Genomic DNA, 42,128 nt, shown 5'->3' on the forward strand with positions numbered 1-42,128 from the left:
GCGACGGTTCCCTTGCGCGAGTGCTCCTGAACGTCTACTCAGCCAAAGGAAGAGATACGCCCCAGGCCGGTGAACCTTTGCGGTCACAGCACTAGATGCCTGGCGCGAACGCGATCTGCCTGATGCCGCACGAGAGGGATACATGATCGGCATCAACTGGAGCGGACCACGTCTCGTCGGCTGGAGCTTCACCCCGGTGGAAGTTCTCACCCGACTCGCAGCGAGTGATTAGCCCACAGCGCCGTTCAACGCAGATCGCAGTCGCCGCCAACAGATCAGAGCGCGTCCAAGGGTGAGGAACGCCTCGTGGATGTCGACACGTATCTCCCAGCGGATCCGCCGGCGGCGGAACTAGTGCAGATGGGCGAACGCGCGCTCCACGACCCAGCGTTGGGCGCCCAGCCCGGAGCCGTGCTCGATAGTCTTCCCCGCCGACGCGGGGGTGTTCCGGCGTGTTCCCACAGGTCAGAATGCTTCCCCAGGTCTTCCCTGCCGACGCGGGGGTGTTCCGGCGCCGCTCGCGTGCTCACCGCCGGATGCAGTCTTCCCCGCCGACGCGGGGGTGTTCCGTGGACGCGCCAGGCGGCGATCTGTTCGGGCTGGTCTTCCCCGCCGACGCGAGGGTGTTCCGACCCCGCAAGGTCGATCCGGAGGGACGCGGAGTGTCTTCCCCGCCGACGCGGGGTGTTCCGTACAGCGCAGCGTTCAGCGGGTCTTCGAGGACGTCTTCGCCGCCGACGCGGGGGTGTTCCCATCGACATCAACCCGCTGTACTTCACGATCACGTCTTCCCCGCGGACGCGGGGGTGTTCCGGCGCGTACGGGGGGTGTTGGGGCAGTTGACCAAGTGGGACTACGTTCTCGGGCCGGCCATGGTCACGGCGGTAGAGGCGGTGACGACGATGCTCGTCGACACCGCGGTCGCCGACGGCGGCACCCGTATCAGCGTCCACCTGTCCGACCAGGACGGGCAGGCGTGTGTCGTCGCTCTGTCCCACCAGGTAGCACTGACAGCCGGTCACGACACGGAAGACTCCACACCGGCACGGCGAACAACGCCAAACTGGAGTGCCCACCGCACAAGTAGCCCGTAATCGCTCGCGGCAGCCAAGAATCGCTCGATGCCCAGAAGATTCCCGTTCATCGAGAGCACGGCCGCAACGTGAAAGTCTCGGTGCGTATCCACCCCGAGAACAACCTCATCTGCAGAATGTTCAGGGGCAGATCCCGGTGAAATAATCTCTCATCCCCCTCCGTGAGACGCAGCGCCAGCAGTCAACGCCGACTCGACCAAGCGGTCACAAGTGAGAAATTGCAGGTATGCCACGCAAGCCAGTGCTCTAGACACGCTTGTTCGAGTCGACGGTTGAACCCACTGCCACACCCCGAAAACGACACAGGATGGTCAAGACACTTCGGTCCAATATCTCAAGAGCCAGCCCTCGACGCCGCGGCAGTGTTCACCAACATCCTTCCCAGCGACAAGCCTCACAGCCCCTATGAGCGGGGTCCTGGTTGCAGCCGTCCGACCAGGCGGAAGAGCTCCCGGGCCGCGTAGCGTTTGAGGCAAGGGACGATTTCGCGCCGGGCCATGCCCCCCGTGATCCGGGCGCCTGAGCTCCGCAGACGGGTGACCACAATGCGGTGGAGCGCGGCGTTGGCCTGACGGCCGCCGCCCCGGCTGAGATGACGGTACTGCCGGCGTCCCGAGCAGCGCTCGACCGGGCTCACCCCGCACAGAGCGACGAAGGACGCCTCGCTGTCCGGCCGCGCATCCCCGATGCGTGTCTATTCCCTGACCGCCTCCCCCGCAGGCCGACGGCGGAGTGGCTTCGAAGCAGGCGACGCACTGGACACAGTCGAACTGAACATGCCCGTTCTCCTTCCGCTCCGATGACGTGTCGCGTTGCCGGCACCGGGCCCCGTCGGGCGGTCAGAAACGTGAGGACGCCATAACAATCGGCAGGCCCCTATCGGGACACACCACGCCGGCCCGGCACCAACAACGCACCATCCCCGGCCAACGGCCGACACTGTGAAACCAGGACACCTCGGTCAGAAACCCCATGAGTCAGACCCCGGACCCGGGACAGCACCCGCCTATACTCCCGACCCTCTCAACGCATCGACCCCCAATATTCAAACCTGACCGTCAATCGAGAACATTCGACAGCTGACGCCCAGTACCGACAGTGCATGCGCGAACAAGACCACCGTCTACGCACATTGCGACAGGTCTTCTCGGCCACGGAGCCACCTCCACAGCCTGTTCGACACGGGTGCCTGGTCCGCCCGCGCGGTCATCTCGGCGACCGGGAACCTGATGGCGGCGGCCCTTTGTCCCTGCCGTCCCCGGCAGCGAGACCTTCGCCGGCCGTCAGCTGCACACCGTGCAGTTTCCCTGATGGGCGTCAGGCCAGGCTTGGCATGAACCCGCCCGTGGGCGGTGCCGAAGCCCAGCAAGTGGGCCCAATTAATCACCTCGGTCAGTTCGTCAACGGACAGGACAGCTGCGCCACCGGCTCGTTCGGCGTCTGCGCACCAGTCAGCCATGGGCCAGGATCGGTGACCCCGTCGGCTATGTCGATCACCCGGGCCGAGAGGGACGGGGGCGCTGAGCCCGGCTTCACCGGGCCCGTCCACGACACACATGGTGAGCCTGGGCGGTACCCATGCCTCGCCCCTGGCCACCTCTCCGAAGGCAATCACCACAAGATCATCAATATCAGCGGTGAGCATTCACGCAAGAAGCACATGACCTTGTCCAACTGTGATGATCATCATTCGGAATCTTCCCTTCCGTTCACAGCTGTTCCACAGTTCGGCCGTAGTGTCTCTCGATGATCTTGCCTACCGGCAAGATCGGAAAGGACCACAAAGCCGTGTCCAGATACACAACCGGGCGCTCCCGCCTGAGACGCCACAGGGGCCGAATAGCCCTGGCGTCCGCCCTCGTGCTGGCGGCAGAAGCCGTCTTGCTGTCCGGTCAGGCGGCCGTCGCCGCGCCGGATGATTCGACTACCAGTGCCTCTACTGCCAAGTCCCCGTCCAAGGCGGAGATGTGGAAGTCCGACCTGGCTTGGGCGGCCAGTCACGCCAAGGGCTCGAAGGCTTGGGCGATCACTCAGGCGAAGAAGACCGGGAAGAAGGTCGTCGCCACCGACGAGACGACCCCCACCGAGTACACCGTCGCCAACCCGGACGGCACCCTGATCACCGAGTTGACTGCCGGCCCCGAGCGGGTCTGGAAGAACGGCACTTGGCAGAAGGTCGACGTCACCCTCGCCAAGGGCGCCGACGGGGGCATCGCTCCGAAGTCGCACCCCAACGGTCTTCGCCTGGGTGGCAAGGCCGGCGCGCTGCCGAAGTCGCTGCGTGCCGCGCAGGACGATCCTGCCCGTGACCTGGTCACCCTCGGAAGCGGCGATGACAAGGTCACGTTGCAGTGGAAGGGCGGCCTCCCGGCCCCCGAACTGGACGGCACTCGCGCCCGCTACAGGAACGCCGTGCCCGGTGCCGACGTCATCGTCGAGGCCACCCGCACCGGCTTCGAGCAGTTCGTCGAGATCGACGAGCGGCCCGCCGGCGCCTACTCCTACACCCTGCCGGTGCAGGCCAAGGGTCTGAAGGCGAAGGCGAACAAGGACGGTTCGGTCACCTTCACCGACTCCGAGACCGGTGCAGAGCGGGCCACAATGCCTGCCCCGGTCATGTGGGACGCGGCCGTCGACAAGACCTCCGGCGAGCACACGAACCGGGTCCGCGTCGACATGGAGGTCGTCGACAAGGGTGCCGGCAAGATCGACCTGGTCGTCACCCCGGACGCGGAATTCCTCGCCGACCCGAAGACTCAGTACCCGGTCACCGTCGATCCCTCGACCTCGGCGCTGTCGAACACCTTCGACACCTACGTGCAGCAGGGCGAAACCGTCGACTGGTCCACCGACACCGAACTCGACCTCGGCAACCCCGGTACCAAGAACCCCGACGGCACCCCGCGCACCGCACGCTCCTTCATCACGTGGAACACCACACCGATCCAGGACGCGCTGATCGTCGACACCAACCTGGCGTTGTGGAACTTCCACTCCGGCAACACCGACTGCACCGCGCAGAAGTGGACCGTCTGGGACACCAGCGCCCCGTCCACGTCCTCGCGCTGGACCGCGCAGCCCACCTGGAAGCAGGAGTACCACTCCTCGACGCAGACCAAGGGAAACCCGGACTGCGCCGCCACCCAGCCCGACGGTGTGATCAACGCGGACGTCGACACGCTCGTCCAGTCCTGGGCCTCCGCCAAGGTCACCCGCGGCCATATGGGCCTGCGCGCGGCCACTGACGACGTCAAGGCATGGAAGCGGGTCAACTCCGCGAACAACGCGGCCAACCAGCCCAAGTTGTCCGTCACCTACAACTACCGCCCCTCGGACGGCACGAACCGACAGGCAGGCGCACCCTTCAAGTCGTACGCGGGCGTGTGGGCGGTGAACACCACCACCCCGACACTGCGGGACACCTTCACCGACCCGGACGGCGACAAGGTCAACGGCACCTTCCAGGTCTACGACGCCGCCACCAACACCCCGATCACGACGCCCTCGGGCGAGGGCTTGATCGTGTCGGACTTCGTCGACTCCGGGAAGCCGGCCTCCGTCACCGTCCCGGCCGGACAGCTCCAGGACGGTAAGACGTACAAGTTCCGCACCAACGCCTACGACGGCACGCACTACAACCTCAGCTGGTCCCCCTGGACCCAGTTCGTCGTCGACACCACCGCACCCGGTGAGCCGCAGTCCATCACCTCGGCCACCTACCCGGAGAACTGGGGCGGCGGCGCCGCCGGTGTCCCGGGCACCTTCGACGTCATCACCGGCGCCTCGGACGCCTACCAGGTGCAGCACCGCCTGGACCCCTACGATGACGACGCCGCCGACTACGGCTGGTCCACTGTGCAGACCTCCACCGGCACGGCGAGGGCCGTGGCCCCTGATGCTTCCTACACGGTTGCGCCCGCGGCGGACGGCAACCACGTGACGCAGACCCGCACGATCGACAGGGCCGGGAACGTCGGCCCGATCAAGGACTACGGGTTCACGGCCGGGACCCGGGACTACAACCGCGCACAGAAGATCGACATCACGCTCCCAGCCAACGAACCCAGTTCGCAGCAGCCGGAGCCGTCCGATCCTCCGCAGCCCGCTTGGGCAGACTGGAAGCAGGGCAGCCAGGCCCGCACCTTCAAGACTGGCGACGGCACCCAGGTCACCGTCACCCCGAAGGACCAGGCATCTGAGGAGTTCACCAGGAAGGCCGCGCAACAGCGCAATGCCCGCGCCGGCTCGTACCCGGACCCGGTCGTCACGGATGCCTGGTGCCAGCCCAGCCTTGCCGGTGCCGCACAGAAGTCGCTGATGACCCGCACCGAAGCCTGCGTCTTCTACGACATCGGCTTCATCGCGGAGACCAAGTTCGAAGACGGTGTCGTACCGGTGAAGTACCAGGCGAACTTTGAGGTGCACTTCCAGGTCAAGACCGACGCCCACGGCGACGCCATCAAGACGTGGGTGCAGATCAATCCGGTCTACAACGACTTCCCTGGCAATGAGCGTGCAATCGTTATGGGTTCCGGCGACCCGGACGCCTGGTTCGACTCGATGTGCCTGAGCGACGGTTGCAACACCGGCGGCGACAGCCAGCGGCAGAACTTCGATTTCTTCGGCGACCTCACCTGGAATGGAGGCATGAACGGCAACGAGCCGGTCGACACCCATATGGCCACTGGCACGGCCGACCACAAGTGGAACGGTCAGGTCGCAGGCATCGGCTCCAAGGACGCAGATGTGTCCAAGGAGCTCCCGGTGACCTTCCAGGGAAGGCCCGATACCGATGTGCCAGCGCCTCCGGGGCTGAATGGACGCCCGGGCGAATGGCGGGATGACTATGGTGTCTGGCAGCCGCAGGCGCTGATCGTGACCTGTGACAAGGTCGCCTCCTACGGCGCCCCGGGTTGTGTCCTGGCCCAGTACGCCCCAACGTACAAGTTCAACACCGCCGCCTACCCGGAGGCAGCCGCGCACGCCTGGTTGATCCAGAACAAGTCGAAGGTCAAGGGCCTCGGGCAGAGCTTGGCCGATCCGCTTCAGTACCTGCCGCCGGCGGCCCGGAACAAGCAGAGTTACGACCCGCAGAAGAGTCGCGATGCGATGTGCACCCGCTACGGGGGGCCGAGGGCTGCGAGCACCGGGTGGGTTCCGCGCAAGACGTTCCTGCCGCATCCGAAGACGGCCTTGCATCACGTCGGTGTGCACTTTGACGAGGTCAACTGCGACGAGTTCCCCTTCGCCTCGACGTATCAGTCCGCTGGTATGAAGGCGATCAACGGTGGTAAGAACGAGGCCCCGAACGGTGGCGCGGACTGCATGCAGACCGTGTCCGCCACCACGGACGACGGAAGCATCCACTTCCTCGACGACACCCGTTACGACGCGCCGTCGTTCACCGAGAACTGCGGCCGGTCCTCGATGTCCGGTGACGTCAACCAGGGATCAATGCAGCCGTTCGGTACGTTCGCTAGGCAGATGCGGCTCTTGGACGAACAGGCGTATTTCCTGGATCCGGGCAACGCATGGTTCAAGGGGTGTGACACTTCGAAGGCAGAGCTGGTCTGCAGCATGACGAAGCCGTAATCCGGCCGCGGCGCAGCTCATGGGGCCCACCCCGGCGGGGGTGGGCCCTACCCAACGTTCAGTGCACAGGCCGCCAGTCGGCGAAGGTCTCGTCCAGCCCCGGCGGTCCCTGCGGGTCTTGCCAGATGAGGCAGCCGTAGACGATGCCAGGCACCTTGTAGCCCATTAGGTCAGCCGGGCCTTCAACTAGGGTGCGGTTTACGGCTTCCAGGTAGGCGGCGATTGACGGATACAGCGGCTTCTCCATGAGCATGCCCTCGTAGCTGCTCCACTCACCCAGGCCATCAGCTGACAGGTACAAGCCGGTGTCGGTTGCTTCGGCGTAGTTACCGAAGGGAGCAACCCACTGAGCGCCTTCCCAGAAGTCCTTGCCGTGGGGGTCGAAGCCGGCCAGCCGCGGCCGGATGGACCGATCGGGAGTGAGCAGCAACCCGTGGGGCAGGAACCGCCCGGTGTGCACCTCGCCCTCTTCGTCGTACTCTTCAAGGTCGAGTTGGCGCACCCCACCGGCCATCGCCCACAGGGCGACCAGTTCGGGCGGGAAGCCGTACCCGCAGTGCCGCATGAGATGACCTTCCGCTTCCTCGATCTCGGCCCCGGAGATCGGAGGCAAGATCGAAGCGTGCGAGGTAGGGGCGTTCACGCGCAGCCACTCGGTCAACTGCTGCCAGGCGGAGGCCGTCCGCCCTGTATGTACGGTGTCCATACTCCGGATCCTACGCAAAGTGCACTTCCGCCCTGTGGCAGCAAACCGGCTTCAGTGAAGCGGCACGGCCCCACCCGAGCCACTGAGTTCACGGAGGCGAGGGGCCTGGTGCCCGTGGATCGGCGTCCAGTGCTCGAAGGCGTCACCCAGGCCAGGATTCTCGGGGTTGTCCCAGAGCAGGCAGCCCCACACGATGCCAGGCACGTCGGCGCCCATCAGGTCTGCCGGACCTTCGGTCACCGTTCGGTGGACGGCTTCGAGGTAGGCAGCCATCGACGGATATTCAGGTCTCTCCACCGGCTCATCCATGAGCGACCATTTTCCGACGCCGTCGGTGCCAACATAGTGGCCTTGCAAGGGCCCCGCTTCGTCTCTCGTGAGCCACGGAAGCACCTGGGCGCCACCCCACCCGTCGCGCTCACCGTACGCGTGGACCCTCGGCCCCAGCGCCTGGACCGGGGAGAAGATCACTCCGCCGGGCAGGCAAGCCCCGGAACCGACCTCACCCTGCTCGTCGGCCTCGATGTGCTGGTGCTCCACGCCACCGCACAGTCGCCATAGAGCGTCCAGCTCCGCAGGCAGCCCGAACCCGAGGTACTGCTTCAGCCGGGAGTCGGCGGTGGCGATCTCTTCGTCCGTCGCGGGCGGCAGGAAGGATGCGTACGAGGTGGGAGCGTGCTCGGCGAGCCAGGCGGTCAGGACTTGCCAAGCCGCTGCGACCCGTTCACCTTCATCATTTGATTGAACAGACATTCGGCCACGCTACAAGAAGCCAAACCCGTACTCCGAAAACTCTATCCGGGCGAGGACTTCGTCCGGAAGGCCGCGCAACGGCACAGGCAGGACGTGGGTTTGTCATCGCCGGCCCCGCTTCTGCGTTGTCTGGGGGCAGCAGGCCGGACCTGCTGCCAATGCCCGAACAAGCGGAGCTACAACCCGCAGAAGAGCCACGACGCGATGTGCACCCGCTACCAGGGGCCGAAGTCGGGAAGCATCGGATGGATTCCTCGCAAGAGGTTCCTGCCCCGTCCTCTGTCGGGTGCCGTTCGACCGCCGAAGGCTAGGGGCATGCCTGGATAGACTTGATGTTGGCGCGGCCTGCTGCCCCACCCCTACGCCGTGCTCGGCTACCGCAAGGACGGCTGGCCCATCCGCCCCATCCTCGGTGCGTCCGAGGGCGACCCCGCGCAGCCCCCGGTCCAGCCGGTGCGGACGTTCTCGCAGGACGAGGTGTCGCAGCTCCTGGCGCGTGATAAGCAGCAGGGCGGCCGATCTGCGGTCAACGAGTCCCCGACCCAGCTCGGCTTTGCGAAGCCCGAGGACCTGGCGAGCTTCGTTCAGGCTCAGAAGGCCGCCGAGACTGCGCAGCTCACCGAGGTCGAGCGCCGGGAAAAGGCCGCTGCCGAGCGGGCGACGGAGGCTGAGCAGCGCATCGCGACGGCAGCCGCACGGGAGCGGACAGCGGAGCGCCGGGCTGCGCTCGTTGGTCTCGGTGCGCTCGGGGGCGACTTGGTAGACGCGGAGGCGCTGCTGCGTGTCGCGGTCCCTGAAGACGCGGACGAGAAGGCCGTGGGCGAGGCTGCTGAGGCGCTGAAGAAGAGGCGTCCGACGCTGTTCGGAGGCCAGGCGGAGGAGACGACGCCCGCGCCGGGTGGGTCTCCCGCAGGTGGACCGCCGCCGCGCCGCTCAACCGCACCGAAACCTGGTGCCAACGGAATTGACATGGCGAAGCGGCGCGGGTGTATCTCGGAGTGATCACCTTGAGGTGACCACAGCTTCAACCCACCGGCGGGCAAAGCCGGATCGGGGACCACGCCCCTACCTCTTCCGTGGACGGCACCATCATTGGGTGAGTGCGCGGCAAGCATCCGCGACCGTCCACAGGAGGCAGGGGCTTTGTCTATCCAGCCCATCTCTCGGTCGGCGACGTACACCGCGAACCGTGACTGGCTCGCGTCGCTGCACGGCACCGACCAGACCGAAACGATCACTCTCGACCTGTCGAAGTTCACTGCGGGAACACATACCTTCGCGTCGACCGACATCAGCCAGCCGTACTCTCCTGTCACCTTCGGCATTGCAGTCGGGCGGATTACGGCCTCCGGCCTGTATGGGCCGTTCGACAAGGCCGCCGTCGACGGGCGGCAGGTCCTGGCAGGCCACGTCTTTGCCGAGGCGTATTTCGCTCCCGGTGCCACGAAGTGCCCGGCAGCGATGCTGTGGCACGGCGTCGTGAAAGCCGCCAAGGTGCCTGGCGGCATCGTCCCTGCCGACGTGACGCTCTCGTCCACGTCCGCTCAGATCCGGTACGTGTGAGGAGACCACGATGACCATTCAGGACCTCCTCAAGGACGTGTCGGTCAAGGACTTGACCAGGTTCGCTCGTGCCATCCCGACCCCGGACGACTTCCTGCTCACCAACCTGGTGTTCCCGGCGCTGAAGGTGAACGAGGTGAAGTGGCGGATCAGGGACAACGGCCGGTACGTCAACGTCGCCAAGTACCGGGCCTACGACGCCAGCGTGCCGTTCGCATCCCGCGAGGCGTGGTCGACCGTCCGCGAAGGCGCTCTCGCCGAGATGGGTCAGAAGCTCGTCGTCGGCGAGCAGGAGCAGCTGCTCCTCGACGCTGAGCGCGGCGCCAACCAGGACAGGCTGATCGAGCTGCTTTACGACGACGTGGAGCGGCACGTCGAGGCAACGCACGGTCGCCTTGAACTGGCGGCGGCCGACGTTCTGCTGGACGGCAAGCTGTCGATCGCGGAGAACAACTACATCAACGAGGCCGACTACGGGATGCCCGCGGCGAACATCGTCACCGCACCGGTCCTGTGGTCCGATCCGACGTCGGACCCCCTCCGGGACGAGCTTGGGTGGCTTCAGCACCTGGAGGACCTGGGTGTGCCGGAGCCGGAGTTCGTTCTGACGTCGAAGAAGTGCTAGAGCCACGTCGCAAACAACGCCGCATACCGGGCTGCGTTCTGGTCCAGCGTGTCCCCGTCGACGACGCCGACCACGACCCTCACCCCGGCGCAGGGCCAGTCGGTGCGCGACACCTTCGGACTGCCAAAGGTCGTGTTCTACAAGGCGCAGGTCCGCGTCGACGGTGTGTCGACGAAGGTTCTGCCTGACAACAAGTGGATCTACATCCCGCCGCAGCGCGACAAGTGGGCCCAGATCCAGTGGGGCCGCACCTGGGACTCCCTGAACCTCACCAGGGGCACGAATCCGGAGATCCTGCGGGAGGACGCACCGGGTCTGATCGTGACCCGTGGTATCCAGACCGACCCCGGCCAGATCTGGACGAAGGTCGCTGCCGCGGCGATGCCGGTCATGCACACCCCGGATGCGCACCTTGTGGCAACGGTGATCTGAGGTGTCTCGACGACTGTGCACAGCGGTGCATCTGGTGGACCCCGTGACGCGCGAGCACGTGGTTCTCCTGCCTGGTGAGGAGCCTCGCGAGGCGCTGGCCGAGCTGATCACGAGTCCGGGACCTTGGCAGGACGACGGCTACCCGGAGGTGATTGAGGTACCGACGATGAGTGAACCGGACGCGGTCATCGTCTCCTCGGAGCCGGAGCCGGAGGAAGCGGAGGCGGTGAAGACCGTACGCCGCCGGAAGCCCGTGAAGACCGAGGCAGACCTCGCGTAACGCTGCCCGCCCGGGCCCGACACCCCCCGTGGTGTCGGGTCGGTCCAATCCCACAGGGAGACCGCGTGCCGCCCGAAGTCCTGGCATGGCTGCTTGCCCAGCTCGGCCCCAACACCGACACCACCGACCTTGCCGCACGCTACGCACGCCTCGGGGCGGCGAAGGCTGTGGCCGGCGAGGTACTGGCCGAGCGCCGGGCCCGCCTCCTCGCCGATCCTCTGCGCATCACCGTGCCCGGCGCCGTCACCCTCGACCAGAGCGCCAACCTTGCTGGCCTTGAACGCCAACTGGCCGCGCTCCCCTCCATGCTCACGCCAGACGAGGCGGTGACGGCGGGCTCCACCGAAGACATCACCGTGGCGCAGTTGGTGCGCCGCTTCGGGCGGTCCTGACCATGCCGTACGAGTGGCCGCCGCTCACCCCCGGCGATCCTGACCAGTTGGCGCGGCGGGTCGCCGCCGTCCTCGAAGACGCCTGGCAGCGGCTTGCGGACAAGCAGACGGCGGTGACAGTCGCGATCACGGCGCGATGGAGGCTCCCATACGTTCTCGCAACGCTGGAGGAGTTCAAGGATGCGATCTGCGATTTCCACAGGCGTATGGATAACGAGGCACGGGCGTTCGTCGGGCGTCAGCTCCCGCACCTTTACCAAGAGGGCGCGGTACGGGCCGCCGATCAGATCGGGGAACGCTTCGCCTGGACGCTGGCACACTCCGACGCTCTCCAGTCGCTGGCCTCCGACAGCTACGGCGACTTCCTGCGCCGGTCGCAGGAGGCCAGACGGATGGCAGAGCAGTGGTACCGACAAGTGAGGGCCATCGCCCGTACGGAAGTCCCGCTCCTTGCCGCTGGGAACACCACGGCGGTGCAGGCAGCGAAGGAGCTCGCCGACAAGGTGGCCGCGCAGGGCCTCAGCCACGTCGTGTACCGCAACGGGGCCCGCATCCCGGTCAGGGCCTGGGCGGACTCAGCGACCCTGGCTAAAAGTGCCGTCGCCTACAACGCGGGCACCCTCAACAAGAGCCGCGAGGCAGGAGTTAGGTACGTAGAGGTGTTCGACGGCTTCGACTGCGGCTGGGTATCCCACCGTGACCCCGACAAGGCCACAGGGACACTGCGTCAGCTGGAGGCGGCGGAGTGGCCGATCTCCCATCCGCGATGTCGACGAGCCTTTGGGCCGCGCCCGAATATGGCGCGCGAAGCCGTCGGCGTTGGCGAGCCAGGAGCGTCGCTCTGATGGCTGGGCGGTTGAGGCCCGGAAGAGGCGGAACGCCCCTATCCCCGGCGTTCCCGGTCCAGGACACGACAACGGAGGCAGGCGGGTTGAGGACGCGACCTGTCTGGCAGAGCTCGGCATCGGGACACGGAGGTAGACATTGAGCTGATGCGCTTCTGGGCTACCAACCAGGTCACTGCTCGTGATCGCTGAACTGTGGTCGTCGCCGCCAGTGTCTACAGAACGGTGCTCCGAGGTGCCAGCGAATGTATTGCTAGTGATGCCGCCGCCCGCCACGACTGAGCCGGAGGCGCGATTATGAATGGTCACTGCCTGTCGGACAGAGGGCCCGCCGTCTCCCTTTCGAGATCGGCTGACCCTTGTGGATGCCGATCCCGTAGCAACTTTCCTGTGCTTGCGTCGCTCCCTCAAGCGCGCAAGTACGAAGGTCAATAGGGCACTTGAAGAGACCAACGCACGCGGATGCCAGGGCACCCACCCAGCCAACGATCAACTCAGTTGTCATCGCGTCTTCCCTCGCTCGCACAGGTACGTACTACTCCCGGCTGTGAGTAGCGTTGCTAAGGGCTGTCCCGTTAACAGAGTCCCGGGCGAGGCAGCTGGTGCGACTTGCTACGGTTGTCCGTCTTTGGATGGCCTGGACGTGCAGTGGGCCTCGGATCGAATGGAGGCTGGGCGATGCGGTTTGCCTGCCGGAACTTTGGACTGTCGGATCTGCCACGGCGTGGTCTCGCCCCACACGAGGCTCCCCTGGAGGTTCTCCTTCTCGACATCGAGGCCGAGCTGTCCATCTGGGAAGGCGGCCGGGCGGTGTGGTCCGAGAAAGCGTTCCCTGTGGCTGAACTGGCGTACCACTTGGCGCTCTGGCTCCAGAGCCCGGCCGCCGGCCAGGAGGACTTCGGGCTTGACTCGATGCAGGCGGAGCCGGGCCTGATCCGCATCGTGGGCTCCGGTGAGGGCTGGCGGACTGGCTCTGTTTTCACGCCGGAGTTCTGGACGGCACCCGTCTCCTGGGATGTTCTCGTGGCGGAGATCTGGCAGTTCGTCGCTTCCGTGCGCGAGGGGGTCGCCGCCATGGGTATCGAGCCCGACTTCATTCCGGAGCTCTGACGGATGCTCCGGCCCGGTCTGGCCGGAGTGGGACGATCTTGGTGTGGCTGGTGTGATCACGGCGTCGGAGCGGTCCTGGAAGACCCGTTCGTTGGGCTGAGCCCGTGCCGCTTCGGCAAGTTGGTGACGGCGCTGCGGCGTGAGGGCGCCGACGAGGTGCGACGGCGACGGCCGTGGGGGGCTGCCGCTGGAGGACCGGGTGCTGCTGGTCGCGGCGTACTGGCGCACGAACTTGACAGTGCGCCAGCTCGCGCCGTTGTTCGGCATCTCGAAGTCCGCGGCAGGCCGGGTAATTGATCAACTCGGGCCGATGTTCGCGCTCCACCCGCGCCAGCGTTTCCGCAAGGACACCGTGCTCATCGTGGACGGCACCCTGGTGCCCACCCGCGACCACACGGTGGCCGAGCAGTCCAAGAACTACCGCTACTCCACCAACCACCAGGTCGTCATCGACGCCGACACCCGCCTGGTCGTCGTGGTCGGACGCCCCCTGCCCGGCACCCGCAACGGCTGCAAGGCATGGGAGGAATCAGGCGCCAAAGCCGCCGTCGGCAACACGATGACGATCGCCGACGGCGGCTACCCGGGCACCGGCCTCGTGATGCCCCACCGGCGCCGCAAAGGCGAGGAGTTGCCCGACTGAAAGCAGGCGCACAACAAGTCCCACAAGCAGGTCCGCGCCCGCGTCGAGCACACCTTCGCGCGCATGAAGAGCTGGAGAATCCTGCGCGACCGCCGATTGAAAGGCGACGGCGTACACCACGCCATGCTCGGCATCGCGCAACCGCACAACCTCGCCCTCTCAGGATAGGCGACCGGGCCGAACAGCCGCTGACCTCGCCCTTGCCGACTCGAAGATCACTTGCGGGACAAGCCTTAGGACAGTTCAACAAACCACACTCAAAGGCCGCCCACCCCGCAAACCAGGCAACTGCCCGCACCGGGATGATCTTCAGCTACGAAAATCTTGCCGGAGCCACGTTCACTTGCACGCCGACACGAGGTCACCCAACCGCAGGTGGCGGGAATCCGCCTCCGAGTGTCCACGTCTCGTTCACTTCCCACCCCAAATGGCTTCCGATTAGTTGCTGTTGGGCCGAGTCATGGCAGGTGGGCCACGAAAGCGGAGTCTTCATCTTCGATTCCACTGAGCATGGCAACTGGCCTCGCGGAGCAACTTGCTAAGCGTAACGCTTGTTACAGGCAGGCGGGTTGCCGCCAATGTGTTGACTTCTTAACTCCGCTCGAAAGAATCAACCTGCTTGATCAAGAGCCTGCTGCGCCACTATCTCAAACGTGGCACCCAGGGGTCCGATTTGTCAGGCACATGCCAGCACGTGAATCTACTGGAAGGCATCACTCCATGAGCACGCTGAAGTCGAGGATCGCCAAGACGCTGCTGGTCGCTGCTACTGCTGCAGCCCTGTCGGCAACCATGAGCACCTCTGCACTCGCTTCCAACCAGGGCAACGCGTACGGCGACAACGGCTTGGGCTACGGATACTTCGAGAGCACCGGCGACTGGTTCTACATCAACGACACCAAGGCTGACGGCCACTCTGCCGTGCTCGTCTGGGAAGCCAGCGGCGGCCGATCGAACGACGAGTGGGACACCGACGGCTCCAACAACGGCTGGACTGCTGTCAACCGCGACCTGCCCGAAGAGGACACTGTCCAGTACCGCGTGTGCTGGGGAGAGTGGTCTACCCAGTACATCAACTACGACAGCTGCGGCGCATGGGAGACTGGCAGAGTCAGCGGCTGATACCGGCGGTGCCGGTCGCAAGCCGTGGCCGGCACCATCGCCTCCCTGTCTTGAGTTCGCTGAGAATCAACGTATCGCTTCCCGCGATCTGGCCCTTTCGCCGCTGGCGCGAGCACGGGCTGCTCGACGAGTTCCACGATCCGGCTGCGCGGGCGGGTCCGGGAGCACGAGGGCCGCCAGGTAGAACCTGTCTCGGTCACCACCGCGAACACCGGCGAAGCGGACGCCGCCTTGGTCCCGCTGTTCCGACTGCGCCGCCTGCACAGCGACGTCACCCTCGTCAGGCCAACGAACCGGAAAGCACAACCGAAGCGGTCAGCGCACTGCGCCGACAACCGGTTTCGGGAGCCGCGAAATACCTCACCCTGATCATCAAGATCGACCGGCGAGGCACTCGCTACGTGCTCGCAGTCGTCCCCTGCGACCGGCGTGTGGACCTCAACGCCATCCGCACGCTTTAGCAGCCCGCTACGTCGGATTCAGCGACGCAGCCACGGCCGAGCGACTCGCCCATGCCGTCCCCGGCGCCGTCCTGCCGTTCAGCTTCGACCCCGAACTTGAACTCGTCGCAGACCCGAACGTTGTTGCCCAGCCCTGCCTCTACTTCAACGCCGCCCGCCTTGAACGCTCGCTGGCCGTCACCGGCGCGGACGACACCAGACTCGCCGGGCAGCGCATCGAACGCATTACCAGTCCGATCTCGAACTGACACACCTCACAGCTGGCCTATCCGGCCCCATCCCGACGTTGCCGCCACTCTCATAAACGGTCGTTTCTGAGAGAAACCGGGATTGGATGCCTCGCGCCGCCGAGTACACCCGGCGTCTTGGCGTACTCGGCGGCGCGAGGAGTGGTTCCTGGCTCGTGGGCGGTGGGGGTCAGCCGGGTGTGAGCTGGCGGTCGATGACGGTCATCCTCTCTTCGAGGGTGGCGGGAACTTCGTGGATGTCGGCGGTGATGCTGGCATTGGTGAGGGTGGTGCGGACGGTGTCGGGTGGTGTGTCGGCGAGGCGGACGCGGGTGCCGTTGAGGGTGACGGGGAGCCCGGCGCTGTCGAGGGCGGCGAAGGCTCCGGCCCAGTGGTGGGTGTCGACTTCGCAGGTGGTGGTGCCGATGATCTCGGCTTCGGTTCCGCTGGCGACGGCGTGTCCGTGCGACATGAGGATGAGCCGGTCGCACTGCTGGGCTTCTTGCATGTAGTGGGTGGTGACCAGGACACCGGTGCCGTTCTCGGCCTGCTCGTGGACCGCGTCCCACAGACGGGCCCGGGAAAGCGGGTCGACGCCGGAGGTGGGTTCGTCCAGCACGAGGAGTTCGGGGTGGTGGCCCAGACCGATGGTGAATGCCAGCCGGCATTGCAGGCCCAGGCCGATCTCGCCGACCAGGCGGTGCTCGACCGCCGTCAGGGCCGGTTCCAAGGCGGGAGGATCGGCTTGGAAGGCGGCGGGGGCGAAGGAGATGTTCTCGGCGACGGTTAGGGTCTGCCACAGCCCCAGCCCCTGGGGGACGTAGCCGAGGCGGCCGCGGGTGGTGCGGTCAGGGGTACGCCCGAGGCCGTGACGTTGCCTTCGGTGGGGATGATCAGTCCCAGCAGGAGGCGGATGAGGGTGGTCTTGCCCGCGCCGTTGGCGCCGAGCAGGCCGACGATCTCGCCGGGACGCACGTCCATGGTGACGGTGTCGACTGCGGAGAAACTGCCGTACCGCTTGGTGACGGTCTCGGAGCTGATGAGGATCTCGGCCATGTCAGGACTCCTGCTGGGTGGCGAGGGTGAGGGAGATGACGGTGTCCTCCATGTCCGCGTGGATCGGCTCCTCGCCGGTGCGCGCGGGGCCGGAGTGCCAGGAGCGGGTGGCCCTCCCGCGCCTCCAGGACAGCTCGGCCGGCCCGGCGGGAGCGTCGCCGGAGGTGAGGGTGCCGGGGGCGTGGGCCAGGACGTCGGCGGGAGTGCCGGAGGTGAGGGCGCGTCCCTGCTCGATCGAGGACCAGGCAGGTGGAGGCGCGTTCGGCTTCGTCGAGGTAGGCGGCTCGGTGGTGGCCACCGAGCAGCCGGAGACTGCGAGGCCGCCCGACAGGTACTGATCGAGATGTCCAAAGGCGTGGGTTCGAGCTTTCCGGAGGTGGCTCGAAGTCGAACCGACGGGTGGTGCAGCCGTCACCGTACCCGGGTGTGCCCGGGTTTGCCCGAGCCCGCCGAACCGGCGTTACCCGAACAGTGAGTTGGGCAGAATGCCAAGCATGGATCAAGCCTTAGCGGCTCTGCTCGGCGCCGTTGTGGGATCTGCCGGAACCGCCGCCGCAGCGACCTTCACTGGGCTCTCTGCTCGGTGGCAGGTGCGCACGCAGGGCGCCCTGCAGCACAGGCAAGTGCAACGACAAGCCCGCCGGGAGGCATACAGCGCTCTTCTGGCCGACGCATCGCGTGCTCGGGACGATCTGTCCTCCGTGTGGCACCGGCTGCGTGGCGAACGCGCCGACATCAACGAGATTAGGCAGCTGCTCGACCAGAGCAAGAGCTCCGTGCATGCCGCGCAGCGGGCCGGGGCGACAGTGGCGGTCGAAGGGCCGCCTGCCGTTATCGATGTCGCACGCACGCTGCTGGACGACCTTGCTGTGCTCTACGCCGTTCTGGCGGCCTACAGCGCCTGCCGCGCTGCACATGAGGACCCCACCGAACACATAGCGACCTGTGCCCGACAGCGCCACCAGGTACGCATGGACATAGATGCCTTCGCAACCGCTGCACAAGCCGCGCTCAGCGACCGAGGGCTGGAAGGACGAAGGCTGTGACTCAGGATTCCAGCAGGGAGCACCTTGACTGGCTCCAGCATGTCTTTGCGGAGCGCACCCACATAGAAGTTGGGCCGAGCGACAGCCCCTGGGAACACGGCATGGCCTCCATCCACGCTGCACTCGTAGCCAGCGAAATACACCGGCGTTACGACGTCCCGCTGCGCATTTCCTGGGAATGGCTCCTAACCCTTACTCCAGAAGAGATCGCCATCCAGCTCGCCTCCGCATCCAACGAACGTGGGCACGGGGCGCACGACGTGACGGGCTGAGAAGCACCGGCAGCGGCTTGGAACAGTTGTGGAACGCGCAGCGTCGCACCCGCCCGGCCATGCCTCCACCGTACGCGCGCAGAACGGGAGGCGGGCGACTCGTTCTCCGACCAGGGACACGGACACAAACGTCTGCGCGCGCGAAGTGGGTGGCTATGACGGGCTGCGGCGCGCGTCAGGAGCGGGTTCGCGACGCTGGCCGGGCGCCGAGCGCAGTGACGGCCCACCCAGTTCGGTCCCAGGCAGCGCGGTCGAGGGTGCAGCGGGCGTCGATCACGGCCGGGGTGGCCATGTGGTTGACGAGCGTGGCCGGGTCCGCGTGCCGGCATTGCTCCCAACCGGGCAGGTGCAGAAGCACGTGTGCACCGTCGAGGGCAGTTCGACGAACGCACCCGCAGGGCATCTGGCTGCACCAGACTCATCGCTCCGGCCTTCGTACTGTCAAGGCCCTATGTGACGGAACGCAGGATCGGGCGAAGGGCGCCCTCACGTCAGGAACTCAGCCGACACCGTCTCCAAGTTCGACCGCGGACGAGAACACCAAGTCCAGTTCAACGCAGCCGATTTCGACTGGATACGTTCCTCGTCCTCGCTGTTCAAGTGCGCGCTGAAGACCGGATGCACGCTGACGCTGGTGCGTTGAGTCTCTCCCTGTCGGAGTCAACTTGCCCTGTGCAATCATCACTTGATTCGGTTCGGGGCGGTAGAGGGGTGGCACCGTGCAAGCGAGGCTGCAGGGCCGGCGGCAGTGGGTTCTCCCGGTGTCCCTTGCTGTCGCATCGTCTCTCGGGATGCTCGGGGACCTTCTCTTCGGGGTGGGGCTCCCGCCGCTGCTCGCCAGTGGGGTCCTGATCGTCGCCATGGGCCTGGTCGCGGGCCTGACATTCGCCGGTGAGCGCCGGGCGGTTGCCCTGGTGGGCGACGCGGCGGCGGACCGCCGTCACGTGGACCAACTGAAACCCGCTCCCGTGCTTGTGGGCCGCGTCGAACTCGTCCAGGCACTCTGCAGCACCCTGCGGGACGTCGGGCCAGCGCAGGGTGCGATCAACACCGCAGACCCGACGCAGGGTCGCGCCAACGTCGTCGTACTGCACGGTGCTGGGGGGACTGGGAAGACGACCCTGGCCACGTACGCCGCCCACCAGGTCAAAGCCTCGTATCCCGACGCGCGTCTCTACATCGACCTGCGGGGCGATGACAACGGTGTCCGCAGCACCGACGCGCTGGAGCACTTTCTGCGCAGCCTGGGGGTAACGCCCACTGAGATCCCCGGCCCCGTCGGTGACCGGGCCGCCATGTTCCGGTCGCTGGTGGGTCCGTTGCGCGCCCTCGTCTTCCTGGACAACGCGAAGTCGACGGAACAGATCCGCCCGCTGATCCCCGCCGGACCGGGCTGCGCAGTACTGATCACCAGCCGCCGCCGACTCACCATCGGAAACATCAGCCACCGTGGGATGGTGCGTGTCTCCCTGCCAGAGGAGGACGAGGCGCTCGCCGTGCTATCCCACTACGCCGGCCGCGAGCGGGTGTTGGAAGACCCGGCGGCCGCTCTCAAGATCGTCCAGTTCTGCGGACGGCTGCCGCTCGCACTGGAGATCACCGGAGCACGGCTGAGCTCCCGGCCGGATCTCACACTCAACCGGATGTGCGCTCGGCTCGACGACGAGAGATCACGTATCGGCGAGCTCAGATACGACGACGCCAGCCTCCAGGCATGCCTCCTGATCAGCTACCGGGACCTGTCCAAGGAGGCACGACAGATCCTGAGCGGGATCAGTGCGCTCCCCCGAGGCCGGCTGACCAACTGGCACGTCGCGGCCATGGGCGGAAGCGCGCTGTCCTCCAACCGTGTCGTCGACGAGTTGATGGAGACCTGCATGATGGATGCAAGTGGGACGAGCGTTGCCGGGAACCGCTACAGACCTGCCGACCAGGCAATACCCCGCATCAGGGCCTAGCTGGCAACCTACCCAGGAGGAACCTTGAGAATGCTCATCAATGTCCCCGAGACCGTCGTCGCCGACGCGTTGCGAGGCATGGCCGCCGCCCACCCCGAGCTGAACGTGGACGTCGAGGGCCGGCTGGTGGTGCGGCGTGACGCTCCCCTGGCCGGGCAGGTGGGGCTCGTTTCCGGGGGCGGGTCGGGGCACGAGCCCTTGCATGCCGGGTTCGTCGGGCCGGGCATGCTGACCGCTGCGTGTGCCGGGGAGGTGTTCACTTCGCCCGTGCCGGATCAGATGGTGCGGGCCGCTGTCGCGGTGGACAGCGGGGCCGGGGTGCTGTTCGTCGTCAAGAACTACACCGGTGACGTGCTGAACTTCGCGATGGCTGCCGAGCTCGCCGAGGACGAGGGCGTGCAGGTGGTCCAGGTATTGGTCGACGACGACGTGGCGGTGCTCGACAGCGCGTTCACGGCGGGACGGCGGGGTACGGGGGCGACCCTGTTCGTCGAGAAGATCGCCGGGGCGGCGGCCGAGGAGGGTGCGCCTCTGGAGCGGGTGGCGGCGCTCGCCCGGCAGGTGAACGAGTCGTCCAGGAGTTTCGGGGTGGCGCTCAGTGCGGTGACCACACCGGCCAAGGGCAGTCCCACCTTCGATCTGCCTTCGGGAGAGCTGGAGTTGGGGATCGGGATTCACGGCGAGCCGGGGCGGGAGCGGCGTCCGATGATGACCTCGGGGGAGATCGCGGACTTCGCCGTGGACGCCGTACTGGACGACCTTCGGCCCAACGGGCCGGTGATCGCCCTGGTCAACGGGATGGGCGCGACGCCCCTGCTGGAGCTGTACGGGTTCAATGCGGAGGTGCAGCGGGTGCTCACCGAGCGGCGTGTGGCCGTGGTTCGTATGCTCGTGGGGAACTACGTGACCTCGCTCGACATGGCCGGCTGCTCGGTGACGCTCTGTCAGGTGGATGAGGAGCTGCTGCGGCTGTGGGACGCGCCGGTGCAGACGCCCGCACTGCGATGGGGCCGTTGAACACAGCGCTCCCGCCCGTGAATCACGCTTGCCGGAAAAGGAGATGACGTGCTCGACTCCGACTTCTTCCGCCGCTGGATGGCTGCCACGGCGGCTGCCGTCGACCGTGAGGCCAGCCGGCTGACCGAGCTCGACTCGGCGATCGGGGACGCCGACCACGGCAGCAATCTGCAGCGCGGATTCGCTGCCGTGACGGCCGTACTGGAGAAAGAGGCCCCGCAGACCCCGGGAGCCGTACTGACGCTTGCCGGAAAGCAGCTGATCTCGACGGTCGGGGGCGCGTCCGGGCCGCTGTACGGGACGCTCCTGCGGCGTACGGGAAAGTCCCTGGGCGACGCGGCCGAGGTGACGCCGGAGCAGCTGGCCGAGGCGTTCGGGGCCGGTGTCGCGGCGGTGGGGCAGCTGGGCGGCGCGCAGGCAGGTGACAAGACGATGCTCGACGCGCTGCTGCCTGCGGTCGATGCGCTGGGAGTGTCGTTCGCTGCGGCCCGGGAAGCAGCGGAGGCCGGGGCGCTCGCCACCGTACCGCTGCGGGCCCGCAAGGGGCGGGCGAGCTATCTGGGTGAGCGGAGCATCGGGCATCAGGACCCGGGGGCGACCTCGTCGGCGCTGCTTGTCGCGGCGCTCGCCGAGGCGGACGCCCCGCGCGCGGACGGCGGGGATGGCGCATGAGCGCCTCGAAGCCCGTCGGGATCGTTCTGGTCTCGCACAGCGGGCCGGTGGCCGAGTCCGTGGCGGAGCTGGCGCGGGGGCTCGCGGCGGGCGGGGCGACCGCGCCCGTGGCCGCCGCCGGCGGCACGAGCAGCGGTGGTCTCGGGACGAGCGCGGAGCTGATCGCCCAGGCCGCGCGGTCGGTCGACGGCGGCGCCGGAATCGCGGTGCTGGTCGACCTGGGAAGCGCGGTCCTCACCGTGAAGGCCATGCTCGCCGAGGGGGACGAACTGCCGGAGGGTGCACGCCTGGTCGACGCACCGTTCGTCGAGGGAGCTGTCGCCGCCGTGGTCACCGCGTCCGCGGGCGGTGACCTGGCAGCGGTGGAGGCGGCGGCAAGGGAGGCGTACGACTACCGCAAGGAGTAGTAGGGGGTGGGGGGTCTGTCGTACGAGCGCGATTGCGGAGTGTGCGTTGCGTCGTGCGCTCCGTTCGCGGGGGTGATCCCGCGGGAGCCCGTCCGTACGGTTGCGGGCGCCCTGGCCTTCGGGGCGTGAAGCGCCGGGTGGGGGTGTTCTGCCCCCACCCGGCGCTTCGGACCGGCGTGTCGTCAGGCCGCCGAGGCGGCCTCCGTGGCGGTGATGCCGATGTCCGCCCGGCTGGTCGTGCCGTTGACCGTCACCGCGAGCGTCACCGTTCCCGGGCGCAGGGCCGTGAGCGTGCCCGTGGCGGGGTCGAATACCGCCGTGTGGCGGTGGCCGGCCCCGGACTCGCGGCCGATGTGGACGTTCGGCGAGGCCGTCCAGTCCGCACTGAGCGGGAAGGCCACCGGGACTCGGCGCGCACCCTGGGTGACCGTCGCGTCGACCTCGGCGCGCTCGCCCGTGGCGAGGGCCGCCGGGGCGTCGAGTGCGAGCGCGTCGACATGAGCGCGGGTCTGCGCCGAGACCCAGTCGGGGGCGCCCTGCCACGGGCGGTGGCGGGCCGTGGCCTGTTCCTCCGGGGTGACGTGGTCCGCCCCGATGAGGGACCAGCCGGTGAAGCCGCCCTCGTCCGCAGGGCCTGCGGGTGTCTTGCCCGAGTTGCCGTTGATCAGGTACGGCACTCCGTCGACGTGCGAGGCGTGGAACACCCCGACGTGGCTGCCGATGAGGGCTGCCCCCTTGCCGGTCGTACGACGGAAGTCGGCGAGCCACCGTTCGATGAGAGTCGCCTCCTTGCGGTCCCCGAGCTGACTGCCCTTCTGTGCGGTGGGGTCGCGCGGCGGCACGTGCTCGATCAGCATGACGGAGCCGATGCCGGTGTCCCGCGCGGCTGCGTCGAGCTGTTCGCGCAGGTGCTTGATCTGGGCGAAGCCGCCGCCGCGCAGGCTCAGACTTGAGGTGTCCAGTGTGATGACCCGGGTGCCCTTGTGGTCGAAGGTGCGTTGGGCGGCGCCGAATTCGCCGACGAAGTTGTCGATCTTCCCGCCCATCACCTCGTGGTTCCCCGGGACGTAGTACCAGGGCAGCGAGTCCCCGAGTTCCTCGGTGAGGATTCTGCGGGCGAAGGCGAGGTCGGCGGGTGAGCCCTCGTCGACGAGGTCTCCGTTGATGACGAGGAAGTCGGGTGCCGCCGCCTTGATCTCACGCAGTGTGCGGCGGGCCTGGGCGACGATCGCGCTGTTCGGATCGCGGGCCACGAACTGGGCGTCCGACATCACCGCGAACTGCCAGTCCCTGTGCTCGGTCACCGCCGCCGGGTCGATCAACGGGTCCTCGACGGGGAGCTGTTCGGGGAGAGTGACCGTGGGCGGCACCTGGGCGGCCAGGTCGTCGATGACGATCTCGCCGGTGTATTGCCGTGCCGCCGCCGTCTCGGCGAGATAGAAGCGGAACACGGTCAGTGGCATCGCGACGCCCGCCGGTACGGCGAAGGTGACCTGCCGCCAGCCGGTCCAGGTGATGAACGGGCCGCGCAGCAACTGGTCCGAGCCCGCCGCGTCCTTGAGGTGCAGGGTCGGCCAGGCGCCCTTGCCGTCGCCCTTGATCCACAGCGTGTACGACTGCGGCTGACCGGGCACCGCGACCGGCTGGGGCGGGGCCGCGTAGGCGGCGCGCGTGGCCGTGGACTGGGTGAAGTCGTAGATCAGCTTCAGCCCGGTGCCGGTGTGGCCGTCGGGTGTCGCCGACAGGGATCCGCTCGCGCGGGCCTGGCTGAACTTCCATGACGCGGCGTCGTCGAAGGAGGAGACTGCCTGTTCGGTGAGGCCGACGCTGACGGCGAGGGCCGTGGTGGTGCCCGCGACGGTCGCACGGATCTGGCCCGCGCCGCTGCCGGTGCGGGAGGTGACGGTGAAGGCGCCCTTCCCGTTGTCCCGGACGTCGAACAGCGCGTGGTCGTAGTCGAGTTCGACGTCGCGCGGCTCGACGGGGGCGCTGGTGCCGTGGGCGTCGAGGCCGACGATGCCGAAGGTGCCGGTGGCGTCCGCGTCGGCGAGGCCGACGCGGCGGGTGGTGGGCTGGATACGGTCCAGCCGGTCGAGCACGGTGAGTCGTGTGCTGCCGCGGGCGGCACCCCGCTGGGCGATGACCTCGGTGGTTCCGCTGCGGCGGGCGGTGAAGAGGCCGGTGCTGTCGGCCTTGCCGACTGCGGAGCTCAGGGCGTTCCAGTGCGGGGTGCCTGCGGCGGGGCCGTAGGTCTCGTCGTAACCGTCGGCGGTGAGCTGGCGGGTCAGGCCGGGGAAGACCCGCTCGGGGTGGCCGCCCCGGACGGGGTCGTCGCCGGGCGCGGCACCGGCCGGGGTTCGGGTCTCCACCCAGAAGCCTTCGAGCCGGCCGCTGCCGTCGGGTGCGGTGAGGGCGAGGCCGTTGGGGACGGTGCGTTCGCTGCCGTCGGACGGGCTGTTCTCCACCTGGAGCGCGTCGCTGCCGGGCTCGCGTGCCACGAGCGTCGAGGAGCCGCCGCCGTCGAGGTTGAGCGCGCTGTACGAGCCGGCGTTCCGCATCATCGTGCCGAGTTCGGTGAGGGTGACGCCTCCGCTGTCGGCCTGCCGGCCGTCGACGGTGATCACCTGCATCGTGCGGCCGTCCTTGGAGAAGCCGACGGCGGTGCGGGGTGCGGGGGTGTTGTTGCCCTCGCCGTCGCGGTTCTGGGCGACACCGTCCACGACCAGGAGTTCGCGGCCCCCGACAGCGGTCCGCGGTACGTCTCCGCTGCCGGCGCGGGCCCTGTACTCCAGGACCACCGGATCGCCGGGCCGCAGAGCGGCCAGGAGGGCGGCGCCCGCCTCGCGGCCGACGAGGATCGTCGTGTCGTCGGGGACGGGGCCCGATCCCGGAGCGGACGAGACGGAAACGACCTTGCCGTCACGTACGGCGGCTTCCGCCACGGGTGTCGCGGCGTCGACGGTCAGCGCGCGGTCGGCGCTTCCCCACGCCGAGGTGTACGCGCCCACTCCCCCGGGCGGCACATTGGCCGCGTTGTACGCGGCGAGCGGGTGCCCGCCGGACGGGAGGGTGAGGGTGCCCTCGAAGTACAGCTCCAGGACGCGGCCCGCGCTCTCCGGGCCGATGCCGACCGCGCGGTGGATGCCGGGGGCCGGGGAGTGGACGGGCGCGCCGTCCTTGATTCCGGGTCCCTGCGGCGCGCCGGTCTGGTTGATGTCGAAGAAGTCGGCGTTGATCGCGGCGACGGTCCGGCGTCCGCTGCCGGGGTCGTGCGCGGCGGCGAGTTCGGAGACCGTACGGCGCTCCGCGACCTTGCCCGTGGAGAGGTAGTCGGCGCGCACGCCGTTGCCGTCGAGGTCGACGGAGAGGCTGTCGACCCGCAGCCACTTGTCGGATTCCAGGCGGTCGTACGAGGTGAGATGTACGCCGGGGGCGACCGGGCGGGAGGTGCGCGCGGTCTCGATGCCGTCGCCGTCCACGACGGATTGGGTCGCTGCGCCGTCCGCGTTGCTCGGAGCGGGCGGCGCGACGGGCCGCAGGACTTCGGCGGTGTTCACGGGGCGGGGGTCGGGGTTCGGATCGGCGGCTGCGGGGGTGATCGCCCCGGCCACGGTCGCGGAAACCGTCACGAGCAGCACGAGTGACCGCACAGCGGTGCCGGATCTGCAGAGTCCCACAAGTCCTCCTGGAGTGGCGCGGGTTGCCTGAACGGTAAGCGCTGTCGGCCGACAGCATGGCCGGACGCGGAGCGACGCACCAGAGGGCAACGGGAACATCAGAGGAAACAGCTCGGGGCGGCCCGATGACCTTCGTGATCACCCGAAGGTGGTCCGTATCGGGGCGTTTTGCGTTGCCTTGCCCGGTTCGTGTCTGCAGACTTGACGACATGTCGACGGGTAAGCGCAGTGCGGGACTTCTTCTCTTCCGGGTCGTGGACGCCGAGGACGGCCGCGATGCGGAGGTCCTGCTCGGCCACATGGGTGGCCCCTTCTGGGCGGGCCGGGAGGCAGCGGCCTGGTCGGTGCCCAAGGGGGAGTACACGGCCGAGGAGGAACCGGAGGCCGCCGCCCGCCGCGAGTTCGTGGAGGAGCTGGGGCTACCCGTTCCTGACGGTGTGTGGACGGCACTCGGTGAGGTGCGTCAGGCGGGCGGGAAGACGGTGACCGTGTGGGCGGTGGAGGGCGAGGTGGATCCTGCCCTGGCCGTGCCGGGGACCTTCACCATGGAGTGGCCGCGCGGCTCCGGCGTACAGCGGGAGTTCCCGGAGATGGACCGGTTCGCCTGGTGCACTCCGGCGGAGGCCGAGGAGCGCCTGGTGGTGGCCCAGCGCGTCTTCCTCGACCGGCTGCGGCGTCATGTGCGGGGCGAGGAGGCCCCTTCGGCGTAGTGGGACGGGTGTGATGTGACCGGCCGGCCCGCGCGCAGTTCCAGTCGGTCGCCGGTGAACCGGCCGCGGAAACTACGGTCGTGCGAGACCACGACGACGGCTCCGCGGTACGCGGCGAGCGCCGCCTCCAGTTCCTCGACGAGCGTGAGCGCGATGTGGTTCGTCGGCTCGTCCAGGACCAGCAGGTCGGCGGGCCTCGTCACGAGGCGGGCGAGGGCGAGCCTGCGCTGCTGCCCGACGGAGAGGTCCGCGACGGGGACGAACAGGTCCTCCGCGCGGAACAGGCCGAGGGCGAGCAGGTCCTCCTCGTACTCCTCGGGCAGTCCCGGCCGCCCTGCGGCGAACGTCGAGAGGAGGGAGCGGCGGGTCAGCCTGGCGGGGAGTTCCTGCGGGAGATAGCCGATCCTTGCCCTGCGCCTGACCGTGCCCGTGTCGGGCGCCAGGTCCCCGGCGAGCACCCGGAGGAGCGTGGTCTTGCCGGCGCCGTTGGGGCCGGTGATCAGGAGGCGCTGCCCTGGCGTGATGTGGAGAAGGGGCAGGTGGAGACGGTCGCCGACGGTGACGGATTCGAGCTCGGCGAGCGGTTCCTGGGTGCGCTGGGGGCCTGGGGGCCGGTGCGTGTCCGCCTCCGTCCCCATCTGCGTCTGCGTGGCGAGGGCCGGTTCGCCCGTGAAGACCAGCGGCTTCGGCGGGGCGGGCACGGGGGCGGCCAGCAGCCCGTCGAGCCTGGTCCTGGCGGCCCTGACCTGCCCGGACAGTTTGCTCTCGTGGGACCTGCGGTGCTTGCCGAAGCCCTCCCCCGGGTCGCGGCCGGATCCGTTGAGACGCCGCCCGGCCGAGCCGACGAGCTCTTCCGTACGGGCGACCTCGGCCAGCCACTCCTGGTGCTCCTGGACTCTGCGGCGGCGGTCGGCGGCCTTCGCGGTGCGGTACGCGGCCCAGCCGTCCCCGTACCGGGAGACGCTGCGCAGGTCCCTGTCGACCTCCAGGATCACGGTGGTGATCCGCTCCAGGAACGCCCGGTCGTGGGTGATGACGACGAGGGTGCCGCGGTGGGCCGCGAGATGGTCCTCCAGCCAGCCGACAGCCCTGCTGTCGAGGTGGTTGGTGGGTTCGTCGAGCAGCAGCAGTTCGGGGGCTGCGGCCAGTACGCAGGCGAGCGCCAGCCTGGACTGTTCACCGCCGGACAGCGTGCCGAGCGCACGGTCGCGGCCGAGGTCGCCGAGGCCGAGGCCGTGCAGGGCGGCGTCGACCCTGGCATCCGCCCGGTATCCGTCGCGCTGCTCGTACGCCGCCAGCAGGTCCCCGTACGCTTCGAGTTCCGCCTCCGTGGGCTCCTGCGCGGACAGTGCGGCCTCCGCCTCACCGATCAGCCGCTCAAGCTCGCGCAGTTCCGCGAGGGCCGCGTCGACGGCGTCGCGCACCGTGTCGCGGGGGCCGAGGCCGAGGGTCTGGGGCAGGGTCTGGGCGAGATAGCCGACGGAGCCGGGGAACCGGACGGTGAGTTCCCCGCTGTCCGGGTTCTCCCGACCGGCGATCAGCCTGAGGAGGGTGGATTTGCCGGAGCCGTTCTCCCCGATGACACCGGCCTTCTCGCCGGGGCGGACGGAGAGCGACACCTGGTCGAGGACGGACCGGTCCCCGTAACTCCTGGAGACGTCCTTCAAGGTGAGCCGGCCCCGGTCGCGGGCGGGCCGCTCGGGCGCGATCGGGTGCTCGGGTGCTGTCTGGTGCTTGGGTGACATGGGCGCTTTCCCTGGGGTGACTGCGGGCGGGGATGCCGGGCGGCAGGAGTTGATGGCGTCCTGGCCGGGAGTCAGAGAAAGAAGTAGTACGAACCCATGGGCCCCATCGTATCCGCAGGCGCGTCGGTGCGGCTGCGAGCCATGCGAGCCCTGTGCACATGAAGGCGTACGCACGGTGAACACCTGGGCTCCACAGGGGAGTTCATTGGTTCACGCACACAAGGCGGGATTAGGTTGTGGGGGTCACATCGGGACAGCACCGGGAGAAAGTCCAGTGAGCAGCGACGCACCTCGCAGCGAAACCGCCGAGCAGATCATGCAGCGCATCGACACGACCCGGCCGCACACGGCCAGGATCTGGAACTACTGGACGGGCGGCAAGGACAACTACCCCGTCGACCGCGAGGCGGGGGACCAGATCCGCAGACTGCATCCCGGCATCGGTGACTACGCGCGCGCGGACCGGCTCTTCCTCGGGCGTGCGGTGCGTCACCTGACGGCCGAGGCGGGAATCCGGCAGTTCCTGGACATAGGCACGGGCCTGCCGAGCGCGGACAACACGCACGAGGTGGCCCAGCGCGTGGCGCCCGAGTCGCGGGTCGTCTACGTGGACAACGACCCGCTGGTACTCGCGCACGCCAGGGCGCTGCTCACCAGCAGCCCCGAAGGGGCGACCGACTATCTGGACGCCGATCTGCGCGATGTCGACACGATCCTCGACCGGGCCTCACGGACGCTGGACCTCACCCGGCCGGTGGCGCTCATGCTGCTCGGGGTGGTCATCTTCATCGAGGACGACGAGGAGTCCTACACCGTGGTCCGCCGCCTCCTGGACGCGCTGCCGGCCGGGAGCCATCTGGTGCTGTCGCACACCGTGACCAGCCCTTCGATGCCGGATGTGGACGCCGCGGTCGCGTTCTGGAACGAGCACGGCACGCCCCGGCTGACCCAGCGGACCCCGGATGCCGTCGGCCGCTACTTCGACGGGCTGGAACTCCTGGAACCCGGTGTGGTCTCGTGCTCGCGCTGGCGCCCGGAGGAGGAGGCGGGGCCGATGCCCGAGGAGGTCGCGATGTTCGGAGCGGTGGGCCGCAAGGGCTGACTCCGTACGTCTCACCGCTGGGCGAACCGGACGAGTTCGAGGGCCTGTTGGGGGAACCAGGCTCCCGCGGCCGGGTCGGGGGCGCCGCGCTCCGGGTCCTCGGGGCCTTCCGTGCCGCGCAGGCACAGTCCGTCCGACTCCCCCGGGGTCTTGATCCACAAGGCTGCGTCGTGGAGCGGGTCGGCCGTACGTGTGGTGGGGCGGGCGCCCAGGCCCCGGTCCGGCGGATTGCACCAGTCCTGGGGGTCGGTGTACTTCCCGGCGGGCGGGGTCCAGGGGCCGCGGCCGTTGCGGCTGGAGTCGGTGACGTAGTGCTTCATCAGTGCCGGATCGGCGGGCGCGTTGGCGTCCAGCCAGGACTGCGCGTCGGCGCGCGGCCACCACTGGTTGGGGCACGCGGCGCTGTCACCGCCGCCGTCCACGTAGGCGAGGCAGGACGAGATCAGCTTCCCGTACCAGGTACTGGCCTCGTCGGTCTGGTAGTTGGAGGCGTTGGTGTAGAAGCCGGTCGCCCTCGCCACGCCGCCCGCGACGAGGCGCGGCACGATGCTGTTGACCGAGTGCCAGGCGGAGTGACCCGTGTCGAGGTAGACCTTGGTGCGGGCGAGGCTCCCGAAGGTGTCGACCGCGTAGTTGATCTCGGTGTAGCGGGCCGCGGTCCTCGTACCCGCGGCGTCGTCCTGTCCGCAGTCGGCGGGGAGCAGGGCGAGCGAGTCGGGTTCCAGGACGATCATCGCGTCGTGGCCGCCGATGCCGCGGGCCACGGCGTCCGTCCAGGCCCGGTATTCGGCGGTCGTGGACGCGCCGCCGCCCGAGTAGTTGGCGCAGTCGCGGCCCGGGACGTTGTAGAGGGCGAAGACCGGCACGGAGCGCTGCCTGTCCGCGTCCCGCACGACGCGTCGTGCCTCGCTCTCGACCTCGGCGGGGCTCTGGTCGCCGTACCAGACGGCGTGCGGTGTCCGGACCATGGACAGGATGCCTGCCGCGTCGAGGAGTTGGCCGTCCCGTACGAGTGCGAGCGCCTGCCGGTACGCGTCGGGGTTGGCGTCCGGCGTGTAGAGGCGGGTTCCGGAGCCGCCGGCCGTCGGGGCGGCGGCACTGCCTTCGGAGCCGTCGGCGCCGGCGGCCGGAACGGCCAGCAGCAGGGCTGCGGCGAGGGCAAGTGGCATGGCTCTGAGCAGAGTTGCTGTGCTGCGCATGGGTCATCCCTCGGTCACGGCGGGCGCGCGGGCGAACGTGCGGGAGCGCTCCCACGAGGGTCGCGGAGGGGCATGGCGGCGTCAAGACTGCTGCGGCATCACATGGGGAAGACCCCCCGGACGGCGCTCCGGCCGGAGACGGACGTGTCCTGTCCGCTCAGCGGCCGGGGCGCTCCGGTGCGGCGGCGACGCGGATGACGGCGAGGCCGCCGTCCAGGTCCACGGTGGAGTGGTGGGGCGGGGCCCCGTCCTCTTCGTCGTCGCGCATCAGGAGCGCGCTCCGGCGCTCCTTGAGCTCGCTCTGCTTGCCGGGCGAGAAGGTGGCGTGCAACTGCTCGAAGCCGGTCGCCGACACCTGCCCCTGGCGGGCGCTGTTGCGCCACGGCAGCATGCCGGCCCGCCCGGCGCGGAGCAGTATCTGATCGACGAGGGCGAGCACGGTCAGCCCGATGACCAGCCCGGGCAGAGTCATCATCGCGGCGAATTCCATGGCGCCAGTGTCCCGTACGTACGGGCGACGGCTTCCGGGAGGTCAGCCGTTGGGGAGGACGACGGCGCGACCGTTGATCCTGCCGGCGTGCAGGCGCTCGTAGGCGAGCGGGGCCTCGTCGATCGAGTACGTCTCGACGTGGACGTCGACGGCACCGGCGTGGGCGAGGTCGAGGACTTCGGCGAGTTCCTTGCGCGAGCCCCAGTACGGCGCGGTGACCGACGTACCGTACGGCAGCGAGCCGAAGCCGACGGGGAGGGCGCCGCCGCCGATGCCGACGATGGTGATGTCACCGTCGACGCGGGCGACCGCGCCGGCCGTCTTCACGGTGGGCGGTGCGCCGACGAAGTCGAGGACGACCTGCGCACCGGTGCCGCCGGTCAGTTCGAGCACCTTGGCGGCCGCGTGCTCGTCGGACAGGACGGTCTCGTGGGCTCCGACCGCCGTGGCCAGGGCGAGCTTCTCCTCGCTGACGTCGAGCGCGATGACGCGCACCGCCGTCATGGCGCGGAGCAGCTGGATCGCGACGTGTCCGAGGCCGCCAGTGCCGATGACGACTGCCGTGGCACCGGGTACCAGCTTGGGCATCGAGCGCTGGATCGCGTGGTACGGGGTCAGGCCGGCGTCGGTGAGCGGCACCGTCTTCACGGGGTCGAGGTCACCGATCGGCACGAGGTGGCGGGGGTTGTCGACGATCATGTACTCGGCCATGGCACCGGGCGCGCCGAGTCCGGGCGGGGCGATCCCGAGCTCCTTGGCACGCAGACAGTAGTTCTCCTTGCCCTCCGCGCAGTTCACGCACTGACCGCAGCCCCAGGGGCCGTAGACGGCGACCGGTTCACCGACCGAGAGTCCACGGACTCCGTCGCCGAGGGCGGCGACGGTGCCGACTCCCTCGTGGCCCAGGGTGAGGGGCAGCGGGAAGGGGAGTTCGTCGGCGCTCCAGCTCATCACGGCGATGTCGGAGTGACACACACCGGCGGCGGTGACCTTCAACAGGACCTGTCCGGGGCCGGGTTCGGGGTCGGGCACGGTGACGACCTCGGGAGCTGCGCCTACTGTCCGGTACTGAACGGCTTTCATGGAGTTCTCCTCAGTCTTTCCTTGTTCTTACTGCTCGCCCCCGGCCGGCTGCGTCCTTACTGCTCGCCCCCGGCCGGCTGCCTCGTGAGCAGCTCACCGGTGAGGGCGTCGAATGCCTGGCCGACCAGTTCGGGCAGGGCGGCCGGAACGCCGCCGCGCACCCAGGCGGCCTGGGCCGCGAGGAGCGCTCCCGCTCCTGCGGCGACCGTGACGGCGGGGCGGATGTCCTGCCGCGGGTCGACGCCCATCCGGTCCGCGATGACCGCGACCGACTCCTCCTGGGCGTCCACCCGGATGTGGTGGAAGGCCGCGTACAGGGTCGGTTCCTCCTCGGCCACGACCAGCAGGTCGAAGATCCGGGGGCGGCGGTGCCAGGGTTCCGCGGCGGGGTCGCCGAGCCAGTCGAGGACCGCGTGCCGGTAGGCGGTAAGCGGGGGTTCCTCGGCGGGGCGGGCTCGCAGGGCGTCGTTGATCAGGTCCCCGTCGCCCCTGAGTGAGTCGAGGACGGCGGCTTCCTTACTGGCGAAGTACCGGCTGAAGGTGCGCCGGTCGACGTCCGCGCGTTCCGCGATCTCCTCGACCGTCACGTTCTTCAGACCCCGGTCGAGTACGAGCTCGAAGGCGGCCCGCACCAGCGCGTCCCGGGTCCGGCGAGCCTTGCGGCTGCGCCTCTCCGGGGCCTTGCGTTCCGGATTCATATATGCACCGTACACCCAAAAATGTCCCGACGCGACAGAAGTCTCGTCGGGACATGGAGGGAGCGCTCGCCACTACTGCTCGCTACTACCGCTCGCTACTACCGCTCGCTGAGCGATTCCGCGGCCCGAAGGCCGTTCTCGTGCGGTGATTCGGCCCGTTGCCCGCGGTGCACGGTCGCACCGCGGAGGGCGAGCACCGCTATGTCGTCGCGGCGGACCCCGCCGGTGAAGGCTTCGAGGTCGGTACGGAGTGCTTGCACCACCTCGCGGGGGCCCCAGCGCACCCAGCGGCCCAGTCGTTCGTCCAGCGGATAGAAGGCGCCCGACGCGTCGCGCGCCTCGGTGACGCCGTCCGTGCAGACCAGGAGGGTGGCACCGGACGGGAAGTCGAACCATTCGGCGCTCCGCACCTCGGGGCTGAGTTCCGCCATGCCGAGCGGTACGGAGGTCCGCCGGAGCTTGACGACACCGGCCTCCCCGTTGTGCAGCATCCGGGGCGCGATATGGCCGCAGTTGACGGCTTCCACCCGGCCGTCGGCATCGAAGCCGAGGACCAGGGCCGTCACGAAGCGTTCGGCCTCACCGGTCTGGGCGGAGCCTGCGTTGTGCCGGACGACCGCGTCCTCCAGCGCGTCGGCGACCCCGGTGAGCGTGGGTTCGCGGATGGCCGCTTCGCGGAAGGCGCCGAGTACGGCGATGCCGGCGCCCATGGCGGCCAGGCCCTTGCCCTGGACGTCACCGATGACGACCCGGGTGCCGTGCGGTGACTCGACGACCTCGTAGACGTCCCCGCCGACGAGCCGGTCCTCCTCGATGGGCTCGTAGACCCCATGGGCGAAGACCTGGTCGGTCAGTACGGGCAGCGGGCGCAGGATCTGCCGCTGGAGCGCTCCGGCGGCGGTCCGCAGTCTGGCGATCTCGACGGCGTGGCGGATGCGCGCGGCGCAGGCCCCCACACCGAGGCCGCAGGCCAGGACCGTGAATCCGATGCTGAGTGCGAGAGACCAGAAGGTGTCGCCGATGAGGAGCCGGGAGACGACCACGACAGTCGTGACCCAGAGGGCGACGGCCACCGTCTGGCGGACCGTGCAGAAGACCGAGGCGAGTGCGGGGGCGACCACCAGCAGCGGAATGACCTGGAGGTCGGCGCCGATGAGGTAGTCGAGGACCACGACAAGGACGGTGAACACGGCGACGACGCCGGTCAGCGCCCGGCTGCCGATGCGGGAAGCGCCGGCTGCCAGCTCTCCCGCGTCCGGCTCCGCCATCCAGGGCGCCCGTGCTGCCGTACGACTCCTGATTCCCGTGGTCACTCGCATGCTCCCGTCGGCTGCTCCCAGGTCCGTTCCCGCTCTTCCTTCCAGTGGACCCCGGAGGCGGTGCGCGGCGGCATGGGCCTTTCGGCCCCGGCGGCGGGCCAAAGGTCCCGGACCGGGACGCGGCAGGACCTCCGGCCCATGGTTCCGGGCCGAAGGTCCTGTGCCCGCGGTCACGCCGTTCAGCGCCGGGCGGCGGGCGGGGTGTGCGGTACGAGCGCGGAGAGGAACTGCGTCCGGCGACGGAGTCCGAAGCCGAGCGATTCGTAGAGCCGGATCGCGTTGGTGTTGGATGCCGCCGCGTGCAGGAACGGTGTCTCGCCGCGTTCCCTGATGCCGTGGGAGACCGCCAGCAAGAGGCGGCCCGCGAGCCCCTGCCCTCGTACGGACTCGTCGGTGCAGACAGCGCTGATCTCGGACCAGCCCGTGGGACGCAGCCGCTCCCCCGCCATCGCGACCAGCGCCCCGGAACGGCGGATTCCGAGGTAGGTGCCGAGCTCGACGGTGCGCTTGGTGAACGGTCCCGGCCGGGTGCGCTCGACCAGTTCGAGCATCTCCGGTACGTCGGCGGGGCCGAGCAGTACGGCCTCCGGATCGGGGGCGGCGGGCACGGACTCGTCGACGAGCTGCACTCCCTCCGCGTGGAAGACGATCTGCCAGTCGGCGGGCGGGGGCTCATGGAAGGCGGTGAGGGTGACGGAGGCGCCCGGTCCGGCGAGCGCGGCGACATCGGCCCAGTCCCTGGCGTCCGGGTCGTCGGGCAGGGCCAGCCACGGGGTGACGTCCGGCGGGTAGCGCAGGATGCGGCCACGCTGCTCGGCGAAGCGGGCGTGGGGACCGGTCAGGGAGGAGCGGACCGGGTTGTCCAGCGGGTGCAGCGCCTGCTCGGGCCGGTTGCCTCCCGCGAGGGTGTCCGCGGAACTCATGGAGCCACCTCGATCACGATCTTGCCGCGTGCGTGTCCGCTCTCCACGGTACGCAGGGCCTGGCCCGCTTCGGCCAGCGGGAAGGTCTGCGTCACGTGTGCGTGCAGGACTCCCTCGACGACGAGACGTGCCACCTCGTCGAGCACGGCGGCGTTCCGGGCCCGCTTCACGGCCGCTCCGCCGAGCTCGGCCACCAGCTGTTTGCCTCCGGCGCTGATCAGCTTCGCGCGGTCGCGGACCAGACCGGCCGCGATGGTCAGGTCGTCGCCGCCGACCAGGTCGTAGACCGCGTCGATGCCCTCGGGGGCGGCGGCCCGGATGCGGTCGGCGACGCCGGGGCCGTAGGGCACGTGGACGGCTCCGAGCGACTCGACGAGGTCCTTCTTCGCGGGGCTCGCCGTGCCGACGACCCGGACGCCGAGGTGGCGTGCGAGCTGCACGGCGGCGACCCCCACGCCCCCGCCGGCCCCGGTGATCAGGAGGGTCGATCCGGGTGCCGGGTCGAGCTGGCGCACCCCGTCGTACGCGGTGGCCGCCGCGACGGACAGGGCCGCCGCGTCCGTGAACGACAGTGCGTCCGGCTTGTGCGCGGTGACGGCGACGGGCATCAGGGTGTACTCGGCGTATCCGCCGGTCAGCGGGCAGCCGAAGACCGCCTGCCCGGGTGCGAACCCCTCCACGCCCGGCCCGGTCGCCACCACGGTCCCGGAGGCTTCGCTGCCGAGGACGGCGGGCAGGACCGCGGGTGCGCTGCCAGGACGCGTGTACCCGTCGCGCAGCTTCCAGTCGACGGGGTTGACCCCGGCAGCCCTGACGGCGACGAGCAGTTCGCCGGGGCCTGGCTCCGGCAGGGGCAGGTCGGCGAAGGCTTCCGCCTCGGGTCCGCCGTGCCGGGTGAATACGTACGCCTTGGGCATGAATTCCCTCGCTCCGGTTCATCTCGTCGGCTGCCCCGCGGGCGGCCGGCGGCGCGGCAGCCGCAGGGCGACACCAGCGGCAAGTCCGTTCGCCGTGCACGTATTCCCGGGGCGGCGGACTGTTCATGACCCCGCAATCGGCGGACCGGACGCCCCGGCGCCCGGTGCCCGCCCGCGCCCGCGCGGGCGGCCCTCCCGCCCGGTCGCGAGCCGGACATCGAAATCAACTCAAAGAGCGTGGAATACCGGCCGGTCGGGCTCCAAGCCCCTTCCGTCTGTGGCACTCTGGAGCCGATCGCCCCACCGGGCTCCCCCGTACCGGTGGGGCGGTTCTGTGATCTCCCGGGCCGCGCACGGCCCCTGCCGAGGAACTTCGCCACCGCTCCCGGCGATTACCGGCCAAATGACACGTATCCCCGGATCGGCTCCCTCCGGCACGCATGACCGCCGGGGTCGGGGGCAGGCGCTAAGACCTCATGGCCAACGACCAGGGGAGCGTGACGAGATGACGGCGCAGACTGCGCGGACCACCGATGCGCGAGCGACGGGGGCCACGGTCGAGCTGCCGTGGATCGAGGATGCCGGGAAGATCGCCCCGAAGGACGCACGCGAGCTGTCGAAGCTCTTCTTCGACCGGCTGCAGGTCCTCGAAGAGGGCACCGCGGAGCACCAGTACGCGCGCAACACCCTCATCGAGATGAATCTGTCCCTGGTCCGCTTCGCCGCGGGCCGGTTCCGCAACCGCGGCAGCGGCGACATGGAGGACATCGTCCAGGTCGGGACGATCGGTCTGATCAAGGCCATCGACCGCTTCGACCTGTCCCGCGAGGTCGAGTTCACGTCCTTCGCCGTTCCCTACATCGTCGGGGAGATAAAGCGATTCTTCCGTGACACCACCTGGGCCGTTCATGTGCCGCGGAGGCTCCAGGAGTTGCGCGTCGATCTCGCCAAGTCGAAGGAGTCCCTGTCGGGGGACCTCGACCGCGAACCCACGGTCCACGAGCTCGCCGAGCATCTGGGGATCGAGGAGGAAGAGGTCACCGAGGGCATCGTCGCCGCCAACGGCTACACCGCCGGGTCACTGGACATGCCGACCGACACCGCGGAGTCGTGGAGGCTCAACGCGGGTGGGCGCACGTTCGCCGATGTGCTGGGCGAGCCGGACCCGGCCATGGAGATCGTCGAGAACCTGCATGCCCTGGCGCCGCTGCTCTGCGAGCTGGACGAGCGCGAGCGCCGGATCATCGACATGCGTTTCGGCCAGGAGATGACACAGGCGCAGATCGGCGAGCAGCTCGGCATCTCCCAGATGCATGTCTCCCGGCTGCTCAGCCGCATGCTGCGCACACTCCGCAGCGGGATGCTCACCGAGGACTGAACGTTTCCGCGGCCGGGAGCCTCCCCTGTTGCGGCAGCATGTCGACTTCGTGGCCAAATCCCCATGGAGTGACGGGAGTTATTCATGGAGACGGGTGAGGTGGGCAGTCTTGTACTGCCCTGCACCTGACTCTCCCGCTTCCCGTCTCATCTCCTGGAGTGCTCATGAGTTCCGTACCGCCGTCCGAGGCCGCCTACGACCTGATGCGGCTGCGGCAGTGGACCCGCGGCCGTGCGAGATCCGCCGGGATCGGCCGGCGCGATCTGCTGAAGCTCGTTGCGGCGGCTTCGGTGGCCGCGCCGATCGTGTCGGCCGCCGCCTCGCCCGCCCATGCCGCGGGTTCGCTTCCCGGTGTGGTGAAGCCGCTGCCGCCCGAGCTGTTCACGCTGCGCGGCACGAACGCCGAGACGAACTTCGCGGCGCTGCGCGGGACCGGGCTGCTCACGCCCGCCGACCGCTTCTTCGTCCGCAACCACACCGCGACGCCCCGGATCGACGCGGCCGACTGGCGGCTCAGGATCTGGGGCGACGGGCTGACCGGCGGACCGGTGGAGTTCGGTTACGCCGATCTGCTCGCCCTTCCTTCGGTCAGCCGTACGGCGTTCGTGGAGTGCGCGGGCAATGCCCGCAGTTTCTACGCCTCGCAGCAGAACCAGCCGGTCAGCGGCACCGCGTGGACCCTCGGGGCGATCGGGGCGGCGCGCTGGCGCGGAGTGCGGCTGGCGGACGTGCTGCACCGGGCGGGCATCAGCCGCGACGCCGTCGACGTGCTGCCGCGCGGACTGGACGGCGAGGTCGTCAGCGACGGTGTCGAACTGGGCCGGGTGCGCAGGCCGTTGCCGGTGGCGAAGGCGCTGGACGACGTGCTCCTTGCCTACGAGATGAACGGTGAGCCGCTGCCGCCCGACCACGGCTTCCCGGTCCGGCTGATCGTGCCGTCGTGGGTGGGCATCGCGAGCATCAAGTGGGTCGGCGACATCGAGGTGAGCACCGAGCCGCTGCTGTCGCCGTGGAACACGACCATGTACCGGCTGTTCGGCCCCGCGCATCCGCCGGAGGGCAGCGCTCCGCTGAGCCGGCAGACGCTGAAGAGCGCGTTCGAGCTCGCGCCGGGTGCCTCGTTCACCGCGCACCGGCGGGCGTTGCTGACGGGCCGTTCCTGGTCGGGAGGGGCACCGGTGCGTTCGGTGGAGGTCAGTACGGACGGGGGTACGCGATGGCGCCCTGCGCGGCTGCGGGACGAGCCCCGGCCGGGCAGCTGGGTGCGCTGGTCGGCCGACTGGGTTCCCAGCGCGCGGGGGCCCGCCGTGCTGCTGGCGCGGGCGACGGACGGTTCCGGCCGCAGGCAGCCGGAGGTCTCGGTCCACAACGCCCAGGGCTATCTGTTCGACGCGGTGGTGCGCCATCCGGTGACGGTCGTCTGAGGGGTGGCCGTGCCCGTACGACGTGGGACCCGCCGCTATTCGGCGCGTCCCGCGTAGTACGTGGCGATCATGTCCTCGGCGCCGTGTCCTGACGCCTCCGCGCGGGCGAACCGTGCGGTGGAGGCCGTGACCAGATCCAGCGTCACTCCGGTGGCCTCGGCGGCTTCGAGGACGAGGCGGGCGTCCTTCAGCGCCGTGGACAGGGCGAAGCTCGGCGTGAGGTCCCCCGAGATGACCGCGCCGGCCTTCCCCTGGAGGTACGGGGTGTCCAGCGGGCCGCCCTTCATCGCGTCCAGGAACAGCTGCGGGGCGACGCCGAGCCCGTCCGCGAGGTTGAGGCACTCGGCGACGCTGTTGACCAGGTTGATCACCCAGGCGTTGGCGACCAGCTTCAGCCGTGAGGCCTCCCCCGGGGCCTCGCCCACCCAGAGGGTGCGCTGCCCGATCGCGTCGAGGACCGGCAGTGCGGTGGCACGGGCGGAGGAGGGCCCGGACACGAAGACCGTCAGCATGCCGCGCTCGGCGGGCTCCTTGGTGCCCAAGACCGGCGCGTCGAGATAGACGAGCCCGAGTCCGGCGGCCTGGTGGGCGAGGTCCGTGGTGGCGTCGGGGCCGACCGTGGAGCTCTGCAGCCAGATCTGGCCGGGGCGCAGGCCGGGGGTGGCGGCCGTGAGGGTCTCGGCGACGGACCGGCCGTCGTTCAGCACGGTGAGGACGACATCGGCGCCGCGTACGGCGTCATCGGCGGTGTCCGTGACGGTGGCACCTGCGGCGGCGAGGGGCCGGGCCCTGTCCTTGGTGCGGTTCCACGCGCGGACCTGGATACCGGCCCTGAGCAGGCTGCGGGCCATACCGGAGCCCATGATCCCGGTACCGAGGACCGCGACGGTGGGACGGCCGGGGACGGCGCCGGGCGAGGGTGCGGGAGCGGCTGTCATACGGAGGTTCCTTCCGTCGGCCGCGCCCGGGGGAAGCGCGGCGCGGCGGGTAGGACTCAAGACTGCCGCAGGGCGCTCTCCAGTACGGCGCTGTGCACGGCCCTGGCGAGTCGCGCGCCCCAGGGCGACCGTGGCCCGGCGAAGGGTTCGGACGGGCCGGTTCCCGGTTCCGGCGCGGCGACGCAGACCGCGTCGGTGGGGGTACCCGAGCAGTCGAGGCCGGCGTCCAGGAGTGCCTGGACCTTGGCCTCGGTGGCGGTCGCGACGGCGTTGACCAGTGCGGCGTCGGAGAGGGCCACGGGGAGGGTCACGACGATGTTGACCGTGCCCAGCCGCGGCGGGCCCGCCACGCCATCGGCCGGGGTTGCGGCCCATCCCCGTACGCCGAGTCCGGCGGTGACGGTCGCGGTCACGCCCTCGTCGGACGCCACGGTGCGGGCGGTGACGTCGGCGGCCGTCATCAGGCCGGCGCCGGGTCCTGTGAGGGCCTCGGCGGCGGCGATCTCGGCGAGATGACGGTCCGGGTCCATCCGTGGATAGCCGCCGGGCACCTGGGCGTTGAGGATCCAGGCGCGGGTGCCGATCCCGCCGCCGAGCACGGCGCTGCTGCACACCCGCCAGCCGGGGCCGAGCCGCCAGACCAGGTGGTGGAGGCGGTGGCCGTCCTCCTGCCGGGTCAGCAGTTCGCCGCGTTGTTCCGGCAGGAGGACACGTACGGAATGGATGGTGCACCCCCGGTGGCACGGCGCGACGAGGTCGTCGATGGCCTGTCGATCGTTGACCTGCCGATCATAGGTGCGGCCGGATGTGCGTCAGACCTCGTGCCGCGCCATGGCGATCAGCCGGTCCAGGACGGCGGCGTCGGCGCGCACCCCGTCGTGGGCGTACGCGGCCGTGACCCAGGTGCGCAGCCCGCGGACCGCGTCCGCCGTGGCGAGGGCGTGCTCGCGGTCCACGTACATGTCGTCGTGGTAGACGGCGGCGACGACCGGGACCTCGTTGGCGGCGAGCCGGTCCGGGTCGTACAGGGGCGGCCAGTCGGTGCGGGCGGCGAGGATCCCGGCGGCGCCGCGCAGCGGGACGAGCGCGGGGTCCTCGTCGAACTGCCAGGGGTAGATCATCTCGCCGGTGAACCGGAGCGGGGCTCCCGGAGCGGCGTCGAACGCGGGAAACTCCTCGCGCATCCGGTGGGCCGACCAGTTGGTGGGTCGGCCTCCCTGGGCGTAGATCGGCTCGTGGAGGGCGGCGTACAGGGGCCGTTCGGCGAAGGACACGGCGGCGTCGACGCCGCGCAGGAAGGTGTCGGTGAGTTCGGGTCCGTGGGCGCCTTGGGTGAACGCCGTCTCCAGGAGGTAGTGGAGTGAATCGAACTTGCCGGCGGTGCCGAAGGTGATGCCGAGGGTCTGGAAGCGGCGGACGGTGAGGCGTTCGCCGGTGGGCATGCGGACGTCGTGCGCGGTCAGGTGCGCGGCCACCGCGTCGGCGAGGGCCTGGTCGCCGGGGTAGCGGGCGAAGTAGCGCTCGTTGTGGGCGAGCGTGCGGGCGTAGGCGGCGCGGTAGACGTCGTCGGCGTGGCCCGTGAGCGTGGGGAGGCCGCCGGTGATGTACGCCTGGGTGAGGCCCTCGGGTGCGATGCCGAGGTACGTGAGGGTGGTGAAGCCGCCGAAGCTCTGGCCGAGGACGCTCCACGGCCGGTCGCCCTGGAAGTACCGCCGCAGCTGCTCGGCGTCGCGGACGATCGAGTCGGCGCGGAAGTGCGCGAGATGGCCGGCGGCCTCGGCGTCGGTGCCGAACCGGGCGAGGGTACGCCGGTCGGCGGGCGTGGAACGCCCCGTACCGCGCTGGTCCATGAGGACGACCCGGTGGTCGCGCAGGGCCCGGCGGAGCCAGGCGCCCGCGGCGTTGGGGCGTTCGGCCCTGCCGCCGGGGCCGCCCTGGAGCCAGAGCAGCCTGGGGAGTTCCTCGTGTTCCCGGCCCGCGGCGGTGACCTCGCGGGCGAACAGCTCGATCGCCGGGCCGCCGGGGTTCCCGTGATCGAGGGGTACGTCGAGGGTGTGGTCCGTACAGAGCAGGCCGCCGTGGCGGTAGGAGACGGGGGCGGGGGTGGGGGCGGTCATGGGCGCTCCTTTGTCGCGTCTCAAGAGGGTGTCGCAAAGGGGTGGGGCAAAGGGGTGGGGCCGGGGGGCGCCAATGGCCGGCGCGGGGGGCCGGGGGGGGCGGCCAGCCGGCCGTCAGCGCGCCAGGCCGCGGCC

The 42,128-nt window shown here is 69.4% G+C and carries 36 protein-coding genes and 4 pseudogenes; 21 read left to right on the plus strand and 19 right to left on the minus strand.

What is annotated here, in order from left to right; translation table 11 throughout:
* Positions 1–228 precede the first annotated feature (228 nt).
* Positions 229–423 (minus strand): annotated as a pseudogene (locus tag ACWGO0_RS32130) (transposase); the annotation flags it as partial.
* 416 nt (positions 424–839) lie between these two features.
* Between ACWGO0_RS32130 and ACWGO0_RS32135 the strand changes: the two are divergent.
* Positions 840–1,094, plus strand: a complete 255-nt coding sequence (locus tag ACWGO0_RS32135) for a hypothetical protein (RefSeq protein ID WP_453543067.1) — start codon at positions 840–842, stop codon at positions 1,092–1,094.
* Positions 1,095–1,497: 403 nt separating this feature from the next.
* On the opposite strand, the gene ACWGO0_RS32140 is transcribed toward ACWGO0_RS32135, so the two are convergent.
* Positions 1,498–1,782, minus strand: coding sequence for a transposase (locus tag ACWGO0_RS32140; RefSeq protein WP_453543161.1), 285 nt, complete (start codon positions 1,780–1,782; stop codon positions 1,498–1,500).
* A 1,193-nt stretch (positions 1,783–2,975) separates the two neighbouring features.
* On the opposite strand from ACWGO0_RS32140, the gene ACWGO0_RS32145 reads away from it, so the two are divergent.
* Positions 2,976–6,686, plus strand: a complete 3,711-nt coding sequence (locus ACWGO0_RS32145; protein WP_453543070.1) for a DNRLRE domain-containing protein — start codon at positions 2,976–2,978, stop codon at positions 6,684–6,686.
* A gap of 58 nt (positions 6,687–6,744) precedes the next feature.
* On the opposite strand, the gene ACWGO0_RS32150 is transcribed toward ACWGO0_RS32145, so the two are convergent.
* Complete coding sequence (locus ACWGO0_RS32150; protein ID WP_453543073.1) at positions 6,745–7,392, minus strand: hypothetical protein; 648 nt, start codon at positions 7,390–7,392, stop codon at positions 6,745–6,747.
* A gap of 51 nt (positions 7,393–7,443) precedes the next feature.
* Positions 7,444–8,145: a hypothetical protein gene (locus tag ACWGO0_RS32155; protein WP_453543076.1), complete on the minus strand. Its 702-nt coding sequence runs from the start codon at positions 8,143–8,145 to the stop codon at positions 7,444–7,446.
* Positions 8,146–8,511: 366 nt separating this feature from the next.
* On the opposite strand from ACWGO0_RS32155, the gene ACWGO0_RS32160 reads away from it, so the two are divergent.
* The 9 genes and pseudogenes from ACWGO0_RS32160 to ACWGO0_RS32200 all read left to right on the plus strand — a co-directional run bounded on the left by ACWGO0_RS32160 (position 8,512) and on the right by ACWGO0_RS32200 (position 15,157).
* Complete coding sequence (locus ACWGO0_RS32160) at positions 8,512–9,147, plus strand: hypothetical protein (protein ID WP_453543079.1); 636 nt, start codon at positions 8,512–8,514, stop codon at positions 9,145–9,147.
* A 141-nt stretch (positions 9,148–9,288) separates the two neighbouring features.
* Positions 9,289–9,708: a head decoration protein gene (locus ACWGO0_RS32165; protein WP_453543082.1), complete on the plus strand. Its 420-nt coding sequence runs from the start codon at positions 9,289–9,291 to the stop codon at positions 9,706–9,708.
* Between the two features lie 10 nt (positions 9,709–9,718).
* Positions 9,719–10,765 (plus strand): annotated as a pseudogene (locus tag ACWGO0_RS32170) (major capsid protein).
* 1 nt (position 10,766) lies between these two features.
* Positions 10,767–11,045: a hypothetical protein gene (locus ACWGO0_RS32175; protein ID WP_453543085.1), complete on the plus strand. Its 279-nt coding sequence runs from the start codon at positions 10,767–10,769 to the stop codon at positions 11,043–11,045.
* 65 nt (positions 11,046–11,110) lie between these two features.
* On the plus strand, positions 11,111–11,437 hold the full coding sequence (locus ACWGO0_RS32180) for a hypothetical protein (RefSeq protein WP_453543088.1): 327 nt from the start codon (positions 11,111–11,113) through the stop codon (positions 11,435–11,437).
* 2 nt (positions 11,438–11,439) lie between these two features.
* Positions 11,440–12,282, plus strand: coding sequence for a phage minor capsid protein (locus tag ACWGO0_RS32185; RefSeq protein ID WP_453543091.1), 843 nt, complete (start codon positions 11,440–11,442; stop codon positions 12,280–12,282).
* A 678-nt stretch (positions 12,283–12,960) separates the two neighbouring features.
* Positions 12,961–13,392: a DUF7878 domain-containing protein gene (locus ACWGO0_RS32190; protein ID WP_453543094.1), complete on the plus strand. Its 432-nt coding sequence runs from the start codon at positions 12,961–12,963 to the stop codon at positions 13,390–13,392.
* A gap of 43 nt (positions 13,393–13,435) precedes the next feature.
* Positions 13,436–14,203: pseudogene (locus ACWGO0_RS32195) on the plus strand (transposase).
* A gap of 552 nt (positions 14,204–14,755) precedes the next feature.
* Complete coding sequence (locus ACWGO0_RS32200; protein ID WP_453543097.1) at positions 14,756–15,157, plus strand: hypothetical protein; 402 nt, start codon at positions 14,756–14,758, stop codon at positions 15,155–15,157.
* Positions 15,158–15,614: 457 nt separating this feature from the next.
* Here ACWGO0_RS32200 and ACWGO0_RS32205 read toward each other — a convergent pair whose 3' ends face one another.
* The 3 genes and pseudogenes from ACWGO0_RS32205 to ACWGO0_RS32215 form a co-directional block, all read right to left on the minus strand.
* Positions 15,615–15,869: a hypothetical protein gene (locus ACWGO0_RS32205; protein ID WP_453543100.1), complete on the minus strand. Its 255-nt coding sequence runs from the start codon at positions 15,867–15,869 to the stop codon at positions 15,615–15,617.
* Positions 15,870–16,035: 166 nt separating this feature from the next.
* Positions 16,036–16,901: pseudogene (locus ACWGO0_RS32210) on the minus strand (ABC transporter ATP-binding protein).
* 1 nt (position 16,902) lies between these two features.
* A complete protein-coding gene (locus ACWGO0_RS32215; RefSeq protein ID WP_453543103.1) occupies positions 16,903–17,199 on the minus strand; it encodes a hypothetical protein in 297 nt (98 codons plus the stop codon).
* Positions 17,200–17,395: 196 nt separating this feature from the next.
* Here ACWGO0_RS32215 and ACWGO0_RS32220 point away from each other — a divergent pair, with 196 nt between their 5' ends.
* The 6 genes from ACWGO0_RS32220 to ACWGO0_RS32245 all read left to right on the plus strand — a co-directional run bounded on the left by ACWGO0_RS32220 (position 17,396) and on the right by ACWGO0_RS32245 (position 22,273).
* Positions 17,396–17,947 carry a hypothetical protein gene (locus ACWGO0_RS32220; protein ID WP_453543106.1) on the plus strand — a complete coding sequence of 184 codons (552 nt, stop codon included), beginning with the start codon at positions 17,396–17,398 and terminating at the stop codon, positions 17,945–17,947.
* Positions 17,944–18,219, plus strand: a complete 276-nt coding sequence (locus ACWGO0_RS32225) for a hypothetical protein (RefSeq protein ID WP_453543109.1) — start codon at positions 17,944–17,946, stop codon at positions 18,217–18,219. The genes ACWGO0_RS32220 and ACWGO0_RS32225 overlap by 4 nt, the downstream gene beginning before the upstream one ends.
* Before the next feature lie 791 nt (positions 18,220–19,010).
* A complete protein-coding gene (locus tag ACWGO0_RS32230) occupies positions 19,011–20,177 on the plus strand; it encodes an NB-ARC domain-containing protein (protein WP_453543112.1) in 1,167 nt (388 codons plus the stop codon).
* A 24-nt stretch (positions 20,178–20,201) separates the two neighbouring features.
* On the plus strand, positions 20,202–21,194 hold the full coding sequence (gene dhaK, locus ACWGO0_RS32235) for a dihydroxyacetone kinase subunit DhaK (RefSeq protein WP_453543115.1): 993 nt from the start codon (positions 20,202–20,204) through the stop codon (positions 21,192–21,194).
* A gap of 48 nt (positions 21,195–21,242) precedes the next feature.
* Positions 21,243–21,866: a dihydroxyacetone kinase subunit DhaL gene (dhaL, locus tag ACWGO0_RS32240; RefSeq protein ID WP_453543118.1), complete on the plus strand. Its 624-nt coding sequence runs from the start codon at positions 21,243–21,245 to the stop codon at positions 21,864–21,866.
* Positions 21,863–22,273 carry a PTS-dependent dihydroxyacetone kinase phosphotransferase subunit DhaM gene (locus tag ACWGO0_RS32245; protein ID WP_453543121.1) on the plus strand — a complete coding sequence of 137 codons (411 nt, stop codon included), beginning with the start codon at positions 21,863–21,865 and terminating at the stop codon, positions 22,271–22,273. The genes dhaL and ACWGO0_RS32245 overlap by 4 nt, the downstream gene beginning before the upstream one ends.
* Before the next feature lie 182 nt (positions 22,274–22,455).
* Here the strand turns inward: ACWGO0_RS32245 and ACWGO0_RS32250 are convergent, their stop codons facing one another.
* Positions 22,456–25,950: a phosphodiester glycosidase family protein gene (locus ACWGO0_RS32250; protein ID WP_453543124.1), complete on the minus strand. Its 3,495-nt coding sequence runs from the start codon at positions 25,948–25,950 to the stop codon at positions 22,456–22,458.
* A 209-nt stretch (positions 25,951–26,159) separates the two neighbouring features.
* On the opposite strand from ACWGO0_RS32250, the gene ACWGO0_RS32255 reads away from it, so the two are divergent.
* Positions 26,160–26,660 (plus strand): NUDIX domain-containing protein, encoded by a 501-nt coding sequence (locus ACWGO0_RS32255; protein WP_453543127.1) that lies wholly within the window; start codon positions 26,160–26,162, stop codon positions 26,658–26,660.
* Here ACWGO0_RS32255 and abc-f read toward each other — a convergent pair.
* Positions 26,627–28,405, minus strand: a complete 1,779-nt coding sequence (abc-f, locus tag ACWGO0_RS32260) for a ribosomal protection-like ABC-F family protein (protein ID WP_453543129.1) — start codon at positions 28,403–28,405, stop codon at positions 26,627–26,629. The two genes, ACWGO0_RS32255 and abc-f, sit on opposite strands and share 34 nt — an antisense overlap.
* A gap of 316 nt (positions 28,406–28,721) precedes the next feature.
* Here abc-f and ACWGO0_RS32265 point away from each other — a divergent pair, with 316 nt between their 5' ends.
* Positions 28,722–29,507: an SAM-dependent methyltransferase gene (locus ACWGO0_RS32265; RefSeq protein WP_453543164.1), complete on the plus strand. Its 786-nt coding sequence runs from the start codon at positions 28,722–28,724 to the stop codon at positions 29,505–29,507.
* An 11-nt stretch (positions 29,508–29,518) separates the two neighbouring features.
* Here ACWGO0_RS32265 and ACWGO0_RS32270 read toward each other — a convergent pair whose 3' ends face one another.
* From ACWGO0_RS32270 to ACWGO0_RS32300, 7 genes are all read right to left on the minus strand, one after another.
* Positions 29,519–30,706 carry a glycoside hydrolase family 6 protein gene (locus ACWGO0_RS32270; RefSeq protein WP_453543132.1) on the minus strand — a complete coding sequence of 396 codons (1,188 nt, stop codon included), beginning with the start codon at positions 30,704–30,706 and terminating at the stop codon, positions 29,519–29,521.
* 157 nt (positions 30,707–30,863) lie between these two features.
* Positions 30,864–31,196: a DUF6191 domain-containing protein gene (locus ACWGO0_RS32275; protein WP_453543135.1), complete on the minus strand. Its 333-nt coding sequence runs from the start codon at positions 31,194–31,196 to the stop codon at positions 30,864–30,866.
* Positions 31,197–31,238: 42 nt separating this feature from the next.
* Positions 31,239–32,279 carry an NAD(P)-dependent alcohol dehydrogenase gene (locus ACWGO0_RS32280; protein WP_453543138.1) on the minus strand — a complete coding sequence of 347 codons (1,041 nt, stop codon included), beginning with the start codon at positions 32,277–32,279 and terminating at the stop codon, positions 31,239–31,241.
* A 56-nt stretch (positions 32,280–32,335) separates the two neighbouring features.
* Positions 32,336–32,977, minus strand: coding sequence for a TetR family transcriptional regulator (locus ACWGO0_RS32285; protein WP_453543141.1), 642 nt, complete (start codon positions 32,975–32,977; stop codon positions 32,336–32,338).
* 98 nt (positions 32,978–33,075) lie between these two features.
* Positions 33,076–34,245: a PP2C family protein-serine/threonine phosphatase gene (locus ACWGO0_RS32290; protein ID WP_453543167.1), complete on the minus strand. Its 1,170-nt coding sequence runs from the start codon at positions 34,243–34,245 to the stop codon at positions 33,076–33,078.
* Positions 34,246–34,475: 230 nt separating this feature from the next.
* A complete protein-coding gene (locus tag ACWGO0_RS32295; protein ID WP_453543144.1) occupies positions 34,476–35,219 on the minus strand; it encodes a GNAT family N-acetyltransferase in 744 nt (247 codons plus the stop codon).
* Positions 35,216–36,136, minus strand: a complete 921-nt coding sequence (locus ACWGO0_RS32300) for an NADP-dependent oxidoreductase (protein WP_453543147.1) — start codon at positions 36,134–36,136, stop codon at positions 35,216–35,218. The genes ACWGO0_RS32295 and ACWGO0_RS32300 overlap by 4 nt, the downstream gene beginning before the upstream one ends.
* Positions 36,137–36,641: 505 nt before the next feature.
* Between ACWGO0_RS32300 and ACWGO0_RS32305 the strand changes: the two genes are divergently transcribed.
* Both ACWGO0_RS32305 and ACWGO0_RS32310 read left to right on the plus strand, forming a co-directional pair.
* Complete coding sequence (locus tag ACWGO0_RS32305; RefSeq protein ID WP_453543150.1) at positions 36,642–37,514, plus strand: RNA polymerase sigma factor SigF; 873 nt, start codon at positions 36,642–36,644, stop codon at positions 37,512–37,514.
* A 164-nt stretch (positions 37,515–37,678) separates the two neighbouring features.
* Positions 37,679–38,938, plus strand: a complete 1,260-nt coding sequence (locus tag ACWGO0_RS32310; protein ID WP_453543152.1) for a sulfite oxidase — start codon at positions 37,679–37,681, stop codon at positions 38,936–38,938.
* A gap of 35 nt (positions 38,939–38,973) precedes the next feature.
* Here ACWGO0_RS32310 and ACWGO0_RS32315 read toward each other — a convergent pair whose 3' ends face one another.
* From ACWGO0_RS32315 to ACWGO0_RS32325, 3 genes are all read right to left on the minus strand, one after another.
* Positions 38,974–39,876, minus strand: a complete 903-nt coding sequence (locus ACWGO0_RS32315) for an NAD(P)-dependent oxidoreductase (RefSeq protein ID WP_453543155.1) — start codon at positions 39,874–39,876, stop codon at positions 38,974–38,976.
* A 56-nt stretch (positions 39,877–39,932) separates the two neighbouring features.
* Positions 39,933–40,556: an adenosylcobinamide amidohydrolase gene (locus ACWGO0_RS32320; protein WP_453543170.1), complete on the minus strand. Its 624-nt coding sequence runs from the start codon at positions 40,554–40,556 to the stop codon at positions 39,933–39,935.
* A 132-nt stretch (positions 40,557–40,688) separates the two neighbouring features.
* Positions 40,689–41,993: an alpha/beta fold hydrolase gene (locus tag ACWGO0_RS32325; RefSeq protein ID WP_453543158.1), complete on the minus strand. Its 1,305-nt coding sequence runs from the start codon at positions 41,991–41,993 to the stop codon at positions 40,689–40,691.
* Positions 41,994–42,128 lie beyond the last annotated feature (135 nt).

Source organism: Streptomyces sp. NPDC055749 (genome assembly GCF_053617235.1).

Coding starts and splice junctions, on each gene's coding strand:
- ACWGO0_RS32150 (WP_453543073.1), bottom strand. CDS start 7,392: ATGGACACCGTACATACAGGGCGGACGGCCTCCGCCTGGCAGCAGTTG.
- ACWGO0_RS32155 (WP_453543076.1), bottom strand. CDS start 8,145: ATGTCTGTTCAATCAAATGATGAAGGTGAACGGGTCGCAGCGGCTTGG.
- ACWGO0_RS32185 (WP_453543091.1), top strand. CDS start 11,440: ATGCCGTACGAGTGGCCGCCGCTCACCCCCGGCGATCCTGACCAGTTG.
- ACWGO0_RS32190 (WP_453543094.1), top strand. CDS start 12,961: ATGCGGTTTGCCTGCCGGAACTTTGGACTGTCGGATCTGCCACGGCGT.
- ACWGO0_RS32200 (WP_453543097.1), top strand. CDS start 14,756: ATGAGCACGCTGAAGTCGAGGATCGCCAAGACGCTGCTGGTCGCTGCT.
- ACWGO0_RS32220 (WP_453543106.1), top strand. CDS start 17,396: ATGGATCAAGCCTTAGCGGCTCTGCTCGGCGCCGTTGTGGGATCTGCC.
- ACWGO0_RS32230 (WP_453543112.1), top strand. CDS start 19,011: ATGCTCGGGGACCTTCTCTTCGGGGTGGGGCTCCCGCCGCTGCTCGCC.
- ACWGO0_RS32245 (WP_453543121.1), top strand. CDS start 21,863: ATGAGCGCCTCGAAGCCCGTCGGGATCGTTCTGGTCTCGCACAGCGGG.
- ACWGO0_RS32255 (WP_453543127.1), top strand. CDS start 26,160: ATGTCGACGGGTAAGCGCAGTGCGGGACTTCTTCTCTTCCGGGTCGTG.
- abc-f (WP_453543129.1), bottom strand. CDS start 28,405: ATGTCACCCAAGCACCAGACAGCACCCGAGCACCCGATCGCGCCCGAG.
- ACWGO0_RS32265 (WP_453543164.1), top strand. CDS start 28,722: ATGCAGCGCATCGACACGACCCGGCCGCACACGGCCAGGATCTGGAAC.
- ACWGO0_RS32270 (WP_453543132.1), bottom strand. CDS start 30,706: ATGCGCAGCACAGCAACTCTGCTCAGAGCCATGCCACTTGCCCTCGCC.
- ACWGO0_RS32275 (WP_453543135.1), bottom strand. CDS start 31,196: ATGGAATTCGCCGCGATGATGACTCTGCCCGGGCTGGTCATCGGGCTG.
- ACWGO0_RS32280 (WP_453543138.1), bottom strand. CDS start 32,279: ATGAAAGCCGTTCAGTACCGGACAGTAGGCGCAGCTCCCGAGGTCGTC.
- ACWGO0_RS32285 (WP_453543141.1), bottom strand. CDS start 32,977: ATGAATCCGGAACGCAAGGCCCCGGAGAGGCGCAGCCGCAAGGCTCGC.
- ACWGO0_RS32290 (WP_453543167.1), bottom strand. CDS start 34,245: ATGGCGGAGCCGGACGCGGGAGAGCTGGCAGCCGGCGCTTCCCGCATC.
- ACWGO0_RS32295 (WP_453543144.1), bottom strand. CDS start 35,219: ATGAGTTCCGCGGACACCCTCGCGGGAGGCAACCGGCCCGAGCAGGCG.
- ACWGO0_RS32300 (WP_453543147.1), bottom strand. CDS start 36,136: ATGCCCAAGGCGTACGTATTCACCCGGCACGGCGGACCCGAGGCGGAA.
- ACWGO0_RS32305 (WP_453543150.1), top strand. CDS start 36,642: ATGACGGCGCAGACTGCGCGGACCACCGATGCGCGAGCGACGGGGGCC.
- ACWGO0_RS32310 (WP_453543152.1), top strand. CDS start 37,679: ATGAGTTCCGTACCGCCGTCCGAGGCCGCCTACGACCTGATGCGGCTG.
- ACWGO0_RS32315 (WP_453543155.1), bottom strand. CDS start 39,876: ATGACAGCCGCTCCCGCACCCTCGCCCGGCGCCGTCCCCGGCCGTCCC.
- ACWGO0_RS32325 (WP_453543158.1), bottom strand. CDS start 41,993: ATGACCGCCCCCACCCCCGCCCCCGTCTCCTACCGCCACGGCGGCCTG.